This is a genomic window from Paraburkholderia largidicola (assembly GCF_013426895.1).
GTDB lineage: Bacteria > Pseudomonadota > Gammaproteobacteria > Burkholderiales > Burkholderiaceae > Paraburkholderia > Paraburkholderia largidicola.
Genome location: NZ_AP023174.1, coordinates 2,815,667 through 2,873,337 on the forward strand (window position 1 = coordinate 2,815,667; position 57,671 = coordinate 2,873,337).

Genomic DNA, 57,671 nt, shown 5'->3' on the forward strand with positions numbered 1-57,671 from the left:
ACAACTCGACCAGCTCGCAGCCCAGCGCCTTGAACAGACGCGGCGCAAGACCGCCCGCGACGCCGTTGCCCGTATCGACGACGATCTTCAGCGGACGCGCAAGCTTGATGTCGCTCGTGATGCGCTCGAGATACGCATCGGCGATGTCGTAGTCCTGATAACTGCCGCTGCCGCTTTCAAAACGGTTTTCTGTGATGCGCTTGTACAAGCCCTGAATCTGCTCGCCGTAGATGGCCGCGCCGCGCAGCACCATCTTGAAGCCGTTGTAGTCGGGCGGATTGTGGCTGCCCGTGACGACGATGCAGGAATCGACGCGGCGTTCGCCGCCGTCGAGCTTGAGCGGCACGCTGGCCGCAAAGTAACCAACGGGCGTCGGCACCATGCCGACGTTGACCACGTCGACACCCGCCGCGCGCAGGCCGTCCGACAGCGCCTGAATCAGTTCGGGACCCGAGAGCCGGCCGTCGCGCGCGACCACGACGGCATCGCCGCCCTGCGCGCGCACTTCGCTGCCGAATGCGCGACCGATCGAACGCGCGGTTTCGGCGTCGAGCGTCTTGCCGATCACTCCGCGGATGTCATATGCCTTGAATATGGATTGCGAGATCATGGATTGGCTCACTTACGTGCAATGGAAAATTTGGTTGACACAGCGTGGTCATGGCACTGTGCCTTGCCGGAAGCGGTCCGGATACAACTTATAATTGCGCTTTTCAGCGTCGCCTTACTGGCACCATTCTAATGCTTAGATGCCCCGGGCTCACAAAGTTGCCGCATCGTTCGTTCGGTAGGGCACGCCAATTTACAGACTACATGCACCTCCCGTGCCCGCAGACAGCAAACGGTTGCCATGCGGATGCCCGCGCTTAAGCGTTTTACGAATCCCGACGTCACGCGCGCTGTCGCAAACCTTGTCTGGCTTGGCCTGGAGCGCCTCACACAGATCGGCGTGGCGATCGCGATCAGCGGCGTGCTGGCGCGCTACTTCGGCCCGGACGTGTTCGGCAAATGGCAATACGCCAATACACTTTTGCTCGTCCTGTCGCCGATTACATGGGTGTGCGGCGCGGAGATTCTCGTGCCGACCATCGTACATCGTCCGCCTGAACAACTCGGCACCGTGCTCGGCAGCGCGTTCGCGTTGCGGCTCGCGGTGTCGGCCGTCGCGCTGTTGCTGACCTGGGCAGGCATTGCCGCCGGCGTCACCGATCCCATGGTCGGCGCGATGCTCGCCGGGCTGGCCGTCACGATGCTGTTTCGCGAGCCGTTCGTCGGCGTGATCAACGCGTGGCTGCAAAGCATGACTTACAGCAAGCCGCAGTTGCTCACCAGCATGACGACGGCTATCGCGAAGGCCCTGCTGGTCTGGCTGCTGGTGCGCGCGGCCGCGGCGCCGTCGCGTTTCGGCTGGCTGTGGGCGCTCGAATCGGCCGTGATCGGCGCCGTACTGGTCGTGTATTTCATGCAAAGGCATGGCGGCAAGCTGGGCTGGCGCTTGGACCGCGCGCTGTTCCGCCATTTTGCGACGGCGGGCACCGTGTTCTGGCTCGGGCTGATCTGCATGTACCTGTTCCTGAAGCTCGACCGCCTGATGCTGGAACGCGCGATCTCCTTCGCCGACCTGGGCCGCTATTCGGCCGCGCAACAGCTGAACGAGAACTGGATCACGCTGGCGCTGATGCTGGCGCAAACGCTTGCGCCCGCCTTCGTCTACCGCGTCCAGGACGCCACACAGCTGCGTCGCAACATGTGGCGGCTCACGGCGATGACGGCGGTTCTGATGATCGCTGGCGCGTTCGTGCTGGATCTGCTCGCGGGCTTCATCATCCGCCGCGTGTTCGGGCCGGATTTCGAAGAAGCCGTCGATATCTTCCGCTGGGCCGTGTGGCTATCCGTTCCCGCCGGCATCGAGGCGATCGGCAACCTGGTGGTCCTGAAGTATCAGGCGAAGTTCGTGTTGCTGTCGAAGTGGCTGCTGGCGCTCGCCGTCGCGTGCATCGTCAATCTGCTGGCGATTCCGCGTTTCGGCGCGTACGGCGCGCTGATCGGCCTTGCGATCGGCTATCTGGCCGCGGCGTCCGTCAATTTTTATTACATCCGTTACAAGCTGCGTCCATGACGTCTTCTTCATTCACACCGCCCGTGGGCACTGTGCCGCTCGACGACGTCGCCGTGCTGATGCCCGCCTATAACGGCCAGGCAGACGTCGAACGCACGCTGGCATCGTTCAGCGAGGATGCGCGCATTCACGTGCTGATCGTCGACGACGGCAGCACGCCGCCCATCGTCGCGCCTGCGCTGCCCAACATGTCGATAGACGTGCTGCGCATGCCGAAGAACGGCGGCATCGAACGCGCGTTGCAGGCGGGCATCGAAGCGCTCGCGGCGCGCGGCTTTCGCTACGCGGCGCGCATCGATGCGGGCGATCTGACCGTGCCGCAGCGGCTTGCGCGGCAGCGCGCGTATCTCGAAGCGAATCCGCTGGTCGGGGGGCTCGGGATGTGGACGCAGGTGGTGTCGCGCGACGGCCAGCCGCTCTTCATGCTGACGACACCCGCCGAGCCGCGCACGATCCGCCGCGTGCGCTTCCTGCGCGCGTGTTTCGTGCATCCGTCGATGATGCTGCGTATCGACGCCGTGCTCGCCGTGGGCAACTATCGCGAGGCTTACAAGGCGGCCGAAGATCTCGATCTGTTCCTGCGCCTGATGGCGCGTTACGACTGCGCGAACCTGCCTGAAGTCGGGCTGTATTACGAGCTGAACGAAGGCGGCATCAGCGCGACGAAGCGGCGCCGCCAGATCGTCTCGACGCTGCGTTTGCAGATGCGCTACTTCAACGCACTGAATCCATACGACTGGCTAGGCCTTGCGAAGAACCTGCTGCACTTCGTCACGCCTTACCAGACACTTCAGCGCGTAAAGAAACGGCTCTATGCGCCGCGCGCCAGCCTCTAAAACCCGCCCGATCCAATCTGCAACGCAAGCATGAAGCAACCCATCGAACCCGCCAGCGCGCTGCGCATCACGCTCGTCTGCAACACCGCGTTTGCGATCTATACGTACCGGCAAGGGCTGATACGCACGCTCGTCGCGCGTGGCGTCGACGTCACGGTGATCGCGCCGCGCGACCGCACCTTCGATCTGCTTCAGCAGATGGGCTGCCGCTGCATCGAGTTGCATGTGGCATCGAAAGGCACGAATCCGCGCGACGATCTGCGCACGCTGTGGTCGCTGTACCGGCTGTATCGCGAGATCCGGCCGCATGTCGTGTTTCACTACACGATCAAGCCGAATATCTACGGAACGATTGCGGCGAAGCTGGCAGGCGTCGATTCGGTTGCCGTCACGACGGGCCTCGGCTATGTTTTCATCCAGAAGAGCCGCGCGGCGCAAATCGCCAAGCTGATGTACCGTTTTGCATTCCGTTTTCCGCGCGAAATATGGTTTCTGAATAAGGACGATGAAGCGGCGTTTCGCGACCAGCAATTGCTTGCGCATCCCGAGCGCGCGCGCCTGCTGCATGGCGAAGGCGTGGATCTCGAGCAATTTTCTTTCACGCCATTGCATCGGCATGAAAATAGGCAGGATGCATTTTCTTTTGTATTAATCGGCCGCCTGTTGTGGGATAAAGGCGTGGGCGAATATGTCGAAGCAGCACGGCAGTTGCGCGCGAAATATCCGCATGCGCGCTTCCAGTTGCTGGGGCCCGTTGGCGTCGATAATCCCAGCGCGATTTCGCAGGCCGAAGTCGATACCTGGGTGCGCGAAGGCGTGATCGACTATCTGGGCGAAGCGCACGACGTGCGCCCGCTGATCGCCGCCGCCGATTGCGTCGTGCTGCCTTCGTATCGCGAAGGCGTGCCGCGCACGCTGATGGAAGCATCGGCGATGGGACGGCCCATCGTCGCCACCGACGTGCCGGGCTGCCGCGAAGTCGTCGCGGACGGTGTCAACGGCTTGTTATGCGAGGCGCGTAATGTGGACAGCCTCGCGGCGAAGCTCGCGCAGATGCTCGACATGAGCGACGACGAACGTCGCGCGATGGGCGAGCGCGGCCGCGAGAAAGTCGCACGGGAATTTGACGAACGGGTTGTCGTCGAACGGTATAAAAGCCTGATCCTGCAGTTGACAGGCATATCACTCTAAAGGGAGCTCAGCATGACCACGAAGGGCACGATTCTGGTAACGGGCGGTGCAGGCTTTATCGGTTCGCACACGTGCGTGGAACTGCTCAACAGCGACTACGACGTGGTCGTGATCGACAATCTCGTGAACAGCAAGCGCGAGTCGATTGCACGCGTCGAGAAGATCACGGGCAAGAAGGTCGCGTTCTATGAAGCGGATGTGCGCGACGAGGCCGTCCTCAACACGATCTTCGACAAGCACCCCATCACGGGCGCGATTCACTTTGCTGCATTGAAGGCGGTGGGCGAATCGGTGGCGAAGCCCATCGAGTACTACCGCAACAACATGGACGGCCTGCTCGTGCTGCTCGACGTGATGCGCGCACGCAATGTGAAGCAGTTCGTGTTCAGCTCGTCGGCGACCGTGTATGGCGTGCCGAAGAGCTCGCCCATCGACGAATCGTTCCCGCTCTCGGCCACCAACCCGTACGGCCAGAGCAAGCTGATCGCCGAACAGATCCTGCGCGATCTCGAAGTCTCCGATGCATCGTGGCGTATTGCGACGCTGCGCTACTTCAACCCGGTCGGCGCGCATGAAAGCGGCCTGATCGGCGAGGATCCGGGCGGCGTGCCGAACAACCTGATGCCGTACGTCGCGCAGGTCGCCGTCGGCAAGCTGGAAAAGCTGCGCGTGTTCGGCGGCGACTACGACACGCCGGACGGCACGGGCGTGCGCGATTACATCCACGTCGTCGATCTGGCGCGCGGGCATATCGCGGCGCTCGATGCGCTCGTCAGGCACGATGCGAGCTTCGTCGTGAATCTCGGCACGGGTCAGGGCTATAGCGTGATCGACGTGGTGAAGGCGTTCGAGAAGGCGTCGGGCAAGCCCGTGCCGTATGAAATCGTCGCGCGCCGCCCCGGCGACGTCGCGCAGTGCTTCGCGAATCCCGCGAAGGCGCTCGAGGTGATCGGCTGGCAGGCGCAATACGGCATCGAGCGCATGTGCGCCGACCATTGGCGCTGGCAGGCGCAGAATCCGCGCGGATTCGAATAAGGTCTTCCGCACAAAACGGGCGGGATGCGCATGCGATGCATGCGCTCTCCGCCTGCTGTACGGGCTGCCCGGACGGGGCCCACCCCGGCCATACGGCCCACATGGGCCAATCCCCCTTCCTCATTTCTGTGCTCCGACGCACAGAAACGCGTCCCGTCCGCTGCTTCAATGAGCGCTCATACACTGGCGCTGCGTCGTTCACACCGACCCGGCGTCACGGGAGGCACGATGAACGTCATTGCAGAAGCGGCCGCGCAGGAAATCCTCGATCATGAAACTCACCTTGCCTGCGTCATCCAGCCCGTCGTGCTGGCGGGCGGCTCCGGGACGCGCCTGTGGCCGCTGTCGCGCGAGCAATGCCCGAAACAGCTGATCGGGCTGACGGGCGAAGAATCGCTGCTGGAAGCGACGCTGCGCCGAACCCAGGGTTTGCGCGCACCGACACACGAGCATCCCGCGCCGCATATCGTCAGGACGCAGCCGACGCTCGTCGTCTGCAGCGAAGAACTGAAGCTGCCGACCCGGGAGCGGCTCGAGCGTTGCGCGTGCGAATCCCGCGTCGTGCTGGAGCCGGCGCCGCGCAACACAGCGCCCGCGTTGACGATCGCCGCGCTCACCGCGCTCGCAGACGCGCCGCACGGCGAAGACCCGATTCTCGTCGTGATGCCCGCCGATCATCTGATCACCGACGACGCCGCCTTCGTCGACACGCTGCAGCAGGCCATCCAGCATGCGCTGCGCGACGCGATCGTCACGCTGGGCGTGCCGCCCGAGCGCGCCGAAACGGGCTACGGCTACATCAAGACAGGCTTGCCCGCAGATGGGCGCGGCGCCCGCAGCATCGAACGCTTCGTCGAAAAGCCCGCGCAGGAAACGGCGGAACAGTACGTCGCGTCGGGCGAATACTGGTGGAACAGCGGTGTGTTCGTGATGCGCGCGTCGGTGTGGCTCGCGGCGATCACGGCGTGCCGGCCGGAAATCGCCGCTGCGTGCCGCGCATCGTACGAGCGTGCCAGCGTCGCGAGCGACGGTTCGCTGCAGCTCGATCGCGCCGCCTTCGCGGCCTGTCCGAGCGATTCGATTGACTACGCGGTGATGGAGCACATCGGCGACGATCCGAAGCTGATGGGCATCATCGTGCCGCTGAAGGCCGGCTGGTCCGATGTCGGCGCGTGGGATGCCGTCTGGAACATCAGCGCAAAGGACGCCGCTGGCAACGTCGCGCGCGGCCGCGTGCTGCTCGAAGGCGCGACCGACACGTATGCGCATTCGGAAGGACGGCTGGTCGCGTGCGTCGGTGTGACGGGCGTCGTGGTGGTCGAAACGGCCGACGCCGTGCTCGTCGCCGCGAAAGACCGCGTGCAGGACGTCAAGGCGATCGTGAACCGCCTGAACAAGGCGAAGAATACGGAAGCGAAGGTGCATCGAAAGGTGGAGCGGCCGTGGGGCTGCTACGACTCGATCGATCACGGCGAACGCTTCCAGGTCAAGCGCATCGTCGTGAAGCCGGGCGGGCGGCTATCGCTGCAGATGCATCATCATCGCGCGGAACACTGGATCGTCGTGCGCGGCACCGCGCGCGTGACGCGCGGCGATGAAACGTTCCTGCTGACCGAGAACCAGTCCACGTATATCTCGCTGGGTACGCTGCACCGACTGGAGAATCCAGGCAAGACGCCGCTCGAGATCATCGAGGTGCAGTCGGGCTGCTATCTCGGTGAGGACGATATCGTGCGGTTTGATGATCAGTATGGGCGCACGGGTACCTGAGCGTTCTAGGCGGCGACGCTCGCGCCCGCTTCGAGGCGGAACACCGCGACCGCCTCGCGCAGCACCACTGCCTGCGCTTCGAGCGTCTTCGCAGCGGCCGCGGCCTGCTCGACGAGCGCCGCGTTCTGCTGCGTCACTTCGTCGATCTGGCCAATCGCCTTGTTGATCTGCTCGATGCCGTCGCTCTGCTCGTGCGCGGCGCCTTCGATCTCCGTCATGATGCCCGTCACGCGCTGCACGGAGTTCATCGCTTCCTCCATCGTCTTGCGCGCGTCGGCGACGAGCGTCGCGCCCTGCGCAACCTGAGCCGTCGAATCGCCGATCAGCTCGCGAATTTCCTTCGCCGCAGCGCCCGAGCGCTGCGCGAGCGCCCGCACTTCTGAAGCGACGACGGCAAAGCCGCGCCCCTGCTCGCCCGCGCGCGCCGCCTCGACAGCCGCGTTCAGCGCGAGGATGTTGGTCTGAAACGCGATACCTTCGATGATGCCGATGATCTCTCCGACCTTGCGCGACGATGCGGTGATGCCGTCCATCGTCTGCGTCACGCGCGCGACCACGTCGCTGCCGCGCACCACCGTGTCCAGCGCGCCCTGCGCAAGACGGCTCGCGAGCTTCGCGTTGTCGGTGTTCTGCTTGACGGTCGCCGACAGCTCTTCCATGCTCGCCGCCGTCTCCTGAAGCGCAGCGGCCTGCTGTTCGGTACGGCTCGACAGGTCCGCATTGCCGGCGGCGATTTCGTTCGCGCCGAGCGTGATCGAATGCGTGCTGCCGCGCACTTTCGACACCGTGTCGACGAGGCCGTCGCGCATCTGCGAAAGCGCCTGCAGCAGCTGGCCCATCTCGTTGCGCGAGCGCACCTTGACGGAGGTCGTCAGGTCGCCTTCGGCCATGCTGCGGAAGTGGCGGATCGTCTGGTTCACCGGCTTTACGACGGCGGACGACAACCCTGCGCGCGCCAGCCCGCCAACTACGACGGCGGCCACGCCGATCGCGATGAACAGGCCCGTCGAAATAGTGAATCGCTGGCTCAGTTGACTGGCCTCGCGCTGCCGGTTGTCGGCCTGCGCGCGCTTGAGCGCGTCGATCGCCTTGGCGTAGACGCCGTAGAAACGGTCCGCCGTCTCGCCCTGGATCGTGCGGAACGTGTTGAAGTCGTTGTCGACGAGCGCCTTGTGCTCCGGCTCGATCGCCTGATTGACGAGCGCGGCGCGCGCCTGCGCAACGGTTTGCGCGAGCTTGCTCTCTTCGTCGCTGCCGAACGGGCCCGCCATGTAGACGCGGAAATCCTCGTTCGACGACTCGAGCAGCTTGTGCGCGGCGGCGAGCAGTCCGTCCGTGTCCTTGCCGACGCTGAAGAGCGTCTCGTAGCTACCGAGCGACAGACGCACCTGCAGGAGCTTTTCCGAGCTCGACGTCAGCGCATTCATCGCCGCCGATGACTGCTGCACGTTCTGCAGGCCATCGTTGGTGAACTTCAGCGCGCCCCAACCGACGCCGATCACGATCAGCAGAAAGGCCGCGAAGATGCCGATGACGAGCGTCAGTCCTTGCCGGATGGTGATGTTCTTGAGCATGAGTGTCCGTGACGTGCTGTCGGCCAGCCGGGATGGCAGCCCCATCGATGGCTATCGGCAATACGGGACGGACTCCGAATAGGGAGAATCCATGACGTAGCATGTGGGATGGCGGGACATTCGTAGCAAAACGGGCGCACGGTCAACCCGTCCGGGCCCGCTGCGTTTCATTTGTATAATCCACCGTTTGCTTTTCCGGCCTCCACTTCATGCTCAGTTTCGCGCTCGGCTTCATCGTTTCACTACTGATCACCCTCGTGATCGTGCGGTATGCGCATCTGCATGAAACGTTTGCGGACAACGATCTTGCTGGCGTGCAGAAATTCCACGCGCGGCCCGTGCCGCGGATCGGCGGGACGGGGATTCTGGTCGGTCTGGTCGCTTCGGCAATCCAGCTGTATGGCGCGTATCCGGCCGTTTCGGCGGGCATTCTCGGCATTGTCGCGTGTGGCTTGCCCGCGTTTGCTTCGGGACTGATCGAAGACCTGACAAAGAAGGTGTCGCCTCTGGCCCGGCTGATCTGCACGATGATCGCGGCGGCGCTCGCTTATTTCGTATTGGGAATCGCCGTCACACGCATCAGCGTGCCGCCCCTCGATTTCCTGCTTTCCTATGCGGCCATTTCCTGCGCGGTGACCGTGCTGGCCGTCGCGGCGCTCGCCAATGCGATCAATATCATCGACGGCTTCAATGGGCTCGCGTCGATGGTCGCCTTCATGATGTTCGCGTCGCTCGCGTATGTCGCGTTTCAGGTGCACGACCCGATCGTGCTGTCAGCGTCGCTCATCATGATGGGCGCGGTGATGGGCTTCTTCATCTGGAACTTCCCGGCCGGGCTGATTTTTCTCGGCGACGGTGGCGCGTACTTTATCGGCTTCATGCTCGGCGAACTGTCGATCATGCTTGTGATGCGCAACCGCGATGTGTCGGCGTGGTACCCGGTGCTGCTCTTCATGTATCCGATCTTCGAGACGTGCTTCTCGATCTATCGGAAGAAGTTCATTCGCGGGATGTCGCCTGGCATTCCCGATGGCGTGCATCTGCATATGCTGGTCTACAAGCGGCTGATGCGCTGGGCGGTGGGCGCGAGGACGGCGCGTGAACTCACGCGGCGGAATTCGCTGACGTCGCCTTATCTGTGGCTGCTGTGCCTGATTGCGGTGGTTCCCGCAACGCTGTTCTGGCGACATACGCTGCATCTGTTCTGCTTCGTCATCGTGTTCGCGCTGACCTATGTGTGGCTTTATGTCAGCATCGTGCGCTTCAAGTCGCCTCGCTGGCTGGTGGTCAGAAAAAGACGGCATTCCTGATGAAATCCCCAATGGTGCGCGCGCAAGGTCTCTTTAATATCAGATAGCGCACCGCGACACGCTCTGACGAGGCGGTGCTCCTTCTGGACGCGGGAGAGCGCCATGAGCATAAGCCGGATCGCTGTTGCGCTATGCGCGCTCGCCGCCGCTCAGTTCGCCTTCGCCAATGCAGTTGTGATCGACAACGTCAAATGGAGCGCGACGCATGTCGATGCTTCTAGCTCCACGCCGGAATGCACTGCCTATTCGAAGCGACGGATCGACAAGCAGGACGACCCCGACGCGGTGGATATCGCGCTGAAGCTGCTGGGTACGGCCGTCGCGACGGTTGCAATGTCGAAGGTCGGGCATTCGAATGGAGGGGTGCCGGATCCTTGTCGGGGTGGGTTTTGAGGGTGACACCGTGTCATTGCTCGCTAAGATCCCGATCCCTACGGTCTAGTCAAAGTCGAGCCAGCGCTCCCTCCCATTCACTTCACCGTCTGCTATCGGTCATATCAAGTCGGCGTTAAAAACACGTCTTTCAGACTAGGTGCCCCGTCGCCTTTTTCCACTTTTCCGCTTCAGCGAGTCCACACAGCACGGTCTTCGACAATCGCCGAGCGGCTTCGCACATCGATTACCCAAAGCCTTTGAAAATCGGGCGAATTCTCGGCGCCTGCTAACAGGATAAAACCGAACAGCTTGCGTTTCGCAAACGATCTACCTTTCGTAATTATTAGCTGTAACTAATTTGTGATAGCCTTCGGCCAAGGACAATAACTGCACGAGAGACACATATGACCGCCGGACGCGAGGGAATCCTGCAGCAGTATCTTCATAAAGAAATGCTCGGGATCGAGATAGGCGCGTTTTACAGGCCTACTGTACCCAAGGCCGATGGCTGGAACGTTATCTCGGTCGATCACGACACCAAGCAAGGGTTGCTAAGGGTCTATGCACACGATGTCAACGCAACCGTCGATTCCGTGCAGGAAGTCGACGTGGTGTGGAACTCCGGACGGCTTAGCGAAGCATTGCAGCGCAATGGCCATACCGTCGGAAGCTTCGATTACATTGTTGCGAGTCACGTTATCGAACACTTCCCCGATTTGTTAGGGACACTCAGAGACTTTCAAACCGTATTAAAACCAGGCGGCGTTATCTCCCTGGCCGTTCCGGATTTGCGTTACTGCTTCGACTTCTTCATGCCGTGGAGCACCACTGCGGATTTAATCGACGCTCATCGCGAAGGTCGAACCAGGCACACCAAAAATGCGTTTTTTCGGATGGCGGCGTATACCTCGACAGGCATTATCAATCGGGGAATCCCGAATGAGTTCGTCGACGCAACGCATATTGGCCTTCTTTCGAACGTGCATCATGCATTGGATCGGTACAACACTCACGATCCGAGCCCGACTGCCCCGTACGCAGATGTCCACACCTGGTATTTCACACCGTCGACTTTTGAACTCGTCATGCTCGAACTCAGAGCGCTCGGACTGTTGGACCTGCACATTGCGTCGTCGCAACGCGGCCCGGCAGGCGAATTCCTCGTTTCAATGACAAAAACGACAGACCCCCTGTCGCTGAGCGCTAGCGAGCTTACCGCGCATCGGCTTGTCCTTCTGAAACAGGGTGCCTACGAGATGGCGCACCGAGCCGAAATGCTGGACGGAGTTCCTCGCGTGGGAGTTCCGCGCGTGGCCCAGGACGAACCGTCTCGCGAATCGCTGACCGCGGAAGTTGCACGTCTGAAGTTGGAGGTGGATGCGATCCGACGCTCCAACAGCTGGCGACTGACTTCGCCGCTGCGCGCCATGAAATCAATTTTCGCGGGTTGAGCCACTCAGCACACCCCGTACGCAGCTGGCTGTCCTTGGCTGTTTCGCCAGCCAGGCGAAGATTCAGAGGCTGCTATCATTGCAGGCTATTATCCATGCTTGCCCCGACCAGCCGCGACGAGCTCGCGCTGGCGCAATGACCAGCCCCACATGAAGAAAATCGAGGAAATCGAAATACTACGAGCAGTCGCGATTCTGCTCACGCTTGCACAGCACCTCGGACACCTGTTTTTCCCTTCAAAGGCGCTTTGGATGGAAATCAACCGGCATCCGCCGTTCTGGGGAGGGGTCGACCTGTTTTTTTGCGTCTCCGGCTTTGTGATCTGCAAGAGTCTTGTGCGTTCGGGCACAGCAAAGACGTTTTCAGAACATTGGGACCAGACGTGGAAATTCTGGGTACGACGCTTTTTTCGCATTGTGCCGACGCTGTGGCTGTGGGTAGCGCTCGGCCTTCTGGGTTCGTGGTTGTTCAATGATGCAGGGGGCTTTGGCGATCTCCGCGCAAATCTAGGCGATGCACGGGCGGCGTTGCTGAACTACGCCAATATCCACATGTTGGGATGTATTTTTGGACACGGCAGTTGTGGCCCTAACGCCGTGTACTGGAGCCTCTCCCTGGAAGAGCAGTTCTATTTGCTTCTTCCCTTGGTCCTGCTACTGCCGTCGCGCGTAGTCGGCTGCATCGTCGTCGCCCTTATTTTGTTCCAGATGCCGTTTCAACGGATTCCCTGGGACCGAACGTTCGGCGGGATTCTGTGGTTCTTCCGTACGGACGCGATGTTACTTGGCGCGTCGCTTGCCTACTTGTCGACCACCCGGCTTTATACCCGCGCCGGCGATCTGCTGGAGAATCTGAGGCGCTTCCGCCTACCGGTTAGCGCCATTCTGATTGCCGCTCTCATGGCAGTTCCCGCCAGCGGTATTTCTGTCGCCACGGCAGGTATTGCGGTCGTAAGTTGCGCTTTGGTCTTTCTCGCCTCGTACAACCGCCAGTTCCTGTTTGGAACATCGAAATTAACGCGCCCTTTCCTCTGGATCGGTACACGTTCGTTTTCAATTTACCTTCTTCACATGCCCGTGGCCTGGTTTGTCAATGAGCTCGGATTCCGGTTCTCGTCCAACCCGGAATCGTATCGAACACCGCTTCCAAACGAGCCATTTCATCTGTGGTTGACCATAGCAACGTTTGCCACAGTATTCACGGTGGCCGAACTGAACTATCGGATCGTCGAGACACCTTTGCGCCGGTATGGCCGCAGAATCACTGATGAACGTCCAAATAAGTCGTCGCGGGAGCCAGCGATGGCACGATAGACTGTACCCACAGGCCAGAAAAGCCTGGATCCAGCACAATGCTGCAGAAGAGCGGCAAGACAAAGGGCGCCTCGGCGCCCTTTGTTTTCTACATGGAAGCCCGCTTTCCGGCGACCGACGGCACGCTACGCAGCGACGGCGCCGCGAGCGTTGGTTGATATTCCGCGACCCAGCGTCGCAGATCGCGGCGTACCTCGTCATCCATCAGCACGCGATGCTGCATCAGCCACGGTAATAGTTCGTCCAAAAGATTATCCGGAACGCCTCGCGCTTGTGCGATGCGGAGCTTCGAATGCGGTGTACGCGTCGTCGTTTCTTCGTCGGCGAGCAGTTCCTCGTACAACTTTTCACCGGGACGCAAGCCGGTGAACTCAATGCGAATCTGATCCTCGGTAAAACCATACAGCCGGATCAGATCGCGCGCGAGATCGACGATCTTCATCGGCTCCCCCATATCGAGAATGAAGATCTCACCACCCTGCCCCATGCTGGACGCCTGAAGCACGAGTTGAGATGCCTCCGGGATCGTCATGAAGAACCGCGTGATTTCCGGGTGGGTGACCGTCACCGGACCGCCCTTTGCGATCTGCTGCTGGAATTTCGGGATCACGCTGCCCGCACTGCCCAGTACGTTCCCGAAACGCACCGTTTCGAACTGAGTGCGCTCGCTTGTCTGCTGCAACGCCTGGCATGCCATCTCGGCAAGACGTTTGCTCGCACCCATCACATTCGTCGGATTGACAGCTTTGTCCGTCGAAATCAGGACAAAACGCTTGACGTCATGACGTATCGCGGCGCGCGCGACGCGATACGTGCCGAGAACATTATTGCGCACCGCTTGCCATGCGTTCTGTTCTTCCATCAGCGGCACATGCTTGTAAGCGGCCGCATGGAAGACGATATGCGGCGTGTAGCGCGCCATCACCTGGTCGAGTAACAGCGAATCCTTCGCATCGCCAATTACAGGCACCACCGACAGTCCAGTGAAGCGTTCCTGCAGTTCCTCGACGAGCCGATACATTGCGTATTCGGACAGATCGAAGGCGATTAGTTGAGCGGGCTTGAAGCGCAGGATCTGACGGCACAATTCGGAACCAATCGAGCCGCCCGCACCCGTCACCATGACGACGCGCGCATGCAACAGCGCCTCGACATGAGGCGTATCGATATGAACGGGCTCACGGCCCAGCAGGTCTTCAAGATCGATATGACGCACGCGCGAAAGGGATGCCTGCCCTCCGGTCAGTGCAGTCAGCGCGGGCAGCACCATCGCTCGTACGCCCGCGCGCACGCACAATGTTGCAACCCGCCGCTGCGCCTCAACGGATGCCGAGGGAATCGCGATAATCGCGTACTCGGTCTTCATCGACTCTGCAATCTGTGGCAACTGCGTGATCGACCCGAGCACCTTGTAGCCATATATTTCGCGACCATGCTTCGCGACGTCATCGTCCAGCAGGCCAATCAATCGCCACTCGCTAGAACGTGACAGTTCCCGTGCGAGGCTTGCGCCCGCTGTACCCGCGCCCAGAACAACAACAGGCTTGCCTTGCGCGACAAGCCCGCCGTACAGGTAAAACTCCTTCACCGCACGATACAACGCGCGCGAGCCGCCCATCGCCAGAAACAGCAGGAGCGGTGATACCAACAGGACGGAGCGCGGAATGATTGGCGAAGGCTGAACCATCACTGCGAGGATCATTGAGACCACTGCACCGGTCGCAACGGCCTTCGAAATGCGCATCAGATCCGGCAAGCTCGCGAATACCCACATGCCGCGGTACAGTCCAAAAATTCGGAACATCACGCCATAGACGGGCAACACCCAGACGAGCGAATTCAATGCCCCCAGACGGAAGTCGACGGGTACAGAACCGTTGAACCGGATCAGGTAGGCCATCAGCCATGCCGCCGCTACAGCGCACAAATCGAAACAGAAGGCGCTGAGCGATAGCCACGATGCTTTTGAACGGAACATCAGCGTCTCACCTCGGATTGATTGGACTGACTCGACTCGAACCGGCGCCAGCGCAGATCAATCATGACTCCCAGCATAGTCAGGATAAGTACCCAGCCGATAGCTATGGCCCACTGAATAGCGACCGGTCGATCAAGTGCAAATACAGCAAGGACCACGCCCGCCGCCATCACGATATACCACGCACCTACCGTTCGCGATTGGGCTAGACCAGAACGCACCATACGCTGATAGTAGTGCTGCCTGTGCGCTTGCCAGAACTTCTCGCCACGTAACAACCGGCGCGCCAGCGTGATCGATGCGTCTGCGATAAATGGCGCAAAGACCATCGCGGGAAACCAGATTGGCCAGACATCGGCGCGCCAGCCCCAATACCCCAGCGCGCCCGCTAGAAATCCCAGAGTAATAGAGCCCGCGTCGCCCAAAAATATTCGCGCAGGATGGATGTTGAATACGAGAAAACCCGCTACTGCGCCAGCGGTGATCGCCGACAACGACGCTAGCTCTGTCATGGGATGGACATTGTGCAAAGCTGCGACGGCGTAGCCAGAAAAACCGAACAATGCCATGCCGCCAGCTAATCCATCCGCACCGTCCATGAAGTTATACAGGTTGATCAGCCACAACATTAGAAATGCCACAATGGCGAGCCCCCATCCGGGCGCCGGTGCGGGATACGCCACGACAAGAACAGTCACTGCGATCAGATGCGCGGCGAACCTGACTCGTGCGGGCAATCCTCGACGGTCGTCAATCTGCGATACGGCCGAAAGGAACGCTGCAAGAAGCGCCACAGCCCACAAGGATTGCACCAGCGCTAACGCCATCACAACGATCACGGGCACGGCGCCCCATCCACCGACCCGCGGCGTGGGGCGGACATGCAGCGATCGTTCGTTTGGAACATCGGTCGCCAGGCGCCATGCCAAGCCGGATCTCAACAACATGAAGATGACTCCAGCCGAAGCACACGCAGCGATTACGAAATAAACAATCAAAGCTGTCCAGGGCAACATCAGCAAACCTTGCTTGTTCATGAATGACTTGAGCGCGTTGATTGATACCAGTTGACGGTCTCCGCAAGCCCTTCGTCTGCCGTGTAGGGAGGCTTCCAGTCCAAGGTCTGCCTGAGTCGACTCGTGTCGACCTGCAGGCTGCCAATCAGACGATCGATTTGCGCTGATCGGCCCGTTATGTGGCCTGCCAGTCGCAGCCACGCGACGGGGACGTCAAACAGGCGCGCCGGCCGATGAAGGTGCGTTCCAATGGATCGAACCAGTTCCGCGACCGTCTGATCCTCATCGTCCGCGACGTGAAAGCATTGCCCCGATGCACGCGGATCGGTCGCGCAATGCATTAGTGCGTCCACCAGATTCCCGACGAAAACCATGCTTCTTCGGGCGCGCACCGCGCCAAGCGGCATCGGGATTCCCCTCGCTATTGCATCCATCAACCGCAGGAAATTGGCCTGCACGTTCGGCCCGTACACAAGAGGCGGCCTAACGATAACCACATCCAGCGCGTTGCTACGACCAAAAGAGATGAGTTCGCGTTCGGCTGCCAGTTTCGAGCGGCCGTACGCGTCTTCGGCGTGCGCGGGATCGTCCTCCCGCAACGGCCGTCCCGCATCGTCTTCCGCCACCGCCTTGATGCTGCTCACATACACGAAACGGCGCACGCCGTTTTGTTTGGCTGCTTCAGCCAATCGCAATGTGCCGTGCAGATTGGTGGCGCGAAATGCCTGATCAGGATCGGACGAATTGTCGTTCATGACATGGACACGTGCCGCCAGATGAACGACGACATCCGGCGCCAGTCCCGCAGGCCACGCATCGGCGATGCCGACGAAGTCGGGAGTTGCATGAAGCCACTCGGCGACGCCATCAGGGCATCCGCCGCTGTGTCGCACAAGCCCCGTAACCCAATGCCCATTTGCCACCAGGGAACGTCCTAGCGCTTGTCCAACAAAGCCATTGGCGCCACTCAGCAAAAACCGCGTCATAACCACTTCCAGCCGAAGCGATTGAAAAACCGGATCGCGGACGCGAGGAACATCCGGATATGCGCGCCTCCTTTGCGTGCCGCGCCGCCACCGTGATGCAGCACCTGCATGGCCGGGTAGTACACGATCCGCGCGACGCGATGCGTGCGCAAGCTCAGGTCGTAGTCTTCAAAGTACAGGAAGTAGCGCGGGTCGAATCCGGCAAGTTGTTTTAGCACGCTCGTGCGAAACAACATGAAACAACCGCTGACGATCGGCGGGTCCCAGACAACGTCACGCTGGTTGATCACGTCCTGCATCTCGTAGCGCTCCAGGCGCCGTGCAAACAGGCGCCGTGCGCGCGTCGGCAAAAACCCGCGGACGAACAAATCGAGCAACGTCGGGTAACGGCGGCACAGATACTGCAAATTGCCATTCTCGTTACCAATTCGGGGGGTTAGCAAACCAACTTCCGCATGCGTCTCGAGAAATTCGACCCCTCGGACCAACGAATCACCATCGAGAACGATGTCCGGGTTCAGCACAAGGTGATATCGGCTCGCGATCTGTGTTATCGCCAGGTTGTGGCCCCTCCCATAACCGACGTTGCCATGACCTGCAACGATCTCGCAGGTCACCCCTCGGTCACGCAATAGAGCAAGCGGATGATCGACGTCGGGCAAGCCGCCGTTGTCGACGATACAGAGCATGACGGGAAGACCCGGCCGAACAGCCTGCAATGCCGTGCACGCCGAACCTAGACTCGCGAGGGTTTCCAGAAGCTGCGCCACATCCGGTCGATACACCACCATCGACACGGACAGGCCTTCCAATTCAGCGATCGGCGCACTTTTGGTTTTCATGTGAAACGAGGCGTATCTAGTTCACGACGCGCCAGCATTCGGGCAAGCAGCAACGCATTCGCAGAGTGTGCTCAAGGTGCGCGCGCATTAACGCAAAACCCTTCAAGCCCTAATTTGTAATTTTAAACGATATGCCAACGCCCGCAAAATGCGTAGCCCGCGATTTCGTATCAAATTGTAGTTTTTGCCGCGTGTCATAAGACCGACGGTCGAAATGTGAACTCACTGCAGTCCCTGTCACATCCAGATCAGTCACTACCGGCGCGCCTCTACAGGTAAAATTTCCCGATTATCGCCTCGATTTGCCGAAAATCTTCTGATTTTTGTTGACCAGAGGACACCTGACCAAAACCGCTGCCGATGACAAATTCACACGAACTGTTTCCAAAGCGGACCGTTTGTAATCTTTCGAAGATAAGATAATGTCTTTCGCTTTCCAAACCTATCACAGCAATGTTCCGACGCGCTCGAAAGTCTCTTCACGAAACACTCAAAGACGCACTCCATGACACGCCTTCGGAGGGACCCGTCGATGTCGACTTTTATCGAGACTTCTACTCCGATCTGCGCGATCTAAACGCAGATGAAGCCGCGCATCACTACCGCGAACATGGCTCACGCGAAGGTCGATTTCGAAGCCGGGACCATCTGGACAAGGCAGGGCCTCAGATGGCGGATTTCGATCCGGCCTTCTACAGGCAGTATTACGACGGTATCAAGCTAGGCTCGGACGAAGAGGCCCGTCGTCATTATCAGGGGTACGGAGCCCGAGAAGGCAAATATCCCAACGCCGCCGCGTTAATCAGCGCAATGGAACAGGAACAGAAAACGCTTCCCGACGACTTCACTGCCGGGGAATATCTCGCGCTGAATGGCGATCTGCGGCGCCATCTGAAGTTCGAATGGGAAGCCGCCTTCCATTATCTTCGCTACGGACGCTGGGAAGGACGTCAATATCGTCGATGGAAGGACGAGACCGTCTACGACTTTGAATACCTGCATCGTAAGACGCTGCATGTCTATGACATGCCGGATGTCGTCGTCGACCCACAACGGCCGCCAACCGTTAACGTGCTCGTGCCTGCGTTCGACTTTGGCTCGATGTCGGCCGGATTCTTCGGCGTCTTCCAGGTTGCGCTGTTTATCAAGCGTTGTGGCATTAACGTCCGTCTTGTCATGTATGACGAATTTCAGTTCGACGAGCAACTGACTCGTGACAAACTGAAGAATTATCCCGGCCTCGAAGATCTTTTTGACGTGCTGGAGTTTGTCTACATCGGCGATCGTGAAAAGCCTCTTGCGATCTCGCCTCACGACAACTGTGTGGCGACGGTCTGGTACAGCGCCTACATGGCGCGTAAGCTGATGAATGCACGTGGTGGCGGCAAATTCCTCTACCTTATCCAGGATTACGAGTCGCCGTTTCACCCGAGCGGTTCGCTCTTTGCATTGGCTGAGGCCACCTACTCCTTCGATTACTGCGCGCTCTTCTCAAGCAAGGCGCTGCAGGATTTCTTCCTGAAGAAGCAAGTTGGCATCTTTGCCCGCGAAGGAACGAACTACACCTACTTCAACAACGCATGCTCAAGCGTTCTGAAGCCGAAAGATGAATTCATCAAGGTAAGGCAATCCGGCAAGAAAAAACGTCTTGCGTTCTATTCGAGACCGCCCGTCGATCGCAACATGTTCGACCTCGGTGCGCTTGCCTTGTGCACAGCATATCGCGACGACGTCTTCCCCAAAGACGAGTGGGAATTTATCGGCATAGGCCTCGGTGAGGCAACCGTCATGCTCGATGAAGATTGTGAAATGAAGCAGATGGAGCGGATGAACCTGCGTGAGTATCAGGAAGTGATTTCCACATTCGATATCGGCTTTTGCCTGATGGCTTCGTCGCATCCAAGCTTGCTCCCGTTTGACCTCTCCGGTTCAGGTGCGGTTGTGGTGACGAACTCGTTCGGCGTCAAAGACCAGACGTACTTCGACATTCTGACCGAGGGCGTTATCGTATGTCCGCCAGACGTACCGGCACTGGTAGAGGGACTTCGCCGGGCTGTGTCGGAAAGCAAGGATCTTGATCGCCGCTATTCCAACGCGGTTGCAATGAAATTCCCTCGCACGTGGGACGACACCTTCAATGATGAGCACGAGTTGTTCATGCGTACTGTGTTCAAGGACGCGATACAGCAGTGACGCCACGAGGCGCAACGCCACTCGGTGACTGTTCCGCTGTGCCGGTTTCGATTCGAGCGAACCGGCCACACTGAAAAGAAGTTTCGTCGTGGTCGACCAATTCCTCGGGCGACCGCGACAGCTCTGGTCCCTGCATTGCCAATAGGCGACCGAGATGCGTGGGCCGACGCACACACTATCGCGCGTCTCTTAACTGTCCGACACGAGCTGTGCGGCATACAATTTGCCGCAAAGATTCGAGCATGACCAGTCAATGGAGGCGCGAACAATGATCAAGGAACGATCCGACGTTCTACGAGCACTTCTTTCGAAAGACATGAAGGGGCTCGAAATTGGCGCTCTTTATCATCCTGTCGTGCCTAAAGCCGAAGGGTGGAATGCACTGTCAGTCGATCACGATTCCAAAGAGGGATTGCTTGCAGCGTATTCACACGATGTCAACGCTACTTCTGAGCGCATACAGAGCGTCGACGTCGTGTGGAACGGTGGTTCACTAAGCGACGCCCTTGTTCACAGCGGTCATCAGCCTGCCGAATTCGACTATGTCGTGGCAAGTCATGTCATCGAGCATTTTCCCGACATGCTTGGTGCGCTGCGGGATTTCGCCGTCGTGATGAAAGAGGGAGGAATTGTATCTCTCGCAATACCAGATCTCAGGTATTGCTTCGATTTCTTCATGCCATGGAGTACAACCGCCGAAATCCTCACCGCACATGAAGAAAAACGCGTACGCCACACCAAGGGCAGCATATTCAGAATGTTCGCGTACAGGACAACCGGCATCGTAAATAGGGGGCTGCCTGACGAACTGGTCAGCGCATACAACATCGAACTTTCGTCCGATATTAAACATGCCTATGACCAATTTGTAGATCACGAGTCAACCTGGCCCTCTCGTTACGCCGATACTCATGCCTGGTATTTCACGCCGTCCAGTTTCCGTCTTGTGATGCTCGAACTTCGTGCTCTGCAACTGGTCCACTTCGATATTGAATCGAGTGAGCGAGGTCCGTGCGGCGAGTTTCTCGTTTCCATGCGCAAGACGTCAACGCCTTTGTCGACCCCCAGAGATCAACTGAAAGCGCAGCGAATGGATTTGCTGAAGGAAACGACCCGCGAACTCGCCCACCGTGCAAACATGCTTGACGTGCCTCGACTCTGAAACGGAATCGATTGCCCGTGCTATTTAGTCGAATTTCGCTTCGCGCGTCGCTGAACGCGGCACCACGGGTCGGCTCGACCGCAACCAGGGATACTCGACGAAGCGATAAGTCGCCGCGCTAAGTGCGACCGTGATCAAGACGACAGCACAACCAAACAACCAATATTGCGACACAGACAACGCACCCAGATCGGAGAAGTGCTTGTACAGACGGGAGCCCAGATAGAGCACCCAGTTGTGAATAAGATAGATGCTATAGCTCAAAAGTCCGAGCGTTCTTGTCGATCGCCAAGTCAGGACCCCACCCATCGTATTCCCGCTCGCGAATATCATAAAGGGCAAGAAAAGCAGCACTGCGCCCCATGGCTCGTACACCAATGGCGCCCATGCAATCGCCGCGGCTATCGCCGCAAGCGCTACGACAGACCCAATCCGGGTGGTGGCAAGACGGCGCACTATTTCAACACGACTGGCAACCGCGGCTACACAGCCACCAAGAAAAAACCATTCAAACTGCGTTGTCGAAAACAACAAGATGCAAACTGTTACGAAGACTGCGAGATAGAGCCTGCGCAAACCCACCGCGAAAACCGCCGCAAGAGGCAAAATCAGATAGAACTTCCATTCGTAAACCAGAGTCCAGTAGACCGTATTGATCAGCGTTGTCTGGTCAAAGTTGTTAATGCTCGGAATTCCGGGAATGGTGAACAGCAACCATGACAAGACCTGCTTCACCAGATCCAGTAATGGCACTTGCAAACGAAAGTGAGTGAATGCGAGCGCGGTAACAATCATCAGCGTTGCACTGACGAGGTACATCGGCAACATACGTCGAAGCCGCGACACATAGAACGCATACGCGTCGATTTGTCCGCGACGATTGATCACGCGAGACCAAAAAAGAAACGCCGTAATCATGAAAAAGAACGCTACCGAGCCACGTCCCAGAAAAATGTTCATCTTCGAGGGAGTTAACGCCCAGTTCCCGGTGCGATAGAACTGATAGTTGATCACTACATGGTGGAACACAACCCCAAGCGCAAGAAATCCCCGCAGTCCGTCAATCGCATGAAATCGTGCCGACGCAGACTCCATGTCTATGGCTTCACGAAAGAAAGACGACCTGATCGAAACGTAATGCGCAAATGCAAAGGCAAGTGCACAGATCAGGACAACGGGGATTGCCAGATGAACGCCCGAAATTTCCATAGAAACGTAGTGTAGACAAATAATGCGAACCGGCCGCTGACCGACAAGCGGTGCGCACCTCAGTGCGTTGAGGAATTTTTATCGTCTGGTCGCGCGACCTTATTGGCCAGGAAGTCTCGCAGCGCCTCCCGGTCAATTGCGTAACCCGTGCAGTAGTTGCGCTCAGGGAACGAAATGCACGTCAGCGAATTACACGGCGAGCAGTTCACTATCGGAGCGAGCACCAAACATTCGCTGGACTGTTTCGCAAACCACGGTTTGGTATAGACATGCTTAGGATGCGTCGAGCCGTAGAGACATACCTGTGGAAGGTCGAGCAGCGCCCCAAAATGAGCCGTCCATGAATCCACTCCTACCAACGCCCGCCCATTTGTCAGGATTTCCGACCATTGTGAAGGCATGAAGTTCTGCAAGATTGCCCCGTCACAACCGTCAACTCGCCTGTCGCTTGCCCCGCCGATCTGAATCAGCTTGTAGCCGGCCTCATGCACCAGTTCGGCAAGTTCGAGCATGACATGCGCCGGAATCGACTTGAGGCTCCATCCGCCTAGCGGGTGCACGAAGACGACGTTCCGACCAAATTGCTGCAACACCTGCTCCGCCACACGCTGCTCATCGGCACTCGCACGCAGCCTCGAATTCGGCAAAAGCGTATCGGTAGGTAAGCCGACCTCTTCCAGAATGTATTCGACCAAATTTTGTCCGGTTTCGGACAGGCCGCGTGACGGATGACACCGCGCGATTCGAGGCGAAGCATCGCTACGCTGAGAAACGTGGAGATACGAAGCAAGCAATTGCGGATACGTTTCTTCTGCCGACGCCACAGGCACCGGCACAGCTTCAACGTCGATGCCAGCGCCAAACTGCTTCGCCCACTCGACGAGGCCCGTGGCCACGTGCACACGGATCTTCTTGCCACGCGCAACCGCCTCCAGCGCGACCAGCATCGAAAGAACAACATCGCCGCGGTGGAACGGACAAACGAGTTCGATCCGTTCACTGTCGCCTACTGTTTCGGCCCGCTTGTCCAAGAGCCATCGCCAGTCATGAATGACCTCCCATGGCGCAGCCGCGTCCAGCACCTCTGTGCGCGTTGACCACGCTGCAGCCGCTTTTGCACGTACAACGCTGATGCCCGCGGCCTGGCGAGTCAATGCGAAATCCACGACAGCGGCATTGGTGATGAAGCAATCGTCGAGCAAGGTAGCGGATGGTGCCGCAAGCATCGATGCCGGGCCGCCAAAAATGCCCGGCAGGAACGCGCCGGCCTGCTGCAGATCGGGTTCCGAATCGAAAGCGTGAGACGGTCTCGCCAGATTGTTCAACAGATCAAATGACTCCCCGGACAACATCTTCGCTCTGACATCCGAGGCCAAAGCCGCAGAATCCACCTGTCCTGCACGTAACGTGCCGTCGGGATTGCAGACATGTGCAACGACTAGCGCGTTTTCACCCTCGACGATTTGCGTCTTGACCAGATACTCGAAACATCCGGGCAGCGGAACGAAATAACGTCCAGCGATCCATACGTAGCGATGCTTCGTCGCCCTCCAACCTTGCTCGATAGCATGTGGAAAACGAAACTCCTGTCTGGAATACGGGACAACGGTAAACCGCGTGAGCGGCAGCATTCGACGCCAAGCGGCAATGTGATCGCGAATGGCAACCAGTCGTGGTTCTTCGGCCGTGGCGTCCACGACAACGATTTCGCCAAGCGTCACTTTCTCGCTGATCAGTTCTTCGACAAGCAGGGACACGTTATCGAACGGCGCCTCGCAAACGATGACGACGGCCGAATTCTTTGCGACATTAGCTACCTGTTCGGCAGCCAGAGCATGTGTCTCGTCAAACTTGCGCTGTGCGACGCTCAACGCTTCATCCAGCAATCTCGGGCCAGATGGACGCGCCTGCGGAACGGACGTTGCGCGCAACGCGGCACTAAGGCGACTCGCCAACCTCGGCGCCACCCACTTAACCAAGCGCTTCATGTCGCGGGTAATGTACTGACTTGCCACTATGAACAGATCCTCAGGGGGTTTTCCAGCTTTTCGGCGCTCGCGGCGGGAACGCCAAGCGGTAGTCTTCGGAATTGAGCGTCAGATTGGGGCTATAAAACGGATCATGTGCAATCTCCCCCCCCCAGCGCGACAGCATGTAGGTTCGCTCACGCGCATCACGTTCTATCTGCGCCGGGCTCAGGTTTTCACCACGCGACACCGATTCGAGATGGTACAACTCGGCGAACGGCGTAAAGACGATGTCGTAGCCGGCTTCTCTGATCTTCAGACACAGATCGACGTCGTTGTAGCCGACCGAAAGGTTTTTTTCATTATATCCGCCGACCTCATCGAACACATGCTTGGGGACGAGCATGCACGCCGCCGTGACTGCGGAAACATTCTGCACCAGCATCGGGCGCCCGAAATAACCAACCGAATTCCGAGGGAAATGTCGATGTCCATGCGCTGCCACGCCATAAAGTCCCAGCACAACGCCCGCGTGCTGGATCGTGTCGTTCGCGTAGTAGAGTTTCGCCCCAACTGCACCTACATTTCGCTGTGAAGCTTGTGTCACCAGTTCGGTCAGCCAGCCTGGATGGATCACCTTGATATCGTTGTTCACAAAACCAAGCAGTGAGCCTGTCGCGATTTTGGCAGCCAGATTGTTCAGTTTCGAGAAGTTAAATGCACCTTCCACCCGCAATACCTTGACTCGCGGGTCTTGCTTGATCAACTCGAAATATTCGAGTGTCTCCCGTTCGACGCTTTCGTTATCGACAATGACAACCTCGAGACTTTCATACTCTGTTTCATTGAGCAAGCCGCTAATTGCGACTTGGAGAACGTCGAGGCGGTCACGCGTCGGTACGATCAAAGACACACGAGGCGGTCGCGCAGGCGCTTGACGTTTCACCCGCCACCAGCTCGGAAACTGCTCAATGGGTACGACTTCGGCACCAGGTTCAGCCTGTTCGAAGTACTCCACAAGCGCGCGATGAGCCGTGTTCACCGACTTGTCAGGGTTGTCGGTCGAAAAACTCGTGACACCCGGAAAAATGCGCCAGTGATAAAGCACGTGTGGAATGTGTCGAATACGTGATGCCTGTGTATGTAAAAGGAAGCGAAGCACGAAGTCGTAATCCTGGCTTCCTTCAAACCCGATCCGGAAACCCTTGATCTTCTTTACGATCGATGCGCGATAAATGCCCATATGCGCAACGAAGTTCTGTGAATAGAAAAGCTCCTGATTCCAGTCAGACTTGAAATACGGGTCGTGTCGATTGTCGTCCTCGTCGATCTTGTCCTCGTCCGTGTAGATCATATCTACCTGTGGATGAGTGTTAATCTCCTCGGCGACGGCAAAAAGAGCATGCGCGGGTATCGCGTCGTCGTGATCCATCAACGCGATGAACTCGCCAGTGACCAACTCCAGCGCACTGTTGCTCGATGCCGAGATATGACCGTTCTTCTCGCGGAAAGTGACTTTGATGCGCCCGTCTTTCGCCATGTACTCTTCGAGGACGGTACGCACTTCGGGATTTGTCGATGCGTCGTCGGCAATGCACAGTTCCCAATTGGGATAGGTTTGCGCCAGTACGCTGTCGAGTGCTTTACGCAAGTACTTGGGACGAGGGTTATAGACGGGCATCAGCACCGAAATCAGCGGCTTTTGCGCGAGTGCATCGCCAAGCTCGCGAATTCGCACGATGTCGTCGGGGGTCAACGTGTCATACAGTTCGACCCAGGCGCGATACTCGCCCTTGTCGTACTTGCCGACCACGCCACCGCGCACGAGCGACTTCACCGCATGCAAGTTGCCCCGCAACGTTTCCTTTATCAGCAATCCCCGCTGCTCGGAATCGAGTGATGTGTACCCCTCGCGTACGAGTCCAAGCTTGCTGATACTACGAACGTTGAGACGTTTGATCGCGAAGTGCACATCACTACGGTCGACCGGATCGAATCGTAGCGAGCGCACGCCAGCTGGTAGAACGATCAGCCGGCGCTCGAGCCCCTTGACATAACCTGTGATCGGAAACGAGAAAACCTGCTCACCATTGTCACCAGCGAATGCGTAAACAACGGGACTCAATGGCATCTGTCCGGACTCGATCTCCAGCTCGATCAATGCCCAGCCGGGTCGGATACCGCTCCAACCGGCAGCGACGGAAAATTGTGGATCGTCTCCCGTGCTTACAAAACCATTGGTTGTACGCTGAAGATCCTTGACGGGCGTGTAGCTCGCTGTCGACGCACCGCGCACAATGCGATACGGTACCGCCGCCAGGCGTTTGGCACGACGCAGCAGTCGTAACGTGACGCGAAGCGGCGCGGTAATTCGCCAGCTAAACGACGAGCGATACGATTCGACGGCGGCACTCAAACGGGCCGCAGATGCGCCGACATTGGTTAGCGCCGCCCTCAATTCCTTTTCCTCGGCTTCGAGACGTGTGACCCTCGCAAGACTATCGGTCAATTGAACCCTTAGGGCCACCAGCGTTTCATCGTCTTCTTTCAGACGAGCGCTCGTAACGTCTGAAGCTAATTCGTGTCGAGGAGCCAGATCGCGCGCCGACCAGTCGAACGCGCCTGAGGCCAGCTTCGACGGAGCGCTGCTGTCTGATGCAACTGCAATGAGATGTGTCGGATCACCCAGATCTTGCTGACGGCCGATCCGCGGTCCGTGCAGCGACACATGCGCAAAGTGGGCTTTTGCAAACGCCTCGAATTGCGCTTCGGGAGCGTTACACCCGTCAGAGTACGACATGACGAGCACGCCGTCTGACCGCAGCACACGCTTGATTTCGGCCATCATTGCTTCAGGTGCTTCACGCCACCCGGTCGCGTTCAGACTGACGACTACATCCACCGACGCTGTTTCCAGTGGGATGCCCAGTGCAGAGCCGGTTCTGAATTCGAGCCGTTCTGAACCGTACGTCTGTTGCGCGGAGTGAATGGCGTCGACGGACAGGTCAAGGCCTGTCACGTTACGAGCGATTCGTGCGAGAATCGACGCGCCATAGCCGTCGCCGACTCCGATCTCCAGCACATCTTTGCCCACGCACAGCGAGCCAGCACTTATGTAACGGTGCAAATGCTCAAGCTCGATATTGCCCTGTTGTCCGGGTGCAAAGCGTTCACCGGTATGTTCCATATATACGATCTTTAAAAAACAGGACCAGGCATCAATCGAATTGCCCGACGCGAGGTGGAAATGCAAGGGAGAAAAACCGACCGTTGGCCACGCAGAGATTCGGATTGTGGAACGGGTCGTTCTCCAGGACCGTTCGCCATCGGCTGAGCATCCAGTCTGCCTCCTTCGTTAAGCGTTTCGCCCTTTCTCCGTGCGCGTCATTACCCCGAGTCGCTGATTCATGATGATAGAGATTCGCAAAAGGTACGAAAACGTTTCGATACCCGGCGTCATGCAACTTCAGGCAAAAGTCGACATCGTTGTACGCTACCTTCAGGTTGTCGGCATCTAATCCCCCAACCTCTTCGTACACCGCCTTCCTGACGACAAGGCACGCGGCGGACACCGCCGCGACCTGTTGCGCGAGGACAGCCCGTCCGAAGTACCCCGCAGCGCCTTTTTCGATTCTATGGTGCCGGTGACCCGCGATCGAGCCACCCGCCAAGGCAACGCCTCCGTGCTGCATTGTGTCGTCCGGATACCACAGCGCTGCGCCCACCGCGCCGGCGTCCGGTTGGAGCGCATAGCCGCAAAGAATTCGCAACCAGTCGCCGTCAACGATCTCGATGTCGTTGTTCAGCAAGCACAGCAATGAGCCGCGTGCTTGCACAACAGCAGCATTATTTAGAGCCGAATAATTGAATGGTGCGTCGATACGCAATACCGTTATCCGCTCATTTCTGGCGTAACCTTCAAGCAGCCTCAACGCGTGCTCATCCGTCGAGCCGTTGTCGACGATAAGAACTTCGAAATGCCTGTAATCCGTGAGTGCCAAAAGACTATCGATACAACGCGCCAGCAATTCGGGCTTGTCACGTGTGGGTATGATGATCGAAACCATCGGCTCCGGCTCTGGCACGCGAAAAATGGTGCGGATCATCGCGGTATTCGCACGCAACGGCTGCACACTCGCCACGCGTCCGCACCGCTCCAGATGCTCCCTCACCGCACGCAATGATGCGTCCCGTGCATACGGCTTGGCGCCCACATCGCGTGCCGTGCTCGCCGGTGTCAGACGCCAGTGATACAGAACGTGCGGAATATGCACGATCTCACCTGCCGCCACTAGCTCTGAACAGCGTAATACCAGGTCGTGGTCCTGGCTCCCTTCAAATCCGTAACGGAATCCACCGACCTCGCGCAAAAGTGCCGTTTCAAAAACGCCCAAATGCGAGAACATATTCTGCCCGAGCATCAGAATTGGGTCCCACTCGCCTTTGAAGTACGGCTCAACCCGACCGGCGTCTGGCGCCAGTTTGTCCTCGTCGCTGAACAGCATCCTCGCGCGAGGATACTTGCCTAGATAAAGGACAATCATTGCCAGCGCGTGCTCGGCCAAAACATCGTCGTGATCGAGCAACGCAACGTAGCGTCCGGTTGCGAGCGCCAACGCATCGTTGCTCGCAGCACAGATGTGACCGTTGACGGTACGGCGCACATACTTGATGCGCAGATCGCGCTGCGCGTATTCTCGCAATGTGTCCTCTACGCGCGCGTCATTGGACGCGTCGTCGCAAATACACAGTTCCCAGTCGTCGTAAATCTGTGACCGCACCGACTCGATCATCTCGCGCAGATGGTCTGGCAACGTGTTGTACACAGGCACGACAATCGATATACGGGGACGATCAAGCAGGCCGGCCAGACTGGCACGCAATTCTGCCCGTTTAACGTCGTCGATCGTGTCGTATTGCTCGATCCACGACGGATACTCAGCAGCGATAGTCGCGCGCCGGAAAAGCCCTCGAAGTCCCTTCGCTCCGTCACGACGAACGACGTCGATAACCCCCCGAGCGACAGGCGCAACGCCGCCGCGAACCTGGATGGCCTCGTGGACACCTCGATAGAACTGTCGCGGCGTCGCTAGCAGGGATCTCCAGCGCATCGGTCAGACAAGCGCTTCATATGCGGACACGACTTCCTCCACTGGACCGAAAGCGCGAACGCGCCCGCCGTCCATCCATAGCGCCTTGTTACAGACCCGCCGGATCTCCGAGTTTGCGTGCATCGCCAGCACGACGATCTCGGCGCGGCTGTGCAGGTCTTGCAAACGCGCTTCCGCCTTGTGCATGAACGACGCATCGCCGACGCCCATCACTTCGTCCAGCAGCAGAATCTCTGCATCGACAGCAGTCGAGACGGCAAATGCCAAACGCACGCGCATCCCGCTCGAATAGGTTCGAAGCGGCAGATCCAGGTAGTCGCCCAGTTCGCAGAACTCGACAATGTCATTGATCTTGGCCTTGATTTCGGCATCGGTCATGCCCAATAACAACCCGCGCAGACGAATGTTCTGCATCCCCGTCGAGTTGTCGTCCATACCCAGGCTGATGTCCAGAAGCGGAACGATCTTGCCCTCGCTACTCACCGAGCCAATGGTGGGAGAATAAATCCCAGCCATCATACGTAGGAGCGTCGACTTGCCCGCACCGTTGCGTCCGATCAGTCCGATACGATCGCCGCTTTCAAAACGAAGGTCCACCTCGTTAAGTGCACGAACGACGATCACGCCGTCGTTATCTTCAGCGATAGTGTTCCGGCGCCCCATCCGCAGCACCTGCTTCTTGAGCGATCGCCCCTGCACGTCGTAGATTGGCAAATCGAGCGTCGCGCCTTTAAGTTCAATGAACGCCATAATCTTTTCTCTCAGACCCAGTAGGGAATTCGTTTCAGGTAACGGCCGGTCATCGCAAGTGCGAGGATCCACCCGAAAACCGCCATCACAATTGCAACGGACCACGTCACCAGGTCAGGCATTTGCCCAATCAGCGGGGCGCGAACCAGATCGATCAGATGCGCCAGCGGATTGAATTCGACAATGAATGAAAAGCGAGTCAGTGCATTCGGGCGATAAATGATCGGCGTTATGTAGAACGCAATCTGAATGAGTGCAGCAACAATCTGCGGGAGATCTCGGAAACGGGCCGATAGCAAACCGGCGACCATCGCAATCCACAAAGCGTTCAACAGATAGAGAAGCAGCGCAGGAATAAAGACCGGCAGTGTCTCCCAGCTTTTCACACCGAAAACAGCGAGCAGTACGATCACGATAACGAAGTTGTGTGCGAGGATTACCAGATTTCGCCACAGTACCTGGAAGATGTAAATCAGCTTGGGCGTTGCAGCCTGTCTGATGTAAGTTCCGCTATTGATGTAGGCCGTACTGCCTTCCTGGACCGTTTGTGCAAACGTCGTCCACAGCACCAGACTAATTGCGAGAAACGGTAGGTAGTCGCTCATCTTCTGGCCAAACAGCGAGCCGTAGACAACACCGATTGAACCGATCATCACACCCATGCTGATGGTCAACCAGAACGGTCCGACACGCGATCGGGCGTATCGTTGACGGATTTCGAGCCAGCCGAGCAGAGTCCAAAGCCGCCATGAGGCGACGCTTTGTTTCAGATCTTCAGATATGTTTTTGAACATGTGTAAGTTTCAACGAATTACGTAGTGTGTTTCGTGTTCGCGCGAACGTCCCGACGAGCCCAATCCCGGCATTCGTCAGGATTTTCACAGCGCGCCCATTCGCCCAATCATTCCGTGCCAGATTCCTAGCAATGCCATCCGTACGTGCTGGAAGCGAGGAGTCAGACAGAGTCCATATATCAGGACGCGAACGGGCAATTTGATCAGTTCGGTCCCTTTCCAGCTCCAAGGCATATATCTTCGTCCCATCAATGCGATTGCATTGCGAAACAGGTAGTAGTGACGCACAGGACTATGACTTGGATAGTTGCGCCCCATCACGCGTATTGGCTCTCCTCCAAGCGAGTGCGACAGCCGCAAGCTCGGTGAGCCAAGCACCGCATACCCGGTGCGACGCGCTCTTACGCACCATTCGACGTCGACAAAGTCTATAAACAGCACGTCGTCCATCGGACCGACGTCGCGCCATGCAGCGAGATTGACGCATGAGCCTGACGTAATCAGAAAATCTACGTCTATCAGTCCTTCCCCTTCGGCCGGGATACGCTTCCAGGCAGGAAAGGAAAACCGCACAAACGATGCAACCCCACCAAGACGCGCATCCTCGTACGCAGGCCCGATGACAGCAACCCGGCGGCCGGACGTCATTTCCCGCTTCAGCGTCAGCGGCAATTCCGTCAACAATTCAGAGGATGGCTCGCTATCCTGATCAAACAACAACGCTGTCTCGCAACCCTTCGCAACGAGATACTCGACACCTTGATTTAACGCAGTCGCGATACCCAGGTTAGCGCCATTCGAGATGTACACGACCTCGTCGGCAAGTCGGAGTTCGGATTTGCTACGTACGGGCTCCGTATTGTCCACGACCACGCACAACCCAAACCGCGCAAACCGGTTGGCTCGCTGAATACAAGCATCGTCGGGATGATAAAAAACGACAACGATCCCAGTACGCTGCAAATCATCCACGCTGGTCACTCATCCAACGCACGTAACGGTCGACGCCTTCCTGCACCGTCAGGAACGGCGCGTCGTAGCCCGCTGCGCGCAGCTTCGTCTGGTCAGCCTGCGTGAAGCACTGATACTTGCCGCGCAGCGCATCGGGGAACGGGACGTACTCGATCAGCCCGCGCTGCACCAGCTCGGCCAGCGACAACGCGACCTCGCCGTCGAGCACGCGCAGCGTGTTGACGACCGTCGATGCGATATCGTTGAACGGCTGCGCGCGTCCGCTGCCCAGATTGAAGATGCCCGACTTCTCCGGGTGATCGAAGAAATACAGGTTGACCTTCGCCACGTCTTCGACGGAGACGAAATCACGCGTCTGCTCGCCCGCGGCGTAGCCGTTGTACTCGCCGAACAGCTTCACCTTGCCTTCGGCGCGGAACTGGTTGAAGTTGTGGAACGCGACGGACGCCATGCGCCCCTTGTGTGCCTCACGCTGCCCGTACACGTTGAAGTAGCGAAAGCCGGCGATCTGGCTCTTCGCGCTGGGCAGCACGCGGCGGATCACCTGGTCGAACAGGAACTTCGAGTAGCCGTACACGTTGAGCGGCGCTTCGACCTCGCGCTCTTCGACGAAGCGCGTCGAGCCGCCGTACGTCGCCGCCGAAGACGCATACAGAAACTGCACGCCTTGCGCGAGACACGCATCGAGCACCGCGCGGCTATAGCGGAAGTTGTTGTCCATCATGTAGCGGCCGTCGGTTTCCATCGTGTCCGAACAGGCGCCTTCGTGGAAAATCGCGCGCACCTTGCCGAAGTCGCCGCGCGCGAAGCGTTCGACGAATTCGGTCTTGTCGAGATAGTCGTCGATCTCGCAATCGACGAGATTCTTGAACTTGTCGGCGCGAGTCAGATTGTCGACGGCGATGATGCGGTCTTCGCCGCGCTCGTTGAGCGCCTTGACGATATTGCTGCCGATAAAACCAGCCGCGCCGGTGACGATGAGTGTCATGATTGTCCGATACTGAAGAATCCGAGGCCGTGTGCTTACGAGCTCGACGGAAAAAGTTCGTCGTACGACACGGGCGTTGTGCCCACCTTGCCCACTACGATGCCGGCCGCATAATTCGCGTTCACCACGGCGTCCAGAAGTGGCAGGCCGGCGCCTAGCATCGCCGCGACGGTGCCGATCACGGTATCACCCGCACCCGAAACGTCATAAACGTCGCGCGCAGCAGTGGGAACGTGGATAGACTGGTCGTCTGCAAACAGCGTCATCCCTTCTTCCGAACGTGTCAGAAGCAACGCGTCAATCTCCAGATCGCTGCGCAGCTTCGTCACGCGCTCAAGCAGGTCACCTTCCGATTTCCATCTGCCAATGACTTCGCGCAACTCTGCCCGGTTAGGCGTAATCAGCGAAGCACCGCGATATCGTTCCCAGTCAGATCCTTTCGGGTCGACCAGCACGTGCTTGCCTGCGGCGCGCGCCATAGACACCATGCTCGATACGTGTGTCAACCCACCCTTCGCATAGTCCGACAGAAGCACGACGGCCACCTGCGGAAGCACCGCCTCGAAACGCGCGAGGCCGGCCAGCAGAATCTCCTTGGTGGGCGACTCTTCGAAGTCCACGCGCAGCAACTGCTGTTGGCGCGAGAGCACCCGCAACTTGATGATCGTCGAGATCGAAGAATCACGTTCGGCCAACGCGATCACGTTGCTATGCGCGAGCAGTTCCATTAGCCGCTCGCCCGGCTCGTCATGACCGATCACACAAATTAGCGATGCTTTCGCTCCGAGTCCCGCAACGTTGCAGGCAACGTTGGCAGCGCCTCCGAGGCGCTCCTCAACGCGCTGAACGTGCACGACGGGAACGGGCGCTTCCGGAGAAATGCGCTCCACGTTGCCAAACCAGTACCGGTCCAGCATCACGTCCCCGACGACGAGCACTGTCGAACACGCCAGTTGCTTGCGCGTAATTAATCTCAAATTATTGGCGCCCGCATTCGGGTCGACTGCGTTCGCTTCGATACTAGGCATAAATAGGCAAGGTACAGAATGTACTGACGGCGAGCGGCCGGCCGGTGAGCCGGCCGCTGAGACTGCTGGCAAGACTAACCAGCGAGACACAGCTGCAATGCCGCATCCCATGAAGGTGGGGTCAGTCCAAAGTGTGCCTGGAGTTTGCCGTTGGACATACGCGAGTTGCTTGGGCGTGCCGCCGGCGTCGGATAGGCAGACGCAGGGATCGGCTTCACGACCGGTTTTTTCTCCAGCGACGAATGCGCGAAGATGGCCTCAGCAAATCCATGCCATGACGTGGAACCCGAGGCCGTCAAATGAAAGATGCCTGAGTGTTGCTGCCACCAGTCCGCGTGATCCGCTGCCAGCGATTGCGCCAGCACATTAGCCGATACTGCAGCAATCGTGTTCGCCCAAGTCGGCGCACCAACCTGGTCCGCAACAACGCTTAGTTCATCGCGCTCAGCGCCAAGCCGAAGCATGGTCAGCAGAAAATTCTTTCCACGCGCTCCGTACACCCAACTCGTGCGAAAGATCAAATGCGAGCAGCCGACCGCTGCGATCGCCTGCTCGCCCGCGAGCTTACTCCTGCCATATACATTCTGAGGATTGACGACGTCGTCCTCAACGTACGCGCCGGCCTTTTTGCCGTCAAACACATAGTCGGTCGAATAGTGGATCAACGCCGCGCCCTGACGCTTCGCTTCTTCCGCGAGCACGCCAGGCACCTCAGCGTTAAGGCGCATCGCGTTATCGACGTCGCTTTCGGCTTTGTCGACTGCCGTATGCGCGGCCGGATTCACGATCAGTGTCGGCTTGAGGTCACGCACCACGCGGCGAACCTGGTCGAGATCGGACAGGTCAAGCTCATTGCGGCCGAGGGCAACGACGCGGCCCAGTCCCTGCAGACTACGCGCGAGCTCAAAACCAACCTGACCATTAACCCCAGTCAGCAAAATGGTACGGGGTTCAGACGTCGTCATGGTGGACCTCACGCAAAGCAATCCGCTTCAGCCAGACGCTTGCCCGCCGCATCCTTCGCTGCCAGCAATGGCTCGAAATCTATCGGCCATTCAATACCAATATCCGGATCGTTCCAAACGATGCTGCGCTCATGCGCCTGATACCAGTAATCAGTTGTCTTGTAGAGGAATTGCGCCGAATCCGACAGTACGACAAATCCATGCGCAAATCCGGGAGGCACCCACAATTGGCGATGGTTCTCCGCCGACAGGTTCACGCCAGCCCATTTACCGAAGTTTGGAGAGCTCTTGCGAACATCGACGGCAACGTCGAACACCTCACCCTCGACGACGCGCACAAGCTTTCCCTGCGCGTGCTCAATCTGATAGTGCAGTCCGCGCAGCACGCCCCTGGCCGATCGCGAATGGTTATCCTGAACGAATTCAACACCTGCTTCGACCTGCTCGTCGAACTCGCGCATGTTGAAGCTCTCAAAAAAGAAACCCCGCGCGTCGCCGAACACTTTCGGTTCGATGATCTTGACTTCAGGAAGCGCCGTAGCAATTACTTGGATGGCCATGCAACTTGGTCCTTCGGAAGATTGAGCAAATATTGACCGTAAGCATTCTTCGCCAGTGGCCCCGCGAGGCGCAACAACTGCTCGCCATCGATCCATTCCCGCCGGTAAGCGATTTCCTCCGGACACGCCACGACAAGCCCTTGCCGCTTCTGCAGCGTCGCAATGAATGTCGCCGCCTCGATCAACGATTCGTGCGTACCCGTATCAAGCCACGCATATCCACGCCCCATGATCTCGACATCCAGCTTCTTCTGCTGGAGGTAGCGCGAGTTCACATCCGTAATCTCGAGCTCACCACGCGCAGACGGCTTGATATCCGCCGCGATATCGCAAACGTCGTTATCGTAGAAGTACAAACCGGTGACCGCATAATTCGATCGCGGCTTCGCCGGCTTTTCCTCGATCGACAGCGCGCGGAACTCCTTGTCGAACTCGACCACGCCGTAACGCTCGGGATCATGCACGTGATACGCGAACACAGTCGCGCCGTCGGTGCGCGCACTCGCCCGCTCCAGCTGCTTCGCCAGATCGTGACCGTAGAAAATGTTGTCGCCGAGAATCAGCGCCGACGGATCGTTGCCAACGAACTCGCGGCCAATGATGAACGCCTGCGCGAGGCCATCCGGCGACGGCTGCACCGCGTACTGGATATTCATGCCCCACTGGCTGCCGTCGCCGAGCATCGCCTCGAAGCGCGGCGTGTCCTGCGGCGTCGAGATGATGAGCACATCACGGATACCCGCGACCATCAGCGTCGACAGCGGGTAGTAGATCATCGGCTTGTCGTACACGGGAAGCAGCTGCTTCGACACGACGTGCGTGATCGGATAGAGCCGCGTGCCGGATCCGCCCGCGAGAATAATGCCTTTGCGCGCCATCGTTCCGCCCTTACGCGCGTTGCGCGTAGTTCGTTTCGACCCACTTGCGGTACTCGCCCGAAGCGACCTCGTCGGCCCACTCCTGGTTGTCGAGATACCACTGCACCGTCTTCGCGAGACCCGTTTCAAACGTCTCGGCCGGCTTCCAGCCGAGTTCGCGTTCGAGCTTGCGCGCATCAATGGCATAACGGCGGTCGTGGCCCGGACGATCCGTCACATAGGTGATCTGATCGCGATACGAGCCTTGCGCCTTCGGACGCTTCTCATCGAGCAGGTCGCACAGTGTATGCACGACTTCGAGGTTCTTCTTCTCGTTCCAGCCGCCGACGTTATACGTCTCGCCCGGCACGCCGCGCGCGAGCACTTCGCGGATCGCGCTGCAGTGATCGCCGACATACAGCCAGTCGCGCACGTTCTGACCATCGCCATACACGGGCAGCGGCTTGCCGCCGAGCGCGTTGGCGATCATCAGCGGGATGAGCTTTTCGGGGAACTGGTAAGGGCCGTAATTGTTCGAGCAGTTGGTCGTCAACACCGGCAAGCCGTACGTGTGGTGATACGCGCGCACGAGATGGTCGGAGCCCGCCTTGGTGGCCGAGTACGGGCTGTTCGGCGCGTAAGGCGTCGTCTCGGAGAATTGCGGATCGGTCGCCGACAGCGAGCCGAACACCTCGTCCGTCGATACGTGCAGGAAGCGGAATGCCGCTTTGTCTGCGTCGTTCAGCGTGTTCCAGTAGGATCGTGCTGCCTCAAGCAACGTGAAAGTACCCACCACGTTGGTCTGGACGAAGTCCGCCGGCCCGTGGATCGAACGGTCGACGTGGCTTTCGGCGGCGAAGTGCAGCACGGCGCGTGGCTTGTGTTCGGCGAAGAGTTTGTCCAGCGTGTCACGATCGCAGATGTCGGCGCGCACGAAGACATGACGAGGATTGTCCTGTTGCGATTTCAGTGTGCCCAGGTTGCCGGCGTATGTGAGCTTGTCCAGGTTCAGGACAGACTCATCCGAGGCGTTCAACCACTCAAGCACGAAATTGGCGCCGATAAAGCCGGCACCGCCCGTTACCAGGATCATGGGATTCCTTCTAGAGATTATCTTGGCCGTACGACCGGCTCTGCGTCGGCGGCGAGGCGGCAATTAATGCCGCACCGCTCAAACCGCCAGCAAAATTGACCGGGCATCACAAAGGCGCACGTGGGTATCTAACCGGCCATTATAAAGGTGCCGATGAGAAACACCAGCGCACTAACAAACTGAGACAGTTTGTAAATCAGGCCAGAGAAAGCATCCAGTCGATGGTGTCTTCAATGCCGATGGCCGGCATGTCGGGGACGACGCGATTCAGCCTTTTCGCTGAACCAACCAGCACTTTGACCTCATTTTGACGGACGAAGGCGGGATTTACGCGAATTTCAAGATCGTGACCGGAAGCTTCGCGCACGATATCGATGATATCGGTGAGGGTCCGCGGACTGCCGCTGCACACATTGAGTGTTTCGCCTGCGACAGGGGCCTCGAGCAGCGCCCGATACGCCCGCGACACCATCCGGACGTCAGAAAAATCGCGTGCAACGTTGATATTTCCCAACTCGATAAACGGTCGACGCCGCACAAAATGGGAAACGATTTTCGGAACCAGGAAACGCTCGGACTGGCCGCGCCCCGTGTAGTTGAAAGGCCGCGTGACAACGATCGGCAGCCGGTCGAACCACGTCCGCACCAGATGCTCCATCGCCAGCTTGCTCGCCGCATAGTGATTGACGGGCGCCGCCGGCGCATCTTCGTCGACGACACCTTCCGCGTTTCCGTAGATGTTCGCGCTGCTCGCAATCAGGATCTTGCGCGGCTCGTGTCCGACGTCGACGCACGCCTGCAGCAGGTTCGTCGTGCCGATCACGTTGACGTTGTACATTTCCAACGGATCGTCGTGCGCGACGAAGCTGATCGCCGCCAGATGCACGATGAATTCGGGCTTCAACTCGCCGATCAGGCGACGGCAATCCGGCAGCGATGTGATGTCGAGCGTGCGCTCGCCGGCCTGCGGATCGCCAGCCGTCGTGCCGATGACCTCATAGCCGGCGTCGGCGAGTTCTTCGCGCACGTAGGCTCCAGTGAAACCGCTTGCTCCCGTGATGAGAACGCGGTGGATGACTGGCTGAGACGGATGCCGCAAATCCCTTCCTCCCTGATCTGAGCGCCTGTCGCGCTGGCAGCGGCCGATTATATCGGACGAATGAATGGACCCCGTTCATTCCCAAAGGGTCGTGGGAAGTTAGTTTGGCGGTCAGAAAATCGTCCAAAAATCCGAAAAAAATCAAAATAATTCAGCGCTTGCGCTGCGTTTTCGCCCAGGATGGCCCAGCAACGCCAGCAACCTGCGCCAATGTCGGACGGACGGGAGATCGCGCGCTATCATGTCGCGTTGTGCAATGCAGCTTGCCTCGCAGCACCATCGAACTCCATTCCGGGCGAATCGCGGTGCAGCACATACGCGCGCCGCTGCGCCCTTCGGACCACCATTTCTTGCCGATGACCGTTTCCACCAGCTCCCCTCCCCTCGCTTTCGGCGATCTGCAGGGCTGCCGTACCCAGTTCCAGCAACTTCTCGTCAAGGCCGCGCCGCCCGCCGACGCGCCCCTTTGGTTCGCGGGCGACCTGATCAACCGCGGCGGCGAGTCGCTCGCTACGCTGCGCGACATCATTGCGCTCGGCAATCGGGCGGTGCCCGTGCTGGGCAATCACGATCTGCATCTGCTGTCGGTGTCGGCGGGAATCAGAAAGTCCAAGAAAGGCGACACGATCGATGAGATCCTCGCCGCACCCGACGCCGAAGATCTGCTGCACTGGATCCGCCATCGGCCGCTCGTTCATTACGAGAACGGCATGCTGCTTGTGCACGCTGGCGTGTTGCCGCAGTGGGATGTCGATCTGACGCTGGAACTCGCGGACGAACTGCAACGCGCGTTGCGCGCCCCGACCTGGAAAGAGACGCTCGCCGGCCTGTACGGCAACGAGCCGAACCGCTGGAAGCCGGGCCTCAAGGGCATCGACCGTTTGCGCCTGACGTGCACCGCGCTCACGCGGATGCGCTTTTGCAATGTCGATGGCGTGATGGACTTCTCATCGAGCGGCGGCGTCAATTCCGCACCGTCTGGCTTCATGCCGTGGTTCGACGTGCCGGGGCGCAAGACCGAAGACATTACGGTCGTGTTCGGACATTGGGCCGCGCTCGGCCTGACGGTCCGCGACAATCTGATCGGACTCGATTCGGGTTGCGTGTGGGGCGAGCAGTTGTCGGCCGTCCGCCTGGCGCAATCACCCGCCGAACGCACGGTCACACAGGTGGAATGCGAAGGCTGCCGTGCCGTCGTGGGTTGATCGCGAAAAGGTGAAGTCTGATTGGCGCGCTATGCGTGGCGCGTCATATCGACGTCTGGATCCGCCAGCGGTTCTTGCGGATTGTTAGCCGCGTCGGCATCGATGAACTGCTGCGTCCGGTCCGCGATCTGCCCGGAGCGTCGCGCCTCGGGGTCCTGTAGCGCAGCGAGCGCAGCACCAACGGAAGCCTGGGCCTCCGCCGCCAGCAAACGCCGATCAGCCCCCGGCGCAAGCGGCGCGCCGACATACACATGCGCCGTCAGCGGACCGGCGCGCAACAGCGCATCGAGCGACTCGCCGAGCGACAGGTCGCCGATATACGCCGGCGCCGTCGACTGCCTGCCCTGCGCATCCTCGTACATCATGCACACGGGCTGCACCGGCCGCGACGCCGACACCGCCGCCTGAAACATGTTCGCGTGGAACGGCAGCAACTGAACGCCGTCGGACGTCGTGCCTTCCGGAAATACGCACATCAGTTCGCCCGCGTTCAGCCGCTCGGCGAGTTCATGCATGATGCGTTTTGCGTCGCTACGCTTCTCGCGCTGAATGAACACGGTACCCAACTGCTGCGCGAGCCAGCCGACCACCGGCCACTTGCGGATCTCCGCCTTAGACACGAACGGCGTCGGACGCCACGCGTTGATCACGTAAATATCGATCCACGAAATGTGGTTCGCCACGACCAGCACGCCTTCGTCGAGCCGCGCGCCGTCGTTATGCACGACTAGTCGCATGCCGCACAACTGCAGCATGCGCAGCGACCACGCACGGTTCAAATCCAGACGCTGCTGCGCGCTCGCGCGCGGAAAACGCGTCCAGACGACCCACAAACCGTGAAGCAGATGCACGACCAGTCGAATCTTGCGAAACGCGAGCTTCATCTTGCGAGTCTTCCGCTTATCTCTTCATTCTTGCCGATGGGCAACGCGCTCAGCGTTGCTCGAACGCTACCTGACCCGAGACGACCGTCGCGCGCACGCGAGCCGGCAGCTCGTAGCCGAGGAACGGCGTGTTGTGCCCCTGGCTCTTCAGCGCGCGTGGCTCGACGCGCCAATGGCCGTCGCGGTCGAACACGCACAGATCGGCTGTCCCGCCGACCTCGATGCGTCCAGCGGGCAGCTTCAACACACCCGCGGGCGCAGCCGTGATGCGGTTCAGCGCCTTTGCGAGCGACACACCCGCTTCGTCGGCCCACTTGAGCGTCAGCGACAGCAGCAACTCCAGCCCCGTTGCGCCCGGCGTTGCCTCGGCGAACGGCAACAGCTTTTCGTCGTCATCGACGGGCGTGTGGTCCGAGCAGATCGCATCGATCGTGCCGTCCAGCAGACCCGCGCGAATCGCCTCTCGGTCGCGCTGGGAGCGCAGCGGTGGATCGAGCCGGAACTGCGCATCGAAATAGCCGATGTCGATATCGATCAGATGCACATGGTTGATCGTCACGTCGCAGGTCACGGGCAGGCCTTCCGCTTTCGCCGCGCGCATCAGTTCGACCCCCGCCGCCGACGACAGGTGCGACAGATGCACACGCGCGCCCGTCACACGCACGAGTTCGAAGATCGTATGCAGCGCGATCGTTTCCGCCGACACTGGCACGCCCGACAGACCGAGGCGCGACGCGAGCGGACCGCTCGCCGCGACGCCGCCCTTCGCGAGATACGCGTCCTGCGGACGCAGCCATACCGTATAGCCGTAGGTGTTCGCGTATTGCAGCGCGCGCAGCAGAACCTGTGTATCGACGACAGGCGTATCGGCCTGCGAGAAGCCGATACAGCCCGACTCGGTCAGCTCGACCATCTCGGTGATGACCTGCCCCTTGAGCCCGACCGTCAGCGCGCCGAGCGGATACACATGCGCGCGATTCAGATTGCGCGCGCGGAACTTGAGCATTTCGACGAGGCCCGGCTCGTCGAGCACGGGATCGGTATCGGGCGGACAGACGAGGCTCGTCACGCCCCCCGCGAGCGCCGCGGCCATCTCCGATTCGAGTGTCGCCTTGTGCTCGAAACCGGGCTCGCGCAACCGCGCCGATAGATCGACGAAACCGGGCGCCACGTATAGGCCCTTGGCGTCGATCGTTCTGGCCGCGTTGAAATCGGCGGGCGCGTTGCCGAGCGCGACGATCTTGCCCGCCGCGATGAATACGTCCTGTTGCTGTTCGGTGCCCGCTACCGGATCGATCAGCGTGCCGCCTTGAATATGAATCTTCATGCGCTGCCTTTTTTGCCTGCCTGTGCTTTCATTGCCCGATTCGTACGCCGACTCATTTGCCGATTCGCGCGCGGATCAATCGTTGTTGCCTGCGACGATGCCCATCACCGCCATGCGCACCGCGATGCCGAACGTCACCTGATTGAGAATCACCGACTGCGGCCCGTCCGCCACCTGCGAGTCGATTTCGACGCCACGATTCATCGGGCCCGGATGCATCACGATTGCGTCGGGCTTTGCGAGCGCGAGACGCTCGGGCGTCAGCCCCCAGCTCTTGAAGTACTCCTGCGCCGACGGCAGCAACGCGCCGCTCATCCGCTCGTTCTGCAGACGCAGCATGATGATGACGTCGACATCCTTCAGCCCTTCGTCGAGGTTGTGGAACACGCGCACGCCCATCTGCTCGAGACCGCCCGGTAGCAACGTGCGCGGGCCGATTGCGCGCACTTCGGGCACGCCGAGCGTGGTGAGCGCGTGAATGTCGGAGCGCGCGACGCGCGAATGCAGAATGTCGCCGACGATCGCCACGCGCAGATTCGTGAAATCCTTCTTGTAGTGGCGGATCGTGTACATGTCGAGCAGACCCTGCGTCGGGTGTGCATGACGGCCGTCGCCCGCGTTGATCACGTGCACGTGCGGCGCGCAATGCTCGGCGATCAGATACGGCGCGCCGCTCGACGCGTGACGCACGACGAACATATCGGCATGCATCGCCGACAGGTTGTTGATCGTGTCGAGCAGCGACTCGCCCTTGCTCGTCGACGACGCGTTGATGTTCAGATTGATCACATCCGCCGATAGTCGCTTCGCGGCGATCTCGAACGTGGTGCGCGTACGCGTCGAGTTTTCGAAGAACAGGTTGAACACCGACTTGCCGCGCAACAGCGGCACCTTCTTCACTTCGCGGTCGGTCACGCTGACGAACTGCTCGGCCGTATCGAGAATGTGATTGACGATCGCGCGCGGCAGGCCTTCGATCGTCAGCAGATGTTTCAGCTCGCCGTTCTTCGTGAGCTGCGGATTGCCCTTCAGGAAACCGTAGCGAAAACGGTCCGCTGACGCGGCGTTATCGTTCGAAACGGTGGAACCTTGGGAAACCGGGTTGGGCGTGTTCATGGTCTTCCTGAATCAGACTGGGGACTGCGTGTGCTGCTTTTCGTTAGAGCGTGTTGGCGCCGGACGCGCTCAATCTACGCGCGGCTCGGTATGAAACGCGAGGCGGTCGCCGTCGCGCGACAACACGAGCGTCGAATTCGCCGGCACCTCGATCGTGCCGCCGACGAAGCGCGCCGCCACCGGCAACTCTCGCCCGCCGCGATCCGCGAGCGCCGCGAGTTCAACCGACGCGGGACGCCCATAGTCGTACAGCTCGTTGAGCGCAGCGCGCACGGTGCGCCCCGTGTACAGCACGTCGTCGACGAGCACGATGCGGCGGTTGTCGACTTCGAACGGCAACGAGGTCGGGCTGGCTTGCGTGTGCAAGCCTTTCTTCGCGTAGTCGTCGCGATGCAGCGCGACATTGACGACGCCGAACGTCGTGACGTTCAGGTCTTTGGCGAGACGCTCGGCCAGCCACACGCCGCCGCTATAAATGCCAGCGAGCACCGCGCCGTCGGGACCACCCAGCGCGTCGCCATACGCGGCGCGAATCTGTTCGAGCAAGACGCGGTACAGCGCCTCGGCGTCAATGGAACTCATCGGAAAGTCCGTCCAGATATTGCTGAAGAATGATGCACGCGGCTTCGGCGTCGAGCATGCCGGCTTGTCTCGTTCCGCTACGAATACCCGCTTCCGCTTCGACCGACGAATAGCGTTCGTCGACCCACGTGACTGGCAGATTGAAGCGCCCGTTCAGCTGATTGCCGAAGCGCTTGGCGAGCTGGGTTCTTTCGTGGGGAGTGCCATCGGGATGCATCGGCAGACCGACGACGAGCGCGTCGGGCTTCCACTCGTCGATCAGCTTGCCGACAGCTTCGAAACGATATTCCCGATTGCGGTTTTGCAGAACGACGAGAGGACGAGCGCTGCGGGTGAGCGAATTGCCTACTGCAACACCGATACGTTTTTCGCCATAGTCGAACGCAAGCAGCGTCGCTTCACGTCCGGCCACACTGCTCATGCGTGACCCGCTTCGCCGGAGAGCATCGAAGAAGAAATGCCGAGCAGCGCAAGCGCGGCTTCGAAGCGCTCTTCGGCGGGCACGTCGAAAACGATTTTCGGATCAGCCTGAACGGTGAGCCAGCCGTTCTTCGAGATTTCGTCTTCAAGTTGGCCGGCGCCCCAGCCCGCATGGCCGAGCGTCAGCAGGAAACGCTGCGGGCCTTTGCCGCTCGCGACGGCTTCGAGCACGTCTTTCGATGTGGTCATCTCCAGCCCGCCCGGCACCTGCATCGACGACGTATAGGTGCTCTCCGAAGCGTCGTGCAGCACGAAGCCGCGCTCGGTTTGCACCGGGCCGCCGAAATACACGGGGACATGCAGCAGGGGCTCGATCTCGAGCTTGAGGTCGATACGATTGAACAGCGCCTGGAGGTCGATATCCGTCGGCCGGTTGATGACGAGACCGAGCGCGCCACGCTCGCTGTGATCGCAAAGGTAGACCACCGTTCCTGAAAACGTGGGGTCCGCCATGTTCGGCATGGCGATCAGGAACTGGTTGGTCAGATTGATGCGATCGTTACTCTTGGACATAGGTCGAATTTTAGCAAAGACGGTGCGCGACTGCGGAGCCCGTGCGTTGCGCCAGAATCGTGCAGCGGGCTGTTCGCCGGTCTTTGCGGGCAGGCTGTCTGCAAGCGCGCGGCCGACGAGATCGCAGTCCATGAAACTGCACTCTATCACGCGCTCCGGCCTTGCCGGGAACGACGAGCGTGCGCTATCGCGCAGCGAATGGCATAGCGCCGAGGTCTCGCGCCGGCTCCTGCATCCAGACGGTTCGCTATGCGCCGCCGCCCTGTTCGATCGCGCGCGTGAGCGCGGCCAGAACGTTCGTCGCCGATTGCGGCGCGACGCCTGCCGCGACCTTGTGCAGCATCGCGCGCAGGGCCTCGGCGGCGGCTTCGAGCGAACGCGCGTCGGGCGCTTCGACCACGATGTGCGCGCGCACTGCAGGTGTGGACACGCCGGCGTGCGCGCGGCGGCGCCACGCAAGGCCTAACGCGTCCGCGAGCAGCGCGACCTGGCCGAGCCCGAGCGCCGACGCAGCCGCGCCCAGACGGTATGCCGCATCGCCCGCTTGCAGCGCCGCACTGGGGTCAGCTTTCTGCGGATTGTCTGCGGCGCGCGCGTAGTCCGTGAGTGCGGAAATCGCGGCGTCGGCGGTTTGCAAAAAGTCTTCGTACGCGTTGGCATTGACCGTCAGCACGCCGAGTTCGCGCGTCATCGCGACATGCGCCGCCAGCGTCTCGGCCTGGTGCGCGCCCGCTTCCCACAGCGCTTCCGATGCCTGCGTGCCCGCGATATGCCAGTCGACCGTCAGGCCGTAGTCGCGCAGCAACTCGACATGCTCCGTATCTTCTGCAGCCGCGCCGAATAGCGCGTAATCGCGCCATAAGAGCGCGAGCGTCGCGCGCACGAGCGAGCGCGGCGCGAGGGGAATACCGCGCTCTTCATCCGCGAGCGCCATGTTGCAGCGCGCATAGAAGCGCCGCGTGTCGACGTCTTCGACGGAGTGGCCACTCGCGCGCAACGCACGCGAACACGCTAACGCGAGACGCCAGAAATCATAGGGATCGGGGCCGGACAGATCGACGAGGCATGCATCGAGATCATCGAGCGCGGCATTGACTGCGCCCGCCACCGCGCTCGTGCTGACATGGCCCTTCGAGCGCAGCACGGGCAGCAGTGCCTGCTCGTAGCGCGCCCGCAGATGCGCCAGCCGCGCAGCCGACTGCGAGCGCAACGAAACGGGCGGAACGGGCCGGCCAGCGAGCGCGATGTCTTCGAAGGTGATGCTGTAACCGGGGGTGTGCTGCGCGATGTGCGTGCTGAGCGCGCGGTAATGCGCGAAAAGCGAAGCCGAGCAGCCAAGCTCGCGTAGATTGCGCCGCTCGAGCGCCGCGCGGAAGGCGCGCAACGCTGCGCCGAACGTGGCGCGCGCGGCAGCCTCTTCCGCCAGACCGCTTGCGGCCATCGGCGAGACGAGCAGCAAGGCATCGGTGAAACGGTGCGCGGCGAGCCAGCCTGCGTCGCGCAACGCGCGACCAGCGATCAGCAGTTGCGCGGTCATGTCGCGGCGCTGTTCGAACGCGTCGAGCGCGTCGGCAATGGCCTGTTCCGCGGGGCGGACGGCGCCGCCGCGGGGATTCGGTAAAGCGTCGAGCGTATCGGGCGATGCGGATCGAAGGGTCATGAGCAGGCTGCATGAACGCCGGCGTGGTCAGGCGGCATCGATACTGCGCCACCGGAACTGCCGGTATGGCGAAAGTAGTGCAATTGCCGGGCCACCGACCGCATAGCCCCGAAACGGTGTCGCTTTCTCTGTTACGACGTGACACACAACGCACCGCTCAAGCCGCAACATCGCGATGCCGACAGCGTCACGCTCACGAAGACCACTGTGATAAACCGCAAGCTCAGCGCTGCGACAAGTTATCTTGCGACAGCGCGTGCGCGCCGATGTTCCATCGCGCGCGCAATCGATTCATTTCGAATCGGTCGACCTTGCGTGGCGGGCAAGGATAGCCCGCCGCCGGCAAGGTGGATCGATCAGATCTGCACCATCTCGAAGTCTTCCTTGCGCGCGCCGCACTCGGGACAGGTCCAATTGATGGGAACATCTTCCCAGCGCGTGCCCGGCGCGATTCCTTCCTCTGGCAGACCGGCTTCTTCATCGTAAATCCAGCCGCAGATCAGGCACATCCAGCTCTTATATTCCATTCTTGAGTCGCGTCGAAAAGTCCGGGGAAACGGGAGCCATGATGGTACCGTGTTGCCGCCCCGATGCCTAGCGGATGCGGGGTCCGAGCGGTCGTCCGCGACACTTTGAGGCGTTATGTGTGACCGGACCCGCCCGCAGATGCGAAAAAATGCCCCGCGCGCGTATAAGGCCGCATAATTGAGCCGTCTGTGTGGGCCTTGGCGGGCGCGTCGCGCGCCGTTTATGGCCCACGAACATTTCGCTCATCGACTACAAAAATTTCATGGCCAGCAACACCCCTCCGATCGTTCTCACCTTCGGCCTGTCCGACCCGACGGGCGGCGCCGGATTGCAAGCCGACCTGATGACGCTTGCCAGCATGGGCTGCCACGGCGTGTCCGTGCTGACCGGCTACACGGTGCGCGACTCGGCGAGCTGCGACGAAGTCACCGGACTCGACCCGGAAGCCGTCGCGACCCAGGCGAGGATGCTGCTAGAGGACATGCCGATCGCCGCCTTCAAGGTCGGCGCCGCCACGCGCGCGGAAGTGGTCAGCGCGATCGCCGAAGTGGTCGCCGATTACGACGATATTCCGCTCATCCTCGCGCCTGACTTCACGCTGGACGACGAGCACGTGCTCGCCGCCGACGAGTTGCGTGAAGCCATTGCCGATCTGCTCGCGCCGCAAACCACGCTGCTCGTCGCGGACACGACTGCCCTGCTCGCGCTCGCGCAACCGGACGGCGACGCCGAAGCGCCGTCGCTCGACGCTGCAATCTCACATCTGCTGTCGCAAGGTTGCGAATACATCCTGTCGACGGAAACGGGCACGCATCGGCTCGTCAACACGCTGTTCAGCGAAGACGGCCAGTTACGGCAGGACATGTGGGACCGTGGACAGCAGCGGATCATGGGCATCACCGATACGCTCGGCGCCGCGATTGCCGCGTTGCTGGCTAACGGCCAGGAACCGGCCGAGGCGGTCCGCGAAGCGCAGGAATATCTGTTCCAGGCGATGCAGGCAGCATTCCGGCCGGGGATGGGGGCGTATCTTCCGGATCGTTTCTTCTGGGCAAGAAGCAGCGATGATGAGGTGCCGCTGGGTGGCGGGTCGGATGTGACGCCGGGTGAGGCGCGGCATTAAGCCGCCGGCGCGCAGCCTGAGGTGGCGGATGCCACCGGTTGTGCGCCCCAATACGTCTGACGATTAGACGCACGAGTCTGGCGCGATCAATTTGACGCGCATAAAAAAAACCCGCATCTCTGCGGGTTTTTCTTTTGGCACGAGAAGCGCGCCTCTCAGCGCGCCTCCCACATGCTTTCCGGTTACCCGGAAATTACATGTCCATGCCCATGCCGCCCATGCCGCCGGGCATGCCGCCAGGCATCGGTGCGTCTTCCTTCGGCAGTTCGCAGACAGCTGCGTCCGTCGTCAGCAGCAGGCCAGCAACCGAAGCTGCGTTCTGCAGTGCCGTACGCGTCACCTTCGTCGGGTCGACGACACCGGCTTCCACCAGGTCACCGTACTCGCCCGTTGCTGCGTTGTAGCCGTAGTTGCCCTTGCCTGCTGCAACTGCTGCCACCACGACGCTGGCTTCTTCGCCGCCGTTCGTGACGATCTGGCGCAGCGGCTCTTCCATTGCGCGCAGAACGATCTTGATACCTGCGTCCTGGTCAGCGTTGTCGCCCTTGACGCCAGCGATTGCGCTGCGTGCGCGGATCAGCGCGACGCCGCCGCCAGCCACGATGCCTTCTTCCACAGCTGCGCGCGTTGCGTGCAGTGCGTCTTCGACACGTGCCTTCTTTTCCTTCATTTCGACTTCGGTCGCAGCGCCAACCTTGATCACTGCCACGCCGCCTGCCAGCTTGGCAACGCGTTCTTGCAGCTTTTCACGGTCGTAGTCCGACGTCGCTTCTTCGATTTGCGTGCGCACTTGCTTCACGCGCGCTTCGATGCTTGCTGCTTCGCCAGCGCCGTCGATGATCGTCGTGTTTTCCTTGCCCACTTCGATACGCTTCGCTTGACCGAGTTCGTTCAGCGTTGCCTTTTCGAGCGTCAGGCCGGTTTCTTCAGCGATGACCTGACCACCCGTCAGGATCGCGATGTCTTCCAGCATCGCCTTGCGACGGTCGCCGAAGCCCGGAGCCTTGACAGCCACCGTCTTCAGGATACCGCGGATGTTGTTGACGACCAGCGTAGCCAGCGCTTCGCCTTCGACGTCTTCAGCGATGATCAGCAGCGGACGGCCAGCCTTTGCGACTTGCTCGAGAACCGGCAGCAGATCACGGATGTTCGACACCTTCTTGTCGTGCAGCAGCACGAACGGGTTGTCCAGAACGGCGACTTGCTTGTCCGGGTTGTTGATGAAGTACGGCGACAGGTAGCCGCGGTCGAATTGCATACCTTCGACAACGTCCAGCTCGTCTTGCAGCGACTTGCCGTCTTCAACGGTGATGACGCCTTCCTTGCCGACCTTGTCCATCGCTTCAGCGATGCGATCGCCGATCGACGTGTCGCTGTTCGCCGAGATCGCGCCAACCTGTGCGATTTCCTTGTTGGTCGTGCAGGGCTTGCTGATCTTGCGCAGTTCTTCGATAGCTGCTGCGACTGCACGGTCGATACCGCGCTTCAGGTCCATCGGGTTCATGCCCGATGCAACGTACTTCATGCCTTCGCGAACGATCGACTGGGCCAGAACCGTCGCCGTCGTCGTACCGTCACCGGCGTTGTCGCTGGTCTTAGAAGCGACTTCCTTGACCATTTGCGCGCCCATGTTCTGGAGCTTGTCCTTCAGCTCGATTTCCTTCGCGACGGACACACCGTCCTTCGTGACCGTCGGGCCGCCGAAGCTGCGTTCGAGAACAACGTTACGGCCCTTCGGACCCAGCGTGACCTTCACTGCGTTGGCGAGAATGTTCACGCCTTCAACCATCTTGGCACGGGCGGAATCGCCGAACACGACGTCTTTAGCTGCCATCTTCTAACTCCTTGAATTCTTGAGAATGAACCGGGACAAGTGATTACTTGTTGACAACGGCCATGATGTCTTCTTCGCGCATCACCAGCAGTTCGTTGCCGTCGACCTTGACGGTCTGGCCTGCGTACTTGCCGAACAGGACGCGGTCGCCGACCTTGACGTCGAGCGCGATCAGGCCGCCCTTGTCGTCACGCTTGCCCGGGCCGACAGCCAGGATTTCGCCTTGATCCGGCTTTTCTGCTGCGGCTTCGGGGATCACGATGCCCGACGCGGTCTTGGTTTCCTGATCCAGACGCTTGACGATCACGCGATCATGCAAAGGACGAAGGTTCATGGATAGATCCTCTCTTGATTGGGACTGAAGAACGCTGAGGTATGCCGGCTGGCGCCGCCAACCAGCGGAGTTGTTAGCACTCTCGTGCGGTGAGTGCTAATTATATGGACGAGGGATCACAAATTCAAGGAGAGACGGATGATAGCGCCCCCGCGTCGGCCGGCGCAGTTCAATCCGACTGAAGAAAAGTCGGCGGATTGAAAATAGTCCATCAAAAACAATGGCTTACGATTTTCACGCAGATCGCGAGCTAAGCCATGAAGACTGCCGGATGCAGCCCTGCGCTGAAACTGGCGGCTTCTAGGTGAAATCCCGTAATCGCCATTCGTACGCAGCCTGACCCACTCCCGCCCCTGATCCGGCCCCACAACGCTGACGCCGCGGCCTGTCTTTTTGCGTCTCGAACTTTATCGACTACCCACAAAGACACCGTGCAAATCAGCCAGGAACCGGTAGCCAGAAAAACGTCGCATCCGGCATCCGAATACTGTGCGATGACGCACAGGTACATCGGACCGCAGTCGCTAAGATCGACCCGAAATCGTAGCTATCCGAACTAAACGGACGGAGAACGCGAAGTCCGTTTGCGGCTTTCATACGAACGTCACACATCGTCACGATTCGGCTCGGAACCCTGTTTCCCGATGGAACCGGACACAGCCATTAGAGGTTGAATGATGACCAACGCCATCCATGCCGTCCGCCAATTTCAGCCCTTCCTGGAGTACCTACAGGAAGGCAAGCAAAGCCGCACGCAGAATCCGCACGTCGAAAAAGCCCATCTGATGACGATCGAGCCGTCGAGTCACGTCGTGATTTCGCGGGAAGGACGGCAGAGACTGGCGGCCGAGCGGCAGACAGAGCAGCAGTTCGATTGGGAAATTTAGGTTTGACTGCGCCGCGGCTGTGCGTCGCCGACCTCACGTACTCGAAAGGCACCGACGCACAGAACGAACGTGGAGCGCAGATCACCTGCGTCCACGCGACACAATTACTTCGTGGTCACCGATACAGCGGGCGAAAGGCTTCCCCCGTCCGAGGCGCGCATGGCGCTCGTCTGCGCATCGCCGCCATCGCGGGCCGGCGCCACCCAGGCGGCAGGCGCCGCGTTGTTCGCTGACGGACGGGCACTGTCCGTCGGCGTGCCCGGCGGCAATGGCGGGAGCGTCGGCAAGCCAGTCGGCAATCTCGTCGGCGCACTGTTGGCAACGACGGGCGGCGGTTTGCGCGGTGCCGGCGCAGCCTTCTCGCCTAGCGGCTTCCATCCTGTCGAAAGGATCGCCCGCTGAAGCAGAGCCTGAGCCTCCACGCTGCCGACATCGATCGCGAGCGCCTGGTTGGAGAGCTTGAATACACAACTCCATATCTTGTCGTTCGCACAGCTGTTCGCCACGCCTATCGCAACGTCACGTCGGTTCTCCCGATCCTTGACTTCGGTTTGCATCCGCAATGCGTCAGCGTTGCTGGGCGCCAGCAACAACGCATCCGACACTGCCGATTTCGCTTGTGTCAGGTCGTTCCGCTCGAGACTTGTGCGTGCGTCGCTGAGCGCATCGGATATCCCCCGATGCAACTGCGCGCCGCCTGGCGCGCGCGATACGACCGGCTGCGCGATCCTGTTGACGGCGGGCTGACCCGTGGCGGCCATCGAGGGCGCATCGTCCTTTGGAGGCGGCATGTACTGAGGCATCGGGCGGCTCGAAGTGTCCGCAACTGTCGACAGATCGCCGCTATCGCTGTTCCGTGTATGGCCATGACCTAGCCAGAGATAGCCCGCCACACCAAGCAGGAGCAGACCAGCCAAAGGTATCGCGCCCCTGGTGACGACCCAGCGGCGGATTGCCTGCGGCAGAGAGGGCGACACGATGTCCGGCGAAAAGTCCGGATCTCCCGCCCCTTGCCAGACGACGTTCGGCGCGGCACATTCGGTCGGTTCGTCGGCGATCGGGGCTGGGTATCGGGTTTCGGACTGGACGGCTCTCAACTGCGCTTGAGCACGCTTCGGCCGATCGGCCTCGAGCGGGCGGCTGACGCCGCAGTAGGGGCAGAAATTGACGTACTGATACAGCACGCCGCCACAAGTGCTGCAGGGCGTCGGAAACCTGACGGCGGGCGTGGTCGTTTCGGCAGACATGCTTGAACCCCAACCAAATGTGCGCGATGCCATGTCGTCAGACTCGGCGTCGATCTGACGACAGACGACAGAGTCAGCGGAACTCGCCATCCACTTCTCGCGGAGAAGCGGAGAGCCCGGCCGCAGGGCCGGTAACTGCGCAACAGAGTGCTTTATCGCACGTCGCATCAGGCGACGGTGTTAGCTATCGCACATACGTTACGAACTTATAGAAGAGAACGATTTTCTCCTCTGACTTTTCATGGACGTATGAGGCGTGCGGCGCTTTGCAGATGAAACAGCGAAGGCAGGCGAATGAAAAACCGTCGACAAAAAAATGGCGACCTTCCGGTCAGAGAAGGTCGCCATGCTGCGCAAACATCGATCAGTTGGCAACGGAACGATGCACAAGCGTCCGCGTTACCGGGAAAAACAGACTCTACGACAAGGCATCAAACCCCACTATCCACCCGCACGCCCGCGCGAATCGGCTCGACAACCACATGGCTCTCCTTCGGCAGCGCCCATTCCAGCCACCGCGCGCGATGCAGCACCACGAGTCCGAACGCAAGCGCCGCCAGCACGCCGAACGTCGCGAAGCCCATCTGATAGCTGCCCGTGCCTTCCTTGGCGATACCCATAATGACAGGCAGATAAAACCCGCCGATACCGCCCGCCGCACCAACGATCCCCGACATCAGGCCCGTCTTGCCCTTCCAGCGCTGCGGCACCAGTTGGAACGTCGCACCGTTGCCCAACCCGAAGCACACGTACATCGCGATCAACAAGGCAATGCCAGCCGACATCGGCGGCATCCACGCCGCAAACAGGAAGTCGCACAGGGAAATCGCCGCAAGCAGAATCACCAGCGCGCGCACACCCGAAATGCGATCGGCGACCAGACCACCGACAGGACGCACCAGCGCACCGATACAAGCCAACAGCGACATGAAGAGACCCGCTTCGAGACGCGGCATCTGATACAGCGAAATCAGCAGCGTCGTCACATACGACGACATGCCGACAAAACCACCAAACGTAATGCTGTAGACCAGCATCACAACCCACGTATCGCCCTCGACGAGCACGCTGCGATAGTGCTTCGGCAGCACCGCAATCGCGAGCAGCGCACCGAGCACGGGCAGCAGCAGCACGCCCGTCTTGCCCGCACCGAACACGCCCGCATGCACGGCGACCACCAGCGCAACGAGACCCACCAGCGTCACGATGAAGCTGCGCATCGCCTGCACGCCGCTGCCCGACTTCTGTCCAAGATCCTTCGCCCAGAAGAACAGCGCGATAGCGGCAAGACCCAGCAGCGGCAGCGCGGCGCCCGCAGCCTTCGCCCAGCCGAACTGATCGGCGAGCGCGGGGAACATGAAACCGTCGAGCACTGCACCGATGTTGCCCGCAGCCGCCAGTCCGAGCACGAGGCCCTGCACTTTCGGCGGATAGTTGCTGCCCGCCATCGGCAGCGCAACGGCAAAGCTCGCGCCACCTACACCGAGAAACACGCCAAGCACCAACAGCAGCGTGTACGACGGCGTGCCCGGCATCAGCAGCAGCACGACGGAAGGAATCGCCGACAGCGCGATGCCCATCAGCGCGACGCGCCGTCCGTCGCAAGCCTGATAGAGATTGCCCAGCGTCACGCGCAGGATCGCCGCACCGAGCACGGGCACCGCGACGAGGAAGCCCAGTTCGGCAGGCGACATCGTGATGCTTTTGTTGATGAACGGCGCGAGCGGCCCGAACATGACCCAAACGGTGAAGCCGGTATCGAAGTAGAGGAAGCACGCAAGTAGCGCGCGCCAGTTACCGCTCGCAAGCGAATTCAGCAGGTTTTTCATGGGTCTCTCTCATTGAACGAAAGCAGGGCTGATGCGTGAAGTCGAGCACAGAACTAGGGGAAAGCACGTTCGTTTGCGCGTGGCCGCGCGGACTGCGCGACGTGATGCGCCGGTTTGCCGGAAGCACCGCGCCGCGACGATGCGTCGTCGGCGTCCCGATCGACGACGCTGTAAATCAGCGTGTCCATTTCCTTGATGATGTCGGCGAGCACCGTCGTGATGACGGCGAACTCGCGGCCGTACGAACCCGCGCGTGCCGCCGAGATGCGCGCGTTCAACGCGACGATGTTCGCCTGCATCGAAATGCTCGACAGCTGTTCCGCGATCGCGGCCTGACGGCGCTGCGTCGCCGCCTCGATGCCGCGCATCTCGTTCTGATACGCGAGCGTGATCTCCTGGAGCAGTTCGAGCAGCGGCGTCGCTTGCGCGACGAGGGCATCGACGTGTTCGCGCGCCGCGTCGTCGCCCGCTTCCACGCGGGCAACCGTCTCATCCGTCAACGCGATGAAGCGCTGCACGCGCTCGTCCGCCTTGCGCGTGCCGTAATAGAGCTGTTGCAAGGCATCCGAGAACACGCCGGGCAAATGGTCATTGCCATTCACGAGCACGCGATGCGTCGCTGCGAACGTCGCGAGACATTCGCGCGTGATGGCAAGCGCATTCTTATCGCCGTGCGATGCGAGCAACACATGCAGCACGATGCGTTGCGAAAGCATCCGCTGACGGCCCGACAGATTGATCAGTTCGCCGATCGTCTGTCCGGACACTTCAGTGCGTTGTGTGGTGATCTGCTCGTTCGTCATGCTGGATCGCGTCGAAGCGCGTTTCGGTTGCGCAAAAAAAAAACGCCCCGAAGCGCACGCACGCCGCCCGATCGCATGGATCGAACGCTCCTCGCACGTTGCGCTTCGGGACGCCGTTGCCCCATCGGTCCGCTCGCATCGCGAGCGTCCCTGAAAAAACCGGAATTCGTTGCAGCCGCCATTGGCTACGCGGCGGATAACGCAATAGGTATGCCATCGGCCTGTTTTCAGCCGATGCATGCATGTCGAAAGGAACGTGACGGCGCGCTTGCGAAGCGCGCAATCGCTTGCTGGGCGGGGCAAGCGGGCATTCCTCCACTTGTCGCGCAGCGACGCCTGCCGTGTCGTCTTACCAATAAAAAAGCGCCCTTCTCAGGGCGCTTGCGCGCGCCTCAACGAAGCGCGCCGATGCTGTGCCGTGGTGCAGCGCACCACCGCCGTGCGCTCCGCGCTAGCGTCGGTCGGACCCCGAGACCACGTCGATCCACACCGCGAGCACGAGAATCCCGCCCTTCACGATCATCTGCCAGTACGAGTCGACATCGAGCATCGACATGCCGTTGTCGAGGCTGGCCATCACGAGCGCGCCGATCAGCGCGCCATACACGGTGCCCGAGCCGCCGCGCATCGACGTGCCGCCGATAAAGCACGCCGCAATCGCATCGAGTTCGCCCATCGATCCCGCCGACGGCGAGCCTGCCGCGAGCCGCGCCGTATTGATGAGGCCGCCGAACGCGCACATCAGCCCCATCAGCGCGAAGATCGCGAGCTTCACGCGGTTCGTGTTGACACCCGACAGCCGCGTCGCCTCGAGATTCGAGCCGACCGCATAGATGCGCCGCCCGAATACCGTTTGCGTCGCGATGTACGTGAAGATGCCGAGCAGCGCGAGCAACAGCAACACAGGCACGGGAATGCCGCCGTAACGGTTGAGCGTTGCGACGAACGCAAGCAGGATCAGCCCCGTCGCGACGATTTTCACGCCGTCCTGCCACAGCGGCACGACGCTCAGGTTGTAGTGCTGGCGCTTCTGCCGCTGCCGCACGGTCAGTGCGGCGAGCAGCACGAACAGCACGACGGCGAGCGTGTCGCCCGCAATGCGCGGCAAGTAGCCCTGTCCGATGAAGACGAAGTCGTCGGACACGGGCGCGATGGTCGAGCCGCCCGTCACGCCGAGCAGCACGCCCCGATAAGCAAGCATGCCGCCCAACCCGACGATGAACGACGGCACACGCAGATACGTGGACCACCAGCCGTTGAAGAGACCGATCGCGACACCGAGCAGCATCACGACGGGCAACGTCGCCGCGAGCGGCCAGTGATACGTCACGTTGAGTATCGCCCCGACGCCGCCGAGCAGCCCGAGCAACGAACCGACGGACAGATCGATCTCACCCGAGATGATGACGAACACCATCCCGCACGCGAGCATGCCCGTGATCGACATCTGCCGCAGCAGGTTCGACAGATTGCGCGGCGTGACGAACGCGCCTTCCGTGAGGAACGAAAAGAACGCCCAGATGACGGCGACGGCAAGCAGCAACGCGAGCAGTTTGTAGCGCGTGAACAGTTGCTTGATACGCTGCCCCGATGCGAGCGATGCGCCGTGTTTTGCGTGGCTATCGGAAGAAGTGAGATCAGGAGTCATGCGACGCTCGCCAGTTGAGTGGGGCCTTTGCCTTTCGTGTCCGCGTCTTTCGCGTTGGTCGCGATGGCGGCCGTGAGAATGTGTTCCTGCGTCAGACCGTCATTCACAAAGTCGCCGCGCAACTCGCCTTCGCCGATCACGAGCACGCGATCGCTCACGCCGAGCACTTCCGTCAATTCCGACGACACCATGATGATCGACACGCCGCGCTTCGCGAGCGCGAACATCAGCTTGTAGATTTCGAATTTCGCGCCAACATCGACGCCGCGCGTCGGCTCGTCGAGAATCAGCACGGAAGGGTTGGTCAGCAGCATGCGCGTGAGCACGGCCTTCTGCTGGTTGCCGCCCGACAGACTCGCAATCGACAGCATCGGCGACGCCGCGCGCACGGACAGACGCTTCATTTCCGAGTTGATCGTGTCGAGTTCAGATGCGGTATCGATGCGCCCGCCTTTCGCAAAGCGCTGCAGCACCGCGAGCGTGATGTTGTGACCGACGCCGAGTTGCGGCACGATGCCGTGACGCTTGCGGTCCTCCGGCACCATCGCGATGCCAGCGGCGATTGCATCGGCGGGCGCGCGGATTTTCAGGCGCTTGCCGTCCATCCACACTTCGGCTTCGCTCATGCCCGGATAGGCGCCGAAGATCGCCTGCATCAACTCCGTGCGCCCCGCCCCGACCAACCCTGCGACGCCGAGTATTTCGCCCTTGCGCAACGCAAACGACACATCGTCGACACGCTTGCGGTTCGTATTCGTCACGTCATAGCACGTGACGTTGCGTGCCTCGAAGATCACGTCGCCGATTTCATGCGGCTCGCGCGGAAAGAGATTCGTGATCTCGCGCCCGACCATCATCGCGATGATGCGATCGGTGGTGAGCTGCTTCATCGGTTGCGTGCCGACGTGCTTCCCGTCGCGTATCACGGTGATCGTGTCGCACACGGCTTCCACTTCATCGAGCTTGTGCGAGATGTACACACACGCGACGCCGCGCTTCTTCAGATCGCGCACGATATCGAGCAGAATTTTCGTTTCCGCTGCCGTCAGCGACGACGAAGGCTCGTCGAGTATCAGCAGACGCGCCTGCTTGTTGAGCGCCTTGGCGATTTCGATCAGTTGCTGAT

The 57,671-nt window shown here is 60.1% G+C and carries 49 protein-coding genes (2 of these 49 running past the window's edge); 14 read left to right on the top strand and 35 right to left on the bottom strand.

The window, feature by feature from the left end:
• Positions 1-610: the beginning of a phosphomannomutase/phosphoglucomutase gene (locus tag PPGU16_RS12530; RefSeq protein WP_180720263.1), read on the bottom strand. Its footprint begins 785 nt before the window's first position; 610 of the gene's 1,395 nt are visible here — the first part of the coding sequence; its start codon is at positions 608-610; its stop codon lies beyond the left edge, outside the window.
• 246 nt (positions 611-856) lie between these two features.
• Between PPGU16_RS12530 and PPGU16_RS12535 the strand changes: the two genes are divergently transcribed.
• From PPGU16_RS12535 to PPGU16_RS12555, 5 genes are all read left to right on the top strand, one after another.
• Complete coding sequence (locus PPGU16_RS12535) at positions 857-2,119, top strand: oligosaccharide flippase family protein (RefSeq protein WP_180720264.1); 1,263 nt, start codon at positions 857-859, stop codon at positions 2,117-2,119.
• Positions 2,116-2,955: a glycosyltransferase gene (locus PPGU16_RS12540; protein ID WP_180720265.1), complete on the top strand. Its 840-nt coding sequence runs from the start codon at positions 2,116-2,118 to the stop codon at positions 2,953-2,955. Before PPGU16_RS12535 ends, PPGU16_RS12540 begins: the two co-directional genes overlap by 4 nt.
• 30 nt (positions 2,956-2,985) lie before the next feature.
• A complete protein-coding gene (locus tag PPGU16_RS12545) occupies positions 2,986-4,146 on the top strand; it encodes a glycosyltransferase family 4 protein (protein WP_180720266.1) in 1,161 nt (386 codons plus the stop codon).
• 12 nt (positions 4,147-4,158) lie between these two features.
• The gene (gene galE, locus PPGU16_RS12550) at positions 4,159-5,181 is read left to right on the top strand and encodes a UDP-glucose 4-epimerase GalE (RefSeq protein ID WP_180720267.1); all 1,023 of its coding nucleotides are present in this window, start codon (positions 4,159-4,161) and stop codon (positions 5,179-5,181) included.
• Positions 5,182-5,409: 228 nt separating this feature from the next.
• Complete coding sequence (locus PPGU16_RS12555) at positions 5,410-6,951, top strand: mannose-1-phosphate guanylyltransferase/mannose-6-phosphate isomerase (protein WP_180720268.1); 1,542 nt, start codon at positions 5,410-5,412, stop codon at positions 6,949-6,951.
• A gap of 5 nt (positions 6,952-6,956) precedes the next feature.
• On the opposite strand, the gene PPGU16_RS12560 is transcribed toward PPGU16_RS12555, so the two are convergent.
• Positions 6,957-8,525: a methyl-accepting chemotaxis protein gene (locus tag PPGU16_RS12560; protein ID WP_180720269.1), complete on the bottom strand. Its 1,569-nt coding sequence runs from the start codon at positions 8,523-8,525 to the stop codon at positions 6,957-6,959.
• A gap of 209 nt (positions 8,526-8,734) precedes the next feature.
• On the opposite strand from PPGU16_RS12560, the gene PPGU16_RS12565 reads away from it, so the two are divergent.
• The 4 genes from PPGU16_RS12565 (at position 8,735) to PPGU16_RS12580 (ending at position 12,975) form a co-directional block, all read left to right on the top strand.
• A complete protein-coding gene (locus tag PPGU16_RS12565; RefSeq protein ID WP_180720270.1) occupies positions 8,735-9,835 on the top strand; it encodes an MraY family glycosyltransferase in 1,101 nt (366 codons plus the stop codon).
• Positions 9,836-9,937: 102 nt separating this feature from the next.
• Complete coding sequence (locus tag PPGU16_RS12570) at positions 9,938-10,228, top strand: hypothetical protein (RefSeq protein WP_180720271.1); 291 nt, start codon at positions 9,938-9,940, stop codon at positions 10,226-10,228.
• 386 nt (positions 10,229-10,614) lie between these two features.
• Complete coding sequence (locus tag PPGU16_RS12575; protein ID WP_180720272.1) at positions 10,615-11,661, top strand: methyltransferase domain-containing protein; 1,047 nt, start codon at positions 10,615-10,617, stop codon at positions 11,659-11,661.
• Between the two features lie 150 nt (positions 11,662-11,811).
• A complete protein-coding gene (locus PPGU16_RS12580; protein ID WP_180720273.1) occupies positions 11,812-12,975 on the top strand; it encodes an acyltransferase family protein in 1,164 nt (387 codons plus the stop codon).
• 88 nt (positions 12,976-13,063) lie between these two features.
• On the opposite strand, the gene PPGU16_RS12585 is transcribed toward PPGU16_RS12580, so the two are convergent.
• From PPGU16_RS12585 to PPGU16_RS12600, 4 genes are read right to left on the bottom strand one after another with little or no spacing between them, the layout of a single operon-like run.
• On the bottom strand, positions 13,064-14,953 hold the full coding sequence (locus PPGU16_RS12585) for a polysaccharide biosynthesis protein (protein ID WP_180720274.1): 1,890 nt from the start codon (positions 14,951-14,953) through the stop codon (positions 13,064-13,066).
• Positions 14,953-15,990, bottom strand: coding sequence for an MraY family glycosyltransferase (locus PPGU16_RS12590; RefSeq protein WP_180720275.1), 1,038 nt, complete (start codon positions 15,988-15,990; stop codon positions 14,953-14,955). Before PPGU16_RS12590 ends, PPGU16_RS12585 begins: the two co-directional genes overlap by 1 nt.
• Positions 15,987-16,955, bottom strand: a complete 969-nt coding sequence (locus PPGU16_RS12595) for a UDP-glucose 4-epimerase family protein (RefSeq protein ID WP_180720276.1) — start codon at positions 16,953-16,955, stop codon at positions 15,987-15,989. The genes PPGU16_RS12590 and PPGU16_RS12595 overlap by 4 nt, the downstream gene beginning before the upstream one ends.
• On the bottom strand, positions 16,952-17,797 hold the full coding sequence (locus PPGU16_RS12600; protein WP_180720277.1) for a glycosyltransferase: 846 nt from the start codon (positions 17,795-17,797) through the stop codon (positions 16,952-16,954). The genes PPGU16_RS12595 and PPGU16_RS12600 overlap by 4 nt, the downstream gene beginning before the upstream one ends.
• Positions 17,798-18,466: 669 nt before the next feature.
• Between PPGU16_RS12600 and PPGU16_RS12605 the strand changes: the two genes are divergently transcribed.
• Complete coding sequence (locus PPGU16_RS12605) at positions 18,467-19,990, top strand: rhamnosyltransferase WsaF family glycosyltransferase (protein ID WP_180720278.1); 1,524 nt, start codon at positions 18,467-18,469, stop codon at positions 19,988-19,990.
• 268 nt (positions 19,991-20,258) lie between these two features.
• Positions 20,259-21,152, top strand: a complete 894-nt coding sequence (locus tag PPGU16_RS12610) for a methyltransferase domain-containing protein (protein ID WP_180720279.1) — start codon at positions 20,259-20,261, stop codon at positions 21,150-21,152.
• 24 nt (positions 21,153-21,176) lie between these two features.
• Here the strand turns inward: PPGU16_RS12610 and PPGU16_RS12615 are convergent, their stop codons facing one another.
• The 14 genes from PPGU16_RS12615 to PPGU16_RS12680 form a co-directional block, all read right to left on the bottom strand.
• Positions 21,177-22,361, bottom strand: a complete 1,185-nt coding sequence (locus PPGU16_RS12615; protein ID WP_180720280.1) for an acyltransferase family protein — start codon at positions 22,359-22,361, stop codon at positions 21,177-21,179.
• 59 nt (positions 22,362-22,420) lie between these two features.
• Positions 22,421-24,232 carry a glycosyltransferase family 9 protein gene (locus tag PPGU16_RS12620; protein WP_180720281.1) on the bottom strand — a complete coding sequence of 604 codons (1,812 nt, stop codon included), beginning with the start codon at positions 24,230-24,232 and terminating at the stop codon, positions 22,421-22,423.
• Between the two features lie 157 nt (positions 24,233-24,389).
• Positions 24,390-27,515 (bottom strand): glycosyltransferase, encoded by a 3,126-nt coding sequence (locus tag PPGU16_RS12625; RefSeq protein ID WP_180720282.1) that lies wholly within the window; start codon positions 27,513-27,515, stop codon positions 24,390-24,392.
• A gap of 31 nt (positions 27,516-27,546) precedes the next feature.
• The gene (locus PPGU16_RS12630; protein ID WP_180720283.1) at positions 27,547-29,439 is read right to left on the bottom strand and encodes a glycosyltransferase family 2 protein; all 1,893 of its coding nucleotides are present in this window, start codon (positions 29,437-29,439) and stop codon (positions 27,547-27,549) included.
• A 3-nt stretch (positions 29,440-29,442) separates the two neighbouring features.
• Entirely contained in the window at positions 29,443-30,189 is a 747-nt protein-coding gene (locus tag PPGU16_RS12635) for an ABC transporter ATP-binding protein (RefSeq protein WP_180720284.1), read from the bottom strand.
• Between the two features lie 11 nt (positions 30,190-30,200).
• The gene (locus PPGU16_RS12640) at positions 30,201-30,983 is read right to left on the bottom strand and encodes an ABC transporter permease (RefSeq protein WP_180720285.1); all 783 of its coding nucleotides are present in this window, start codon (positions 30,981-30,983) and stop codon (positions 30,201-30,203) included.
• An 84-nt stretch (positions 30,984-31,067) separates the two neighbouring features.
• On the bottom strand, positions 31,068-31,955 hold the full coding sequence (locus PPGU16_RS12645) for a glycosyltransferase family 2 protein (protein ID WP_434064398.1): 888 nt from the start codon (positions 31,953-31,955) through the stop codon (positions 31,068-31,070).
• A complete protein-coding gene (rfaD, locus tag PPGU16_RS12650; protein WP_180720287.1) occupies positions 31,948-32,943 on the bottom strand; it encodes an ADP-glyceromanno-heptose 6-epimerase in 996 nt (331 codons plus the stop codon). Before rfaD ends, PPGU16_RS12645 begins: the two co-directional genes overlap by 8 nt.
• Before the next feature lie 35 nt (positions 32,944-32,978).
• A complete protein-coding gene (rfaE1, locus tag PPGU16_RS12655) occupies positions 32,979-33,971 on the bottom strand; it encodes a D-glycero-beta-D-manno-heptose-7-phosphate kinase (protein ID WP_180722625.1) in 993 nt (330 codons plus the stop codon).
• 74 nt (positions 33,972-34,045) lie between these two features.
• Positions 34,046-34,936, bottom strand: coding sequence for a dTDP-4-dehydrorhamnose reductase (rfbD, locus tag PPGU16_RS12660; protein WP_180720288.1), 891 nt, complete (start codon positions 34,934-34,936; stop codon positions 34,046-34,048).
• 8 nt (positions 34,937-34,944) lie between these two features.
• Positions 34,945-35,496, bottom strand: coding sequence for a dTDP-4-dehydrorhamnose 3,5-epimerase (gene rfbC, locus PPGU16_RS12665; protein WP_180720289.1), 552 nt, complete (start codon positions 35,494-35,496; stop codon positions 34,945-34,947).
• Positions 35,481-36,374 (bottom strand): glucose-1-phosphate thymidylyltransferase RfbA, encoded by an 894-nt coding sequence (gene rfbA / locus PPGU16_RS12670; protein ID WP_180720290.1) that lies wholly within the window; start codon positions 36,372-36,374, stop codon positions 35,481-35,483. Before rfbA ends, rfbC begins: the two co-directional genes overlap by 16 nt.
• Before the next feature lie 10 nt (positions 36,375-36,384).
• Positions 36,385-37,446: a dTDP-glucose 4,6-dehydratase gene (gene rfbB, locus PPGU16_RS12675; RefSeq protein WP_180720291.1), complete on the bottom strand. Its 1,062-nt coding sequence runs from the start codon at positions 37,444-37,446 to the stop codon at positions 36,385-36,387.
• 196 nt (positions 37,447-37,642) lie between these two features.
• A complete protein-coding gene (locus PPGU16_RS12680; RefSeq protein ID WP_180720292.1) occupies positions 37,643-38,545 on the bottom strand; it encodes an NAD-dependent epimerase/dehydratase family protein in 903 nt (300 codons plus the stop codon).
• Between the two features lie 356 nt (positions 38,546-38,901).
• Here PPGU16_RS12680 and PPGU16_RS12685 point away from each other — a divergent pair, with 356 nt between their 5' ends.
• Positions 38,902-39,750: a symmetrical bis(5'-nucleosyl)-tetraphosphatase gene (locus tag PPGU16_RS12685; RefSeq protein WP_180720293.1), complete on the top strand. Its 849-nt coding sequence runs from the start codon at positions 38,902-38,904 to the stop codon at positions 39,748-39,750.
• Positions 39,751-39,779: 29 nt separating this feature from the next.
• Here the strand turns inward: PPGU16_RS12685 and PPGU16_RS12690 are convergent, their stop codons facing one another.
• The 8 genes from PPGU16_RS12690 to PPGU16_RS12725 form a co-directional block, all read right to left on the bottom strand.
• A complete protein-coding gene (locus tag PPGU16_RS12690; protein ID WP_180720294.1) occupies positions 39,780-40,634 on the bottom strand; it encodes a lysophospholipid acyltransferase family protein in 855 nt (284 codons plus the stop codon).
• 49 nt (positions 40,635-40,683) lie between these two features.
• On the bottom strand, positions 40,684-41,961 hold the full coding sequence (locus PPGU16_RS12695) for a dihydroorotase (RefSeq protein WP_180720295.1): 1,278 nt from the start codon (positions 41,959-41,961) through the stop codon (positions 40,684-40,686).
• Positions 41,962-42,036: 75 nt separating this feature from the next.
• Entirely contained in the window at positions 42,037-43,077 is a 1,041-nt protein-coding gene (locus tag PPGU16_RS12700; protein ID WP_180720296.1) for an aspartate carbamoyltransferase catalytic subunit, read from the bottom strand.
• 69 nt (positions 43,078-43,146) lie between these two features.
• Complete coding sequence (pyrR, locus tag PPGU16_RS12705; RefSeq protein WP_180720297.1) at positions 43,147-43,659, bottom strand: bifunctional pyr operon transcriptional regulator/uracil phosphoribosyltransferase PyrR; 513 nt, start codon at positions 43,657-43,659, stop codon at positions 43,147-43,149.
• Complete coding sequence (gene ruvX / locus PPGU16_RS12710; protein ID WP_180720298.1) at positions 43,646-44,080, bottom strand: Holliday junction resolvase RuvX; 435 nt, start codon at positions 44,078-44,080, stop codon at positions 43,646-43,648. Before ruvX ends, pyrR begins: the two co-directional genes overlap by 14 nt.
• Positions 44,077-44,652: a YqgE/AlgH family protein gene (locus PPGU16_RS12715; RefSeq protein ID WP_054928782.1), complete on the bottom strand. Its 576-nt coding sequence runs from the start codon at positions 44,650-44,652 to the stop codon at positions 44,077-44,079. Before PPGU16_RS12715 ends, ruvX begins: the two co-directional genes overlap by 4 nt.
• Before the next feature lie 247 nt (positions 44,653-44,899).
• The gene (locus tag PPGU16_RS12720) at positions 44,900-46,312 is read right to left on the bottom strand and encodes a hypothetical protein (protein WP_180720299.1); all 1,413 of its coding nucleotides are present in this window, start codon (positions 46,310-46,312) and stop codon (positions 44,900-44,902) included.
• A gap of 356 nt (positions 46,313-46,668) precedes the next feature.
• Positions 46,669-46,839: a rubredoxin gene (locus PPGU16_RS12725; protein WP_004186709.1), complete on the bottom strand. Its 171-nt coding sequence runs from the start codon at positions 46,837-46,839 to the stop codon at positions 46,669-46,671.
• Positions 46,840-47,102: 263 nt separating this feature from the next.
• Here PPGU16_RS12725 and PPGU16_RS12730 point away from each other — a divergent pair, with 263 nt between their 5' ends.
• Complete coding sequence (locus tag PPGU16_RS12730; RefSeq protein ID WP_180720300.1) at positions 47,103-47,963, top strand: hydroxymethylpyrimidine/phosphomethylpyrimidine kinase; 861 nt, start codon at positions 47,103-47,105, stop codon at positions 47,961-47,963.
• A gap of 193 nt (positions 47,964-48,156) precedes the next feature.
• On the opposite strand, the gene groL is transcribed toward PPGU16_RS12730, so the two are convergent.
• Positions 48,157-49,797: a chaperonin GroEL gene (gene groL / locus PPGU16_RS12735; protein ID WP_036003161.1), complete on the bottom strand. Its 1,641-nt coding sequence runs from the start codon at positions 49,795-49,797 to the stop codon at positions 48,157-48,159.
• A gap of 43 nt (positions 49,798-49,840) precedes the next feature.
• Positions 49,841-50,131 (bottom strand): co-chaperone GroES, encoded by a 291-nt coding sequence (locus tag PPGU16_RS12740; protein WP_036003158.1) that lies wholly within the window; start codon positions 50,129-50,131, stop codon positions 49,841-49,843.
• A 674-nt stretch (positions 50,132-50,805) separates the two neighbouring features.
• Between PPGU16_RS12740 and PPGU16_RS12745 the strand changes: the two genes are divergently transcribed.
• On the top strand, positions 50,806-51,018 hold the full coding sequence (locus PPGU16_RS12745) for a hypothetical protein (protein WP_180720301.1): 213 nt from the start codon (positions 50,806-50,808) through the stop codon (positions 51,016-51,018).
• A 104-nt stretch (positions 51,019-51,122) separates the two neighbouring features.
• On the opposite strand, the gene PPGU16_RS12750 is transcribed toward PPGU16_RS12745, so the two are convergent.
• From PPGU16_RS12750 to xylG, 5 genes are all read right to left on the bottom strand, one after another.
• On the bottom strand, positions 51,123-52,265 hold the full coding sequence (locus PPGU16_RS12750; RefSeq protein WP_243460542.1) for a hypothetical protein: 1,143 nt from the start codon (positions 52,263-52,265) through the stop codon (positions 51,123-51,125).
• A 431-nt stretch (positions 52,266-52,696) separates the two neighbouring features.
• Positions 52,697-54,094 carry an MFS transporter gene (locus PPGU16_RS12755; protein WP_180720302.1) on the bottom strand — a complete coding sequence of 466 codons (1,398 nt, stop codon included), beginning with the start codon at positions 54,092-54,094 and terminating at the stop codon, positions 52,697-52,699.
• A gap of 53 nt (positions 54,095-54,147) precedes the next feature.
• On the bottom strand, positions 54,148-54,897 hold the full coding sequence (locus tag PPGU16_RS12760) for a type IV pili methyl-accepting chemotaxis transducer N-terminal domain-containing protein (RefSeq protein ID WP_180720303.1): 750 nt from the start codon (positions 54,895-54,897) through the stop codon (positions 54,148-54,150).
• A 451-nt stretch (positions 54,898-55,348) separates the two neighbouring features.
• Complete coding sequence (locus PPGU16_RS12765) at positions 55,349-56,545, bottom strand: sugar ABC transporter permease (protein WP_180720304.1); 1,197 nt, start codon at positions 56,543-56,545, stop codon at positions 55,349-55,351.
• On the bottom strand, positions 56,542-57,671 hold the 3' portion of the coding sequence (xylG, locus tag PPGU16_RS12770) for a D-xylose ABC transporter ATP-binding protein (protein WP_180720305.1). Its footprint extends 448 nt past the window's final position; 1,130 of the gene's 1,578 nt are visible here — the last part of the coding sequence; the start codon falls outside the window, past its right edge; its stop codon occupies positions 56,542-56,544. The genes PPGU16_RS12765 and xylG overlap by 4 nt, the downstream gene beginning before the upstream one ends.

What these genes read in the sequence shown, in the direction of transcription:
- PPGU16_RS12535 (WP_180720264.1), top strand. Translation starts at nt 857, where the DNA reads ATGCCCGCGCTTAAGCGTTTTACGAATCCCGACGTCACGCGCGCTGTC.
- PPGU16_RS12540 (WP_180720265.1), top strand. Translation starts at nt 2,116, where the DNA reads ATGACGTCTTCTTCATTCACACCGCCCGTGGGCACTGTGCCGCTCGAC.
- PPGU16_RS12545 (WP_180720266.1), top strand. Translation starts at nt 2,986, where the DNA reads ATGAAGCAACCCATCGAACCCGCCAGCGCGCTGCGCATCACGCTCGTC.
- galE (WP_180720267.1), top strand. Translation starts at nt 4,159, where the DNA reads ATGACCACGAAGGGCACGATTCTGGTAACGGGCGGTGCAGGCTTTATC.
- PPGU16_RS12555 (WP_180720268.1), top strand. Translation starts at nt 5,410, where the DNA reads ATGAACGTCATTGCAGAAGCGGCCGCGCAGGAAATCCTCGATCATGAA.
- PPGU16_RS12560 (WP_180720269.1), bottom strand. Translation starts at nt 8,525, where the DNA reads ATGCTCAAGAACATCACCATCCGGCAAGGACTGACGCTCGTCATCGGC.
- PPGU16_RS12565 (WP_180720270.1), top strand. Translation starts at nt 8,735, where the DNA reads ATGCTCAGTTTCGCGCTCGGCTTCATCGTTTCACTACTGATCACCCTC.
- PPGU16_RS12570 (WP_180720271.1), top strand. Translation starts at nt 9,938, where the DNA reads ATGAGCATAAGCCGGATCGCTGTTGCGCTATGCGCGCTCGCCGCCGCT.
- PPGU16_RS12575 (WP_180720272.1), top strand. Translation starts at nt 10,615, where the DNA reads ATGACCGCCGGACGCGAGGGAATCCTGCAGCAGTATCTTCATAAAGAA.
- PPGU16_RS12580 (WP_180720273.1), top strand. Translation starts at nt 11,812, where the DNA reads ATGAAGAAAATCGAGGAAATCGAAATACTACGAGCAGTCGCGATTCTG.
- PPGU16_RS12585 (WP_180720274.1), bottom strand. Translation starts at nt 14,953, where the DNA reads ATGTTCCGTTCAAAAGCATCGTGGCTATCGCTCAGCGCCTTCTGTTTC.
- PPGU16_RS12590 (WP_180720275.1), bottom strand. Translation starts at nt 15,990, where the DNA reads ATGAACAAGCAAGGTTTGCTGATGTTGCCCTGGACAGCTTTGATTGTT.
- PPGU16_RS12595 (WP_180720276.1), bottom strand. Translation starts at nt 16,955, where the DNA reads ATGACGCGGTTTTTGCTGAGTGGCGCCAATGGCTTTGTTGGACAAGCG.
- PPGU16_RS12600 (WP_180720277.1), bottom strand. Translation starts at nt 17,797, where the DNA reads ATGAAAACCAAAAGTGCGCCGATCGCTGAATTGGAAGGCCTGTCCGTG.
- PPGU16_RS12605 (WP_180720278.1), top strand. Translation starts at nt 18,467, where the DNA reads ATGGCGGATTTCGATCCGGCCTTCTACAGGCAGTATTACGACGGTATC.
- PPGU16_RS12610 (WP_180720279.1), top strand. Translation starts at nt 20,259, where the DNA reads ATGATCAAGGAACGATCCGACGTTCTACGAGCACTTCTTTCGAAAGAC.
- PPGU16_RS12615 (WP_180720280.1), bottom strand. Translation starts at nt 22,361, where the DNA reads ATGGAAATTTCGGGCGTTCATCTGGCAATCCCCGTTGTCCTGATCTGT.
- PPGU16_RS12625 (WP_180720282.1), bottom strand. Translation starts at nt 27,515, where the DNA reads ATGGAACATACCGGTGAACGCTTTGCACCCGGACAACAGGGCAATATC.
- PPGU16_RS12630 (WP_180720283.1), bottom strand. Translation starts at nt 29,439, where the DNA reads ATGCGCTGGAGATCCCTGCTAGCGACGCCGCGACAGTTCTATCGAGGT.
- PPGU16_RS12635 (WP_180720284.1), bottom strand. Translation starts at nt 30,189, where the DNA reads ATGGCGTTCATTGAACTTAAAGGCGCGACGCTCGATTTGCCAATCTAC.
- PPGU16_RS12640 (WP_180720285.1), bottom strand. Translation starts at nt 30,983, where the DNA reads ATGTTCAAAAACATATCTGAAGATCTGAAACAAAGCGTCGCCTCATGG.
- rfaD (WP_180720287.1), bottom strand. Translation starts at nt 32,943, where the DNA reads ATGACACTCATCGTCACCGGCGCGGCTGGTTTTATCGGCAGCAATATC.
- rfaE1 (WP_180722625.1), bottom strand. Translation starts at nt 33,971, where the DNA reads ATGCCTAGTATCGAAGCGAACGCAGTCGACCCGAATGCGGGCGCCAAT.
- rfbD (WP_180720288.1), bottom strand. Translation starts at nt 34,936, where the DNA reads ATGACGACGTCTGAACCCCGTACCATTTTGCTGACTGGGGTTAATGGT.
- rfbC (WP_180720289.1), bottom strand. Translation starts at nt 35,496, where the DNA reads ATGGCCATCCAAGTAATTGCTACGGCGCTTCCTGAAGTCAAGATCATC.
- rfbA (WP_180720290.1), bottom strand. Translation starts at nt 36,374, where the DNA reads ATGGCGCGCAAAGGCATTATTCTCGCGGGCGGATCCGGCACGCGGCTC.
- rfbB (WP_180720291.1), bottom strand. Translation starts at nt 37,446, where the DNA reads ATGATCCTGGTAACGGGCGGTGCCGGCTTTATCGGCGCCAATTTCGTG.
- PPGU16_RS12685 (WP_180720293.1), top strand. Translation starts at nt 38,902, where the DNA reads ATGACCGTTTCCACCAGCTCCCCTCCCCTCGCTTTCGGCGATCTGCAG.
- PPGU16_RS12690 (WP_180720294.1), bottom strand. Translation starts at nt 40,634, where the DNA reads ATGAAGCTCGCGTTTCGCAAGATTCGACTGGTCGTGCATCTGCTTCAC.
- PPGU16_RS12695 (WP_180720295.1), bottom strand. Translation starts at nt 41,961, where the DNA reads ATGAAGATTCATATTCAAGGCGGCACGCTGATCGATCCGGTAGCGGGC.
- PPGU16_RS12700 (WP_180720296.1), bottom strand. Translation starts at nt 43,077, where the DNA reads ATGAACACGCCCAACCCGGTTTCCCAAGGTTCCACCGTTTCGAACGAT.
- pyrR (WP_180720297.1), bottom strand. Translation starts at nt 43,659, where the DNA reads ATGAGTTCCATTGACGCCGAGGCGCTGTACCGCGTCTTGCTCGAACAG.
- ruvX (WP_180720298.1), bottom strand. Translation starts at nt 44,080, where the DNA reads ATGAGCAGTGTGGCCGGACGTGAAGCGACGCTGCTTGCGTTCGACTAT.
- PPGU16_RS12715 (WP_054928782.1), bottom strand. Translation starts at nt 44,652, where the DNA reads ATGTCCAAGAGTAACGATCGCATCAATCTGACCAACCAGTTCCTGATC.
- PPGU16_RS12720 (WP_180720299.1), bottom strand. Translation starts at nt 46,312, where the DNA reads ATGACCCTTCGATCCGCATCGCCCGATACGCTCGACGCTTTACCGAAT.
- PPGU16_RS12725 (WP_004186709.1), bottom strand. Translation starts at nt 46,839, where the DNA reads ATGGAATATAAGAGCTGGATGTGCCTGATCTGCGGCTGGATTTACGAT.
- PPGU16_RS12730 (WP_180720300.1), top strand. Translation starts at nt 47,103, where the DNA reads ATGGCCAGCAACACCCCTCCGATCGTTCTCACCTTCGGCCTGTCCGAC.
- groL (WP_036003161.1), bottom strand. Translation starts at nt 49,797, where the DNA reads ATGGCAGCTAAAGACGTCGTGTTCGGCGATTCCGCCCGTGCCAAGATG.
- PPGU16_RS12740 (WP_036003158.1), bottom strand. Translation starts at nt 50,131, where the DNA reads ATGAACCTTCGTCCTTTGCATGATCGCGTGATCGTCAAGCGTCTGGAT.
- PPGU16_RS12745 (WP_180720301.1), top strand. Translation starts at nt 50,806, where the DNA reads ATGATGACCAACGCCATCCATGCCGTCCGCCAATTTCAGCCCTTCCTG.
- PPGU16_RS12750 (WP_243460542.1), bottom strand. Translation starts at nt 52,265, where the DNA reads ATGTCTGCCGAAACGACCACGCCCGCCGTCAGGTTTCCGACGCCCTGC.
- PPGU16_RS12755 (WP_180720302.1), bottom strand. Translation starts at nt 54,094, where the DNA reads ATGAAAAACCTGCTGAATTCGCTTGCGAGCGGTAACTGGCGCGCGCTA.
- PPGU16_RS12760 (WP_180720303.1), bottom strand. Translation starts at nt 54,897, where the DNA reads ATGACGAACGAGCAGATCACCACACAACGCACTGAAGTGTCCGGACAG.
- PPGU16_RS12765 (WP_180720304.1), bottom strand. Translation starts at nt 56,545, where the DNA reads ATGACTCCTGATCTCACTTCTTCCGATAGCCACGCAAAACACGGCGCA.